46 protein-coding genes (2 of these 46 cut by a window edge) are annotated in these 57,671 nt (G+C 46.7%); 23 read left to right on the forward strand and 23 right to left on the reverse strand.

The genetic code is table 11. The annotated features are described in order from the left end of the window. Positions 1-541 carry the 5' portion of a flagellar basal body P-ring formation chaperone FlgA gene (flgA, locus tag BMY62_RS01300; protein WP_256207379.1) on the reverse strand. Its footprint begins 68 nt before the window's first position, so 541 of the gene's 609 nt are visible here — the first part of the coding sequence; its start codon is at positions 539-541; its stop codon lies off the left edge, out of view. Positions 542-871: 330 nt separating this feature from the next. Here flgA and flgB point away from each other — a divergent pair, with 330 nt between their 5' ends. The 11 genes from flgB to flgL all read left to right on the forward strand — a co-directional run bounded on the left by flgB (position 872) and on the right by flgL (position 11,415). Next, entirely contained in the window at positions 872-1,276 is a 405-nt protein-coding gene (flgB, locus tag BMY62_RS01305; RefSeq protein ID WP_090655786.1) for a flagellar basal body rod protein FlgB, read from the forward strand. 2 nt (positions 1,277-1,278) lie between these two features. Further along, positions 1,279-1,683: a flagellar basal body rod protein FlgC gene (flgC, locus tag BMY62_RS01310; RefSeq protein ID WP_090655456.1), complete on the forward strand. Its 405-nt coding sequence runs from the start codon at positions 1,279-1,281 to the stop codon at positions 1,681-1,683. 14 nt (positions 1,684-1,697) lie between these two features. Then, positions 1,698-2,369 (forward strand): flagellar hook assembly protein FlgD, encoded by a 672-nt coding sequence (locus BMY62_RS01315; RefSeq protein WP_090655459.1) that lies wholly within the window; start codon positions 1,698-1,700, stop codon positions 2,367-2,369. Between the two features lie 13 nt (positions 2,370-2,382). After that, the gene (flgE, locus tag BMY62_RS01320; protein ID WP_090655461.1) at positions 2,383-3,645 is read left to right on the forward strand and encodes a flagellar hook protein FlgE; all 1,263 of its coding nucleotides are present in this window, start codon (positions 2,383-2,385) and stop codon (positions 3,643-3,645) included. A 13-nt stretch (positions 3,646-3,658) separates the two neighbouring features. Continuing rightward, a complete protein-coding gene (gene flgF, locus BMY62_RS01325; RefSeq protein ID WP_090655463.1) occupies positions 3,659-4,402 on the forward strand; it encodes a flagellar basal-body rod protein FlgF in 744 nt (247 codons plus the stop codon). 42 nt (positions 4,403-4,444) lie between these two features. Further along, on the forward strand, positions 4,445-5,227 hold the full coding sequence (flgG, locus tag BMY62_RS01330; protein WP_090655466.1) for a flagellar basal-body rod protein FlgG: 783 nt from the start codon (positions 4,445-4,447) through the stop codon (positions 5,225-5,227). A gap of 69 nt (positions 5,228-5,296) precedes the next feature. After that, a complete protein-coding gene (locus BMY62_RS01335) occupies positions 5,297-5,962 on the forward strand; it encodes a flagellar basal body L-ring protein FlgH (RefSeq protein ID WP_090655469.1) in 666 nt (221 codons plus the stop codon). A gap of 41 nt (positions 5,963-6,003) precedes the next feature. After that, a complete protein-coding gene (locus BMY62_RS01340; RefSeq protein ID WP_090655471.1) occupies positions 6,004-7,113 on the forward strand; it encodes a flagellar basal body P-ring protein FlgI in 1,110 nt (369 codons plus the stop codon). A gap of 17 nt (positions 7,114-7,130) precedes the next feature. Continuing rightward, complete coding sequence (flgJ, locus tag BMY62_RS01345; protein WP_090655474.1) at positions 7,131-8,201, forward strand: flagellar assembly peptidoglycan hydrolase FlgJ; 1,071 nt, start codon at positions 7,131-7,133, stop codon at positions 8,199-8,201. Between the two features lie 67 nt (positions 8,202-8,268). Continuing rightward, positions 8,269-10,182, forward strand: a complete 1,914-nt coding sequence (flgK, locus tag BMY62_RS01350; protein WP_090655476.1) for a flagellar hook-associated protein FlgK — start codon at positions 8,269-8,271, stop codon at positions 10,180-10,182. A 27-nt stretch (positions 10,183-10,209) separates the two neighbouring features. After that, entirely contained in the window at positions 10,210-11,415 is a 1,206-nt protein-coding gene (gene flgL / locus BMY62_RS01355; protein WP_090655479.1) for a flagellar hook-associated protein FlgL, read from the forward strand. Here flgL and BMY62_RS01360 read toward each other — a convergent pair. Genes BMY62_RS01360 through BMY62_RS01370 form a run of 3 tightly spaced genes read right to left on the reverse strand, consistent with a single transcriptional unit; the run spans position 11,412 to position 12,853 of the window. Further along, a complete protein-coding gene (locus BMY62_RS01360) occupies positions 11,412-12,074 on the reverse strand; it encodes a hypothetical protein (RefSeq protein WP_090655482.1) in 663 nt (220 codons plus the stop codon). The genes flgL and BMY62_RS01360 overlap by 4 nt on opposite strands. Before the next feature lie 37 nt (positions 12,075-12,111). Beyond that, entirely contained in the window at positions 12,112-12,429 is a 318-nt protein-coding gene (locus BMY62_RS01365; RefSeq protein WP_256207380.1) for an RnfH family protein, read from the reverse strand. Next, positions 12,416-12,853, reverse strand: a complete 438-nt coding sequence (locus tag BMY62_RS01370) for a type II toxin-antitoxin system RatA family toxin (RefSeq protein WP_090655485.1) — start codon at positions 12,851-12,853, stop codon at positions 12,416-12,418. Before BMY62_RS01370 ends, BMY62_RS01365 begins: the two co-directional genes overlap by 14 nt. Positions 12,854-12,954: 101 nt before the next feature. Between BMY62_RS01370 and smpB the strand changes: the two genes are divergently transcribed. The 4 genes from smpB (at position 12,955) to BMY62_RS01390 (ending at position 16,556) form a co-directional block, all read left to right on the forward strand. Beyond that, complete coding sequence (gene smpB / locus BMY62_RS01375; protein WP_090632585.1) at positions 12,955-13,398, forward strand: SsrA-binding protein SmpB; 444 nt, start codon at positions 12,955-12,957, stop codon at positions 13,396-13,398. A gap of 48 nt (positions 13,399-13,446) precedes the next feature. After that, the gene (locus BMY62_RS01380) at positions 13,447-14,490 is read left to right on the forward strand and encodes a COX15/CtaA family protein (RefSeq protein ID WP_090655488.1); all 1,044 of its coding nucleotides are present in this window, start codon (positions 13,447-13,449) and stop codon (positions 14,488-14,490) included. Positions 14,491-15,108: 618 nt separating this feature from the next. Then, on the forward strand, positions 15,109-15,612 hold the full coding sequence (locus BMY62_RS01385) for an RNA polymerase sigma factor (RefSeq protein ID WP_090655792.1): 504 nt from the start codon (positions 15,109-15,111) through the stop codon (positions 15,610-15,612). 8 nt (positions 15,613-15,620) lie between these two features. After that, a complete protein-coding gene (locus BMY62_RS01390; protein WP_090655491.1) occupies positions 15,621-16,556 on the forward strand; it encodes a FecR family protein in 936 nt (311 codons plus the stop codon). 218 nt (positions 16,557-16,774) lie between these two features. On the opposite strand, the gene BMY62_RS16050 is transcribed toward BMY62_RS01390, so the two are convergent. Further along, on the reverse strand, positions 16,775-16,939 hold the full coding sequence (locus BMY62_RS16050) for a hypothetical protein (RefSeq protein ID WP_177170256.1): 165 nt from the start codon (positions 16,937-16,939) through the stop codon (positions 16,775-16,777). Between the two features lie 177 nt (positions 16,940-17,116). Between BMY62_RS16050 and BMY62_RS01395 the strand changes: the two genes are divergently transcribed. Beyond that, positions 17,117-19,477, forward strand: coding sequence for a TonB-dependent siderophore receptor (locus tag BMY62_RS01395; RefSeq protein ID WP_090655494.1), 2,361 nt, complete (start codon positions 17,117-17,119; stop codon positions 19,475-19,477). A 99-nt stretch (positions 19,478-19,576) separates the two neighbouring features. On the opposite strand, the gene BMY62_RS01400 is transcribed toward BMY62_RS01395, so the two are convergent. Both BMY62_RS01400 and BMY62_RS01405 read right to left on the reverse strand, forming a co-directional pair. Further along, positions 19,577-19,948, reverse strand: coding sequence for a DUF6746 family protein (locus BMY62_RS01400; protein ID WP_090655497.1), 372 nt, complete (start codon positions 19,946-19,948; stop codon positions 19,577-19,579). 572 nt (positions 19,949-20,520) lie between these two features. Then, positions 20,521-21,840 carry a PepSY-associated TM helix domain-containing protein gene (locus tag BMY62_RS01405; RefSeq protein WP_090655499.1) on the reverse strand — a complete coding sequence of 440 codons (1,320 nt, stop codon included), beginning with the start codon at positions 21,838-21,840 and terminating at the stop codon, positions 20,521-20,523. Between the two features lie 536 nt (positions 21,841-22,376). On the opposite strand from BMY62_RS01405, the gene BMY62_RS01410 reads away from it, so the two are divergent. The 7 genes from BMY62_RS01410 to BMY62_RS01435 all read left to right on the forward strand — a co-directional run bounded on the left by BMY62_RS01410 (position 22,377) and on the right by BMY62_RS01435 (position 32,895). Continuing rightward, positions 22,377-23,987: an efflux transporter outer membrane subunit gene (locus BMY62_RS01410; protein WP_256207381.1), complete on the forward strand. Its 1,611-nt coding sequence runs from the start codon at positions 22,377-22,379 to the stop codon at positions 23,985-23,987. Next, positions 23,984-25,210, forward strand: coding sequence for an efflux RND transporter periplasmic adaptor subunit (locus BMY62_RS01415; protein ID WP_256207382.1), 1,227 nt, complete (start codon positions 23,984-23,986; stop codon positions 25,208-25,210). The genes BMY62_RS01410 and BMY62_RS01415 overlap by 4 nt, the downstream gene beginning before the upstream one ends. Further along, complete coding sequence (locus BMY62_RS01420; RefSeq protein ID WP_090655502.1) at positions 25,207-28,323, forward strand: efflux RND transporter permease subunit; 3,117 nt, start codon at positions 25,207-25,209, stop codon at positions 28,321-28,323. Before BMY62_RS01415 ends, BMY62_RS01420 begins: the two co-directional genes overlap by 4 nt. A gap of 82 nt (positions 28,324-28,405) precedes the next feature. Continuing rightward, complete coding sequence (locus BMY62_RS16450) at positions 28,406-28,540, forward strand: hypothetical protein (protein ID WP_256207383.1); 135 nt, start codon at positions 28,406-28,408, stop codon at positions 28,538-28,540. 280 nt (positions 28,541-28,820) lie between these two features. Next, the gene (locus BMY62_RS01425; protein ID WP_090655505.1) at positions 28,821-29,330 is read left to right on the forward strand and encodes a sigma-70 family RNA polymerase sigma factor; all 510 of its coding nucleotides are present in this window, start codon (positions 28,821-28,823) and stop codon (positions 29,328-29,330) included. A gap of 14 nt (positions 29,331-29,344) precedes the next feature. Then, a complete protein-coding gene (locus BMY62_RS01430; protein ID WP_090655509.1) occupies positions 29,345-30,313 on the forward strand; it encodes a FecR domain-containing protein in 969 nt (322 codons plus the stop codon). Positions 30,314-30,438: 125 nt separating this feature from the next. Beyond that, on the forward strand, positions 30,439-32,895 hold the full coding sequence (locus tag BMY62_RS01435) for a TonB-dependent siderophore receptor (RefSeq protein ID WP_090655512.1): 2,457 nt from the start codon (positions 30,439-30,441) through the stop codon (positions 32,893-32,895). A gap of 627 nt (positions 32,896-33,522) precedes the next feature. Here the strand turns inward: BMY62_RS01435 and BMY62_RS01440 are convergent. From BMY62_RS01440 to BMY62_RS01510, 16 genes are all read right to left on the reverse strand, one after another. Then, a complete protein-coding gene (locus BMY62_RS01440; protein WP_090655515.1) occupies positions 33,523-36,159 on the reverse strand; it encodes a hypothetical protein in 2,637 nt (878 codons plus the stop codon). Then, a complete protein-coding gene (locus BMY62_RS01445; RefSeq protein WP_218142911.1) occupies positions 36,156-37,499 on the reverse strand; it encodes an ATP-binding protein in 1,344 nt (447 codons plus the stop codon). Before BMY62_RS01445 ends, BMY62_RS01440 begins: the two co-directional genes overlap by 4 nt. A 20-nt stretch (positions 37,500-37,519) precedes the next feature. Then, entirely contained in the window at positions 37,520-42,460 is a 4,941-nt protein-coding gene (locus BMY62_RS01450; protein ID WP_090655520.1) for a contractile injection system tape measure protein, read from the reverse strand. Beyond that, positions 42,441-45,578, reverse strand: coding sequence for a baseplate J/gp47 family protein (locus tag BMY62_RS01455; RefSeq protein WP_090655523.1), 3,138 nt, complete (start codon positions 45,576-45,578; stop codon positions 42,441-42,443). The genes BMY62_RS01450 and BMY62_RS01455 overlap by 20 nt, the downstream gene beginning before the upstream one ends. Beyond that, positions 45,565-45,900: a hypothetical protein gene (locus BMY62_RS01460; RefSeq protein ID WP_090655525.1), complete on the reverse strand. Its 336-nt coding sequence runs from the start codon at positions 45,898-45,900 to the stop codon at positions 45,565-45,567. The genes BMY62_RS01455 and BMY62_RS01460 overlap by 14 nt, the downstream gene beginning before the upstream one ends. A gap of 13 nt (positions 45,901-45,913) precedes the next feature. Further along, entirely contained in the window at positions 45,914-46,732 is an 819-nt protein-coding gene (locus BMY62_RS01465; protein WP_090655528.1) for a hypothetical protein, read from the reverse strand. Further along, a complete protein-coding gene (locus BMY62_RS01470; protein ID WP_090655531.1) occupies positions 46,704-50,606 on the reverse strand; it encodes a baseplate J/gp47 family protein in 3,903 nt (1,300 codons plus the stop codon). The genes BMY62_RS01465 and BMY62_RS01470 overlap by 29 nt, the downstream gene beginning before the upstream one ends. 126 nt (positions 50,607-50,732) lie before the next feature. Then, positions 50,733-51,155, reverse strand: coding sequence for a GPW/gp25 family protein (locus BMY62_RS01475; protein WP_090655800.1), 423 nt, complete (start codon positions 51,153-51,155; stop codon positions 50,733-50,735). A 77-nt stretch (positions 51,156-51,232) separates the two neighbouring features. Then, a complete protein-coding gene (locus BMY62_RS01480) occupies positions 51,233-51,532 on the reverse strand; it encodes a PAAR domain-containing protein (RefSeq protein ID WP_090655533.1) in 300 nt (99 codons plus the stop codon). Between the two features lie 24 nt (positions 51,533-51,556). Continuing rightward, a complete protein-coding gene (gene vgrG / locus BMY62_RS01485) occupies positions 51,557-53,347 on the reverse strand; it encodes a type VI secretion system tip protein VgrG (RefSeq protein WP_090655535.1) in 1,791 nt (596 codons plus the stop codon). An 8-nt stretch (positions 53,348-53,355) separates the two neighbouring features. Then, positions 53,356-54,045 carry a CIS tube protein gene (locus tag BMY62_RS01490; protein ID WP_090655538.1) on the reverse strand — a complete coding sequence of 230 codons (690 nt, stop codon included), beginning with the start codon at positions 54,043-54,045 and terminating at the stop codon, positions 53,356-53,358. Further along, the gene (locus BMY62_RS16060; protein WP_177170258.1) at positions 54,046-54,210 is read right to left on the reverse strand and encodes a DUF5908 family protein; all 165 of its coding nucleotides are present in this window, start codon (positions 54,208-54,210) and stop codon (positions 54,046-54,048) included. Positions 54,211-54,224: 14 nt separating this feature from the next. Continuing rightward, positions 54,225-54,692 carry a phage tail protein gene (locus tag BMY62_RS01495; RefSeq protein ID WP_090655541.1) on the reverse strand — a complete coding sequence of 156 codons (468 nt, stop codon included), beginning with the start codon at positions 54,690-54,692 and terminating at the stop codon, positions 54,225-54,227. A 55-nt stretch (positions 54,693-54,747) separates the two neighbouring features. Next, entirely contained in the window at positions 54,748-55,164 is a 417-nt protein-coding gene (locus BMY62_RS01500) for a phage tail protein (protein WP_218142912.1), read from the reverse strand. Between the two features lie 112 nt (positions 55,165-55,276). Next, positions 55,277-56,779, reverse strand: coding sequence for a phage tail sheath family protein (locus BMY62_RS01505; RefSeq protein WP_090655546.1), 1,503 nt, complete (start codon positions 56,777-56,779; stop codon positions 55,277-55,279). Between the two features lie 113 nt (positions 56,780-56,892). Continuing rightward, positions 56,893-57,671, reverse strand: partial view of a hypothetical protein gene (locus BMY62_RS01510; protein ID WP_090655549.1) — the 3' portion only. The gene runs 82 nt beyond the window's last position; 779 of the gene's 861 nt are visible here — the last part of the coding sequence; its start codon lies beyond the right edge, outside the window — the gene reads right to left on this strand; its stop codon occupies positions 56,893-56,895.

The raw sequence follows: 57,671 nt of genomic DNA on the forward strand, positions 1-57,671 counted from the left end.
GTACTTGAACAACCTGACCCTCAGCCGCATCTGCCAACGCGTGTCCTTCAGAACTGACACTAAACCCACGCCCGTTAACCATTAATTTCACGTTTTGTCCCCTCAATATCACATTAGGAGCGCGCAGCATATTCTTCCGCAGGGGCTGTCCCATGGTCAGATTTGAAACCACTATTTTACCAACGGCTTGCGAATAATCTGTCAAAACACCCTCAGGCATTTGCGTCAGATTAACAGTCTGAGGCGCCACATCGCCATGGGTAATCGTGTGATCGCGTGATACCGGCTGTGTAACATGCAGCACATTTGCAAAGATCTTGACTTCAACCTGCACATAAATTGTCCAGGACACCTGATCGTCACAACGTACACCTATTGATGTTTTTCCCCACAAACGGCTGCCCGATGGCATAAACGGTATCAATTTTTCACATTTTGGCAGCGTAATTCGCTGATCAATCTGGCCGACTTCAACCTGAACATCGCCGGCAGGATTGACTGCATGATTGGAAACATAATCTTCAACTGCCTTTTGTATCAACGAAATTTCCTGATACCTCGATTGCGTGTGAGGACTTTCTGCAAACAGGCAAATTGGACTAGCCATTACTAAAAAAAAACCTAACACTGTAATTTTACGCATACACATTGCCTCAATAATATTGCCGCTTGTTCGCCATAAACCGGCAGTTTTTGCCGGCAGGACAATATATTAATGCGAATTAACAACCCAGGTGTTTAGAGTTAGCGGCTATTTTACGTTCTTTTTGAGCCATTGCTGATACATGAAATGAAATAGCATAGTCGACATGGAAAAAATGGCATGAAAAATGCATTCAATGATATCAACTCATTTTTATCAGGAAGTCATATGATCAGCAAGTTAGATAAAACAGTAAACTTTCATCAGCAAGCGCTAGGCCTCAGAGCTGCGCGGCAGGAACTGCTTGCAAGCAATATTGCAAATGCCGACACCCCAAATTTTAAGGCAAAAGATATTGATTTCTCGAACGTATTAAAGGAAAAACTTGCGACAACTGCGCCTGCGACAGCGCTTTCGACAACTTCACCTATGCATATCAGTAACAACAAAGGTAGCGGCATCAGCAACAGCGTTCTTTACCGCGTTCCATTGCAGCCCAGCGCTGACGGCAATACGGTAGATATGGATTCAGAGCGTACACGGTTTGCTGATAATTCAATCAAATATGATGCCAGTTTAACCTTTATCAGCGGGCAATTCAGAAACCTGCTGTCAGCTATCCAGGAGCGATAATCATGTCACTGTTTAAAGTATTCAACATTGCAAGTTCTGCAATGACCGCGCAGTCTCAACGCCTAAACGTAGTGGCGAGTAATCTGGCGAACGCCGATAGTGTCACAGATTCATCGGGGGAACCCTATCGTGGACGACAGGTTGTTTTTAGCACACTTTTGGCGGATGAAAGCGGTGCCAGCGGTGTTAAGGTTGCCGGTGTGGTTCATGATGCTTCACCAATGAAAAAAACCTTCGAACCGAATCACCCGCTCGCCGATGAAGACGGTTACATCATCAAACCAAATGTCAATGTTGTTGACGAAATGGTCAACATGATGTCTGCATCGCGTTCGTATCAAAACAATGTAGATATCCTGAACACGACTAAATCTTTACTGCAAAAAACGCTCACAATCGGTCAATAGGGAGTTAGATAAACATGAATACCGTCCAAGAAGTCAATAAGCAACCGTATTCGACGACAAACATCTCTACCTCTGCAGATAAAAATAAAAACAGTGTAGATAACCCGCAAGATCGCTTTTTAAAGCTGCTGGTTACTCAGATGCAGAATCAAGATCCCCTTAATCCACTTGACAACGCCGAAGTAACAAGCCAGTTGGCTCAAATCAGCACTGTAACCGGTATAGACAAACTCAATGATACGTTACAACTGCTGCTTGATGGCATTGAAGACAGCCGGACGCTGGAAGCAACCAATCTCATCGGCCACAAAGCGCTGGTACCCGGCACAACTTTGTCGCTCGACAATAATGCGGCTATTGGCGGATTCGAGTTGCCGCAATCCGTAGACAAACTCAGCGTCACTATTCTCGACAGCTCTGGTATCGCAGTACGCACACTTGAACTAGGCGCACAACCTTCTGGTGTCAATACTTTTATTTGGGATGGTATTGCTGATAGCGGTGCAAATGCAGCAAACGGCCAATACAGTTTCGCCATTAAAGCGGTACAAGGAGATCAGGAAATGACGGCCAGTCCGCTTGCTTTAGGTCAGGTCGAAAGCGTATCGGCGGGTGAACATGATGCCATACTCGACATGGGCAGGCTTGGCCTGATTAATATGGCGGACATCAAACAGATATTCTAGGAAGGAGTTAAAAATGGGATTCCAGCATGGATTAAGCGGATTAAACGTAGCATCAAAAAGCCTTGATGTTATTGGTAACAACATAGCAAATGCAAACACTATCGGATTTAAACAGGGGCAGGCCCAGTTTAGCGATGTATATGCCAACGCATTATCTGGTGCACTCAAGGATAAAACCGGTATAGGCGCTAAAGTGGCTGATATAGCCCAGGAATTTACACAAGGGAATATCACTGTAACAGACAATCCACTAGATATCGCAATTAACGGTAATGGGTTCTTTCGCATGAACGATAACGGCGCCACTACATACAGCCGAAATGGTCAGTTCCATGTTGATGCCAACGGGTATATTGTCAACAACAGTAATTTAAATCTGACTGGATACGCAACCGATGCCAACGGTCAGGTTTTGACAGCTGACCCGACAAATTTAAGAATATCGACTGCTGCTCTGACCCCCAATACAACGACAAGCTTCAATACAGAATTAAATCTTGATTCGAGAGTAGCAGTACCAGCACCGGTGCCTACTTTTGATGCAACTGATCCTTCAACATACAATGGCACCACATCGGGAACGATATATGACAGTCTGGGCAATTCGCATATTTTTTCTATGTACTTTCAGAAGAATGCCGCCAATTCCTGGGACATGTACGCAACTGTTGATGGCCAGACAACAGCTGCCGGCGTGCCGGTTGGTGTAACGCTCGGAGGCGGTGCATCTCAAGCGTTGACTTTTGATACCAACGGCAATTTAACCGCTCCAGCCGTACCAATTAACGTATCGGTTGATCTTGCAACAATTAATCCCGCATTAGGCGCAACATCTCCACTTGATTTCTCTTTGGATCTAACCGGTACTACACAGTTTGGCACTGCGTTTGGTGTCAATGCAATCAGTCAGGATGGATTTTCATCAGGTACCATTGCCGGTTTTTCCATTGATGAAGAAGGTTTTATTAACGGTAACTATACAAACGGCGAATCCCGGAAACTAGGTCAGGTTGTATTGGCCAACTTTACCAATCCGCAAGGTTTAATACCGATCGGAGACAATCAGTGGGTGGAGTCGAAAGCATCTGGCCAACCGCTTGTGGGTGCACCAGGGTCCGGCACTATGGGTGTACTGCAATCTTCAGCTATTGAAGAGTCTAATGTAGACCTTACCGCCGAGCTGGTTAATATGATAACCACACAACGCATCTACCAGGCAAACGCAAAAACCATCGAAACACAGGATGCTGTTTTACAAACACTGGTAAACCTGTAATAGGTAAACAATTATGGACCGCCTGATTTACACAGCAATGTCTGGGGCAGCACATACGCTGAACCAAAAAGCAACAGTTTCACATAACCTGGCCAACGCATCCACGACGGGTTACCGTTCAGAAAATAATGCGTTTCGTGCTGTACCAGTTTATGGTGACGGTTTGCCGACTCGCGCGTTTGTAGTCGATTCAACGACCGGGGCAGATTTCACACCCGGCCCAATTCAACAGACTGATCGTAATCTTGATGTGGCGATTCGCGGGTCAGGGTGGATCACAGTCGAATTACCGGATGGTAAAGAGGCATATACTCGCAACGGCAGCCTGCAGATCAGTCCGAACGGGATATTGCAGACTCATAATGGTTTTAATGTCAAAGGAGACACCGGGATCATTACCGTCCCTCAGGATAATCGCATCACCATTGCGAAAGATGGAACAGTATCGGCCGTACCAATCACACCACTGCCGAATACTGTCGCAATTGTAGGTCGGATCAAGCTGGTTGATCCGCCAGAAAACCAGCTGATCAAAGGTGCAGACGGGTTATTCCGCATGAAAGATGAAATAGTTCCGCAGGCTAACGCCAATGTAACACTTGTCGAAGGCGCACTGGAAGGAAGCAATGTCAATCTGGTGCACGAAATGGTCAGTATGATTGCACTGGCGCGCCAGTTTGATATGCACATCAAGATTCTTGAAAGCGCAGAGCGTAATGCACAGCAAGCCAGCGAAATTATGGTTGTTCGAACATAAACATCAATTTCACCCGTTTAATCAACTTGTATGGAGTAAATCATGATACGTTCTCTATGGATTTCAAAAACAGGACTTGATGCACAGCAAACCAAGATGGACGTCATTTCCAATAACCTTGCGAACGTCAGCACAAATGGATTTAAGCGAGCTCGAGCAGTCTTTGAAGACCTGCTTTACCAAACCGTTCGTCAGCCCGGCGCACAGTCTTCCCAACAAACGCAATTACCATCAGGATTACAACTTGGAGTTGGTGTTCGTCCTGTTGCGACCGAAAGTATTTTCACACAGGGCAACCTTCAGCAAACAGGCAATCCACGTGATATTGCGATACAAGGTGAAGGTTTCTTTCAAGTATTAATGCCAGACGGCACAACGGCCTATACCAGAGATGGAGCATTTCAATCCGACATAAACGGCCAGTTTGTTACCTCAAGCGGCTATGTTATACAACCTTCCATTACAATTCCACCCAACACATTAAGCATTACCGTTGGGCGTGATGGAACAGTTTCGGCGCTGGTTCCCGGTTCGGCAACCCCAATACAGGTTGGCAATATTCAAATTGCAAGTTTCATTAATCCGGCCGGTCTGCAAAAAATTGGCGAGAATCTGTATTTACCCACAGCATCCAGCGGCGTGGCCAATCCCAACGCACCAGGAACAAATGGGCTTGGATTATTAAACCAGGGCTTTGTCGAAACCTCAAATGTCAATGTCGTAGAAGAGCTAGTAGGCATGATTCAAACGCAGCGCGCTTATGAAATCAATTCCAAGTCCATAGAAACATCCGACCAGATGCTGCAAAGACTTGCACAATTGTGATCTGACTGACCATTGGACCGAACAGTGACACAACTCTTTTTGCAAAGCAAATCCTCGGTACTATTGCTGATGCTGATTGCCTGCGTGATGCTGGCTTCAGGATGTGCATTAACACCGTCTACAACAATTCACCAGCCGATTACATCAAGGCCACTGCAAACTGAGGTGACTACGGATATCAGTGGTGGGATTTTTCAGGGTGTCAGCCATGCAGCCGGCACGCGCTACACACCACTTTTCGAAGACCGACGTGCACGGGGAATAGGCGACACGATCATCGTCACTTTGAATGAAAAAACAAACGCTAGAAAACAATCAGGTAGCAACGTCGATCGTTCCGGCAGTTTTGATTTCTCAATTCCCACTGCTGTCCTTGGTATACCGTTAGACTTTTTAGGCGGCACTGAAGTTGAAACGGCCACCAACAACACTTTTGATGGCAAAGGTGCCAGTTCCAGCAATAATGATTTCACCGGCACGATTGCAGTTACTGTCATAGAAGTAATGCCTAACGGTAATTTACTAGTCAGTGGAGAAAAACAGATCGGCATTAATCAAGGTCACGAATTCATCCGTCTTTCCGGTATGGTAAATCCGATTAATATTATCAACAACACTGTCTCGTCGGTCCAGGTTGCTGACGCTCGCATCGAATATCGTGCTAATGGCTATATCGATGAAGCACAAACCATGGGTTGGCTGTCACGATTTTTTCTTAACGTGTCTCCGTTCTAGGGCCAGCTGACTGAACAATCAATTTAAATGATATTTGCGCCATGATGATACGCTGCACACTTATTTATCTTAGCTTATTAGCAACGCTATTTTCGCCCTTGTACAGTCAGGCCGAGCGCATCAAAGATCTGGCGAGTATACAGGGTGTTCGCAGCAACCAGTTAATTGGATACGGACTGGTCGTCGGTCTTGATGGCAGTGGTGATCAGACAACACAGACGCCATTTACCGTCCAAAGCATAATCAATATGCTTGGACAACTGGGCATCAATCTGCCACCTGGAACCAATCTTCAATTACGCAATGTCGCCGCCGTGATGGTAACAGCAACCCTGCCGGCCTTTGCCAAACCTGGCCAGGCTATCGACGTGACTGTCTCGTCAATGGGTAACGCCAAAAGCCTGCGTGGAGGAACTTTACTGATGACGCCACTGAAAGGCGTTGATAATCAAATCTACGCAATGGCGCAAGGCAACGTCTTGGTGGGCGGTGCAGGCGCTGCCGCAGCTGGCAGCAGCGTACAGGTCAATCATTTAAATGCGGGTAGAATTGCCGGCGGCGCCACAGTCGAACGGGCTGTCCCAGCCTCACTTGGGCAGACAGAACATATCAATCTGGAACTCAACTCCACCAATTTCACCACCGTCAAGCGTATCGTCGATGCAATAAACAGCTATTACCCTGGTTCAGCAAGCGCCATTGATGGCCGAATGATACAGGTCAGAGCGCCGCATGACAGTAACCAGCGCGTCATGTTTATTTCACAGATTGAGAGCCTGGAAATCACGCCAGCCAAAGATGCCGCCAGGGTCATTGTCAACTCGCGCACCGGCTCTGTTGCCATGAACCAGTCTGTCACCTTGGAATCCAGCGCCATTGCGCATGGAAATTTATCTATTATCATCAACAATGAACCAGTCATCAGCCAACCCGGCCCTTTTGCACGGCGTGGTGAGACAGTCGTCGCACAACGTGCACAGGTAGAAATCCGCAGCGATGAAGGAAATCTGATGCTACTGCCATCCGGAGCCGATCTTGGCGAAGTCGTAAATGCGCTTACCGCGATAGGTGCTACAACACAGGATTTGCTATCTATTTTACAAGCATTGAAAGCAGCGGGTTCGCTACGCGCAGAACTGGAAATAATATAAACCAGATAATATATCTTATGAATTCGTCAGACATAAGCAACAGACTTGCCATTGACAGTAAAAGTGTTGATCATCTTCACCTACTGTCAAAACAGGACTCAAAAGCAGCATTGCACGAAGCCGCAAAACAATTTGAAGCATTGTTTCTACAAATGCTGATAAAAAGCATGCGGGATGCAACGCTGAAAAGCGGCCTGACCGACAACCAGCAGACGCAGTTTTATACTGAGATGTACGACCAGCAACTGGCCCAAACCATGTCTACAAAGGGTATTGGTCTTGCCGATATCATGGTTGAGCAACTCACCAGGGCCAATAGTAACGGTCAGAACCCTCAAGTGCCTGAGAGCACTGTTTCACAAGGTGGAACGGGTTTTGTTCCAAACGACCAGTTAAATAATCCGAATGAACCTCAAAACGGCAAGGCGGTTGAACCGGCCGTTTATCAAGGGTCTGATATTAATACGGCTGCCAAAGCCGCAACTATTTCAGATATGTTCACTGAACAGTCATCACCTGCAGTTGACAAGTCTGATCTTCTCTGGCCGGCAGCGCCTGACGTAAGTATGTCAACGAGCAAAACCGCAATTCATGCAGAACCAGCAAAATCCGGATCTGATAGAACGGCTGATTTTATCAATACACTGTTGCCACATGCTAACAATGCTGCAGAAACCACAGGAATACCAGCGCATTTTATGCTGGCACAGGCAGCACTGGAAAGTGGCTGGGGTAAATATGAAATACGCCACCCGGATAACTCACCCAGTCATAATCTGTTTGGTATAAAAGCAGGAAGCAGTTGGAAAGGCGCAACGGTTGAAACCATAACAACTGAATATATCAATGGAGCACCACAAAAATCGATCGAAAAATTCCGTGCTTATAGCTCATACGAAGAAGGTTTCCGCGATTACGCAAATCTGCTGTCCAATAATCCACGGTATGAAAACGTGCTTAACTCCGAAAATGCCGCAGATTTTGCACATGGTTTACAACGCGCCGGTTATGCAACTGATCCACAGTATGCAGACAAACTGCTGCGCATTTTAAATACGTCGATTTTATACAACCAGGAGTCTATTTAATTTATTACCAGGTTTGCCGTATCAGTACATAACTCTTTTAATTTTTAGGTTCTTATAATATATAGCGATGGGAAGTATTTTAAACTCAGCCATTTCCGGTTTAAATGCGGCACAGGCCAATCTCCAGACAACGAGCCATAACATCGCCAATGCCGATACGCCCGGTTATACCCGCCAGAAAGTAATACAAAGCACCAACATTCCTCAGTCTACCGGGGCTGGTTTTATTGGGAACGGCGTAAATTCCTCAACCGTACAGCGTATTCATAATCAATTTTTGACAACACAATTATTGCAGGTACAAACGCAAAGCAGTCAACTGGAAAACCATTACAATCAAATCAAGCAGATTGACAATCTGCTGGCCGACCCAGTCTCGGGGTTATCTCCCGCTCTGCAAGATTTTTTTGGCGGCGTTAATGATGTGGCGGCAAACCCCTCATCTGTTCCTTCCCGTCAGGCTATGATCAGCAATGCCAACGCACTGGTATCACGTTTCCACAGCCTTGATCAACGACTGTCGGAAATGTACCAGGCAGCCAATACTGAAGTCAGCAGCAGTATTAAAGAAATCAATTCGTTGGCAAAACAGATTTCAGAACTTAATCAGAATATATTGTTAGCAGAAGGTTCTGCGGGTGGTCATTCTGCAAATGATCTGCTGGATCAACGAGATAATCTGATTAATCAACTCAGCAAGCTAGTCAATACAGATGTAGTCAAACAAAATGACGGATCGGCAAATGTTTTTATCGGCACAGGCCAGGCTTTGGTTGTTGGCAACCAGTCGATGTCACTTAAAACAATGATGTCACCAGAAGATCCACAAAAAATGACCATTGGTCTGGTCAGTGGTAATAAAACCGTACTCTTGCCTGAAGATCTGATTCATGGTGGCAGTCTGGGTGGCATACTGGCCTTTCGTAATGAGTCACTGAATGAAGCGCAAAACTCACTGGGACGAATTGCCATCAACCTTGCCCAAAGATTTAACGACCAACACAAGCTGGGTATGGATCTTAACGGAAATCTTGGTGCTGATTTTTTTTCGGTACCTCAACCACAGATTTTTTCCCATGCATCGAATAACCCGGCATCTAGCGTTACTGCCGACATCAGCAATGTCGGTGCATTGTCAACTAGTGATTATCAATTCTCATTCGATGGTACAAACTATACATTAACGCGTTTATCTGACAACCAGTCAATCAGTACAGTCGCTCCACCATCGGTCGGCTCGCCCCTGATTATGGATGGTCTGAGAATCAGCGGCGCCACGATTAATGCAAATGAACAGTTTCTAATTCAACCGACGATCAATGGTGCAAAAAATATTGCGGTCAGTATTTCCGATACCGCAAAAATTGCAGCTGCAACACCTGTACGTACCGAATCGGCGCTGGCAAATTCTAGCAATGCCACTATCAGCCAGGGCAGCATCAATCCATTGCCACTGGATTCAAATCTGCAGCAACCCGTCACCATAACTTTTCATTCGCCCTATGATGGTCAATTTGACGTTACCGGCACTGGTTCCGGATTACCCGCAGCCAATCAGGTCTTTACAGAAGGGGCGGATATCAGTTTTAACGGCTGGACTGTACAGATTAACGGTCAACCTGCTGCGGGCGACGTGTTTACAATCAAGCCCAATCTTAATGGCAGCGCAGACAATCGAAATGCATTGCAGCTTGCCGGTTTGCAGACACAAAATACCATGGCTGGGGGTACAGCATCTTTTCAGGAAGCCTATGGTCAGATGGTCAGTATGGTAGGCAACAAAACACGGGAGTTTGAAGTCACCAGCAAGGCACAAAATAACCTGGTAACACAAACCGAACGATCTATTCAGGCAATATCAGGCGTAAACCTGGATGAAGAAGCAGCGAACTTATTGCGCTATCAACATGCATTTCAGGCTTCAAGTAAAGTAATCGAAATCAGCGGCACGCTTTTTGATTCAATTTTAAGAATTGGTTAAAAAGCTTTTGTAAAAGAGGATAAGAAAATGCGTGTCAGTACAAATGGAATTTATGAAGCAGGAACATCAGCTATCTTGCAACAGCAAGAAGCGTTGATTAAAACACAACAACAAATTTCCACCGGCAGACGCATCCTGACGCCAGCAGATGATCCGATTGCAGCAGCCCAGGCACTGAATCTCTCCCAGTCCGCATCACTTAATTCACAGTATTCTGTCAATCGAGGCCATGCACTGGCATCACTAGGGCTCACTGAAACGACATTAAAAAATATCACATCAAATCTTCAGGATATCCGTCAAATTGCTGTTAATGCGGGCAATCCTTCGCTTACCGATACTGACAGAAAAAGTCTGGCCACAGAGTTACGGGGTCGTTTTGAAGCCCTTCTCGGGCAGGCAAATATTACAGACGGTTCAGGTAATTACCTGTTTTCAGGTTTTCAGGAAAGCACCAGGCCATTTTCACATCAGGGATTAAACGTACAATACAACGGCGATCAGGGACAACGACTCAGCCAGGTGGGATCGACTCGTCAAATTGCCGTCAGCGATTCCGGGACAGATATTTTTGAACGAGTGAAAAATGGCAACGGCATTTTTACAACCGCTGCTAATGCCGCCAATACCGGCAGCGGGGTTATCAATGCAGGTTCTGTTACTTCACCGGCCAGTCTGACCGGACATCAATATGATATTTCGTTTTCTGTTACCGCAGGGGTAACTACCTATGACGTAGTAGACACCACGACCGGCGCAACACTCTCGGCAGGCAACCCTTTTTCAAATACCAACACAATCAGCTTTGATGGTCTCGAACTCAGCATCACCGGTGATCCGGCAAACGGAGATATTTTTACAGTATCACCCAGTTCGAATCAGAGTATCTTTAAAACGGTTGAGAACCTGATTACGGCACTGGAGACACCTGCAAGCGGACAGTCCGGCTCCAGATTAACCAATGATCTGAATTCTGCGTTGCAGAACCTCGACAACGGCCTGGAAAAAATTCTGACCACACGCGCATCGGTTGGTGCACGGCTGCAGGAACTGGAAGCACTTGAATCACTCGGTGGTGATCTTGAAATTCAATACGAACAACGGCTCTCGGAATTACGGGATGTTGATTACGCCAAGGCAATCTCGGACTTCAATAGACAGCAGGTATACCTGCAAGCCGCACAAAAGACTTTTTCAACCGTCTCCGGTTTATCCTTATTCGATTTTATTTAATTATCCAACCGATACAGTATTTCAGATGGTGGCGTTAAAATACGCGGAACCTCCTCGGATTCCGTTTCCTGAAAAATCGGCACAATCGTCTCAATAAATGGAAACATTGCGGTTGATCCGGTGGTTTGAACAAAACCTCTATTGTGAATTGTTTTTTTCAGGATAAAAGACATTCTCTGAGCATCATACTCCAGAAACAGCGTGTTTGAGACCGGCTGGACCCGGCTTGTACTGAATGAAGAAAATGCCCCCCGAGACGCACTTAAATCCGTATAAATCGAATTCACAACAATAACAAGGCTTTTTCCACTAATGTGCGCTGTAGCATCGATACGATCAAGTTTTACGGGTAATCCCAATTCACCTGCCGCATCTGGCGTACCGATAAAGCCAATGGCAGTATCACTGTCTATGCAAATATCCTGAACGCCCTCAATGAACCTCGGCAAACCACCTGTGAGGTTGAGGCGCAGCATGCCATCATCGAGTATCTCAATAACATCAAAACGGCTTTCGACACGTGCAACGGTCGATGTTGGATCGTTTGCGTTAACAGCATTCAAACATTCAAAACCCGAATAGGAAATGGATTGCGCTAAACTATTCGCTGAAAACAAAGCTGTAATACAAATCAACGCAGTAATCCGCAATACTCTCATATCCAACCCTCATTCAAAATGTCATAGACGGTATGAACTATCGATGTTTTCGCTTTATGCGCTGTCTTCTTGCTTCTTTCGGATCAATCCGCAGAGAACGATAAATTTCGATACGGTCAAACGGTCGCAAAACAGTGTCAAGGTCAACAAACTTACTGTAGATACCTAACCGGTTTTTATTTAAATCAATATCAGGAAACTGATCCGTAATTCCGGACAGCCGAATCACTTGCTCAACGGTTGCACCCACGGGCACCTGTAACGTTCTAAGATATTGGCTTTCCGGCAAAGCATACACAATTTCGACTTCAATGCTTTCTGCCATCTTCCCGATGATCTGATCATCGACTGCCATAAATCGCTTGAGCGCGCTCAATAAAGGATTCAACAAAACTGTTGGCTATCATATGAAACACCGGGCCAACCAGTTTCTCCAGAATTCTATGGGAAAAAGTATAGTGCAAGCGAAATTCTATTTTACAAGCCTCATCGGATAACGGTATAAAACGCCAATGCCCGTCAAGATGCTCAAACGGTCCGTCCAACAAGGTCATTTCGATAAGCTCCGGTGGCTTTCGTTTATTCTCAGTAGTAAAGCTGTGTTTAACGTGATGATAATTGATTTTAACGGTCGCATGGGTCGTCGTATCATCCTGCGGATCAACCAAAGTACCGCCGCACCACGGAAGAAATTCCGGATACTGTTCAACTCTGTCCACCAGATTAAACATCTGCTCTGCCGAGTACTCCACTAAAACGGTTTTCTCTATCTCTGCCATAAAAGTAAATCACCTCTCCTTCTTCATATATGAGGTCTATTACTGAAAAACTGATAAAATACACAAAATTTAAAGAACAATCACCTTTTTTAATTAACTGCATGAGTATTATTCACAATAAAAAAGCCTTTCACGATTATTTTATTGAGGAAAAGTATGAAGCAGGCATCGTGCTGGAAGGCTGGGAGGTCAAAGCGATTCGAGCCGGACGCGTTCAATTAAAAGAAGCCTATATTATCATTCGTAACGGTGAATTATACCTGATCGGCTGCCATATCAGTCCACTGAAAACGGCATCAACGCATATTCTGCCCGACCCAGTCCGCACGCGGAAATTACTACTGCATTTGGAAGAAATCAAGCGACTTATCGGCAAGATCGAACGGGCCGGCTACACGCTGATTCCATTGGACATGCACTATAAAACCGGTCGTATCAAGCTTGAAATCGGTCTTGCCAAAGGAAAAAAACAGCACGACAAGCGGGAAACAGAAAAGCAGAAAGAATGGGAACGGGAACGCCAGCGACTCATTCGTGCCAAATAAGAAACAAAAAACTTCGATTTATATTTAATTTTCATAACTGTACTATCCATGAACTCAGATAAAAAACCCATCGCAGCCTGGCTGTTGATCTGCTGCGCACTTGTTTTCGCCATGGTTGTAGTCGGCGGCGTCACACGATTGACCGACTCGGGCCTCTCTATTGTTGAATGGCAGCCACTGATAGGCACCATACCACCGATTACTCAGGAAGACTGGGACGAACTGCTTGAAAAATACCGTTCATCGCCACAATACCAGCAGATCAACAAAGGCATGAGTGTTGATGAATTCAAAACCATTTTCTGGTGGGAATACTTTCACCGCCTGCTCGGCCGGCTCATCGGCCTTGTGTTTTTCATACCATTCATTTATTTTCTGGTGACGAAAAAAATAGACAAACCACTTGGCTATAAACTCGCCGGCATTTTCGTTCTGGGTGGACTCCAGGGTTTTATGGGCTGGTACATGGTCATGAGCGGTCTGGTCGATAATCCGCGTGTCAGCCAGTACCGCCTTACCGCGCATTTGGGTCTGGCATTTATCATCTTTGCAGCTTTGTTCTGGGTGGCACTGGGAATATTGTCGCCAAACGCGAACACAGCTGCTGCCAATCAGAATACCGACACATTAAAAGGACTTCGTCGCTTTGCATATGGATTATCATGGCTCATTTTTATCATGGTGTTATCAGGCGGTTTTGTTGCGGGGATTCGTGCGGGTCTGGCTTACAATACTTTTCCACTGATGAATGGTCATCTTGTTCCACCGGATCTTTTCGTGCTCGAACCCTGGTACCGTAATTTTTTTGAAAACATGACGACAGTGCAATTCAATCACCGTATGATTGCCTGGGTGCTAATCTTTTCGGTACCCCTACTCTGGTTCAAAGCCATTTTCAAATCCAGCCTGCCCGGAACCACACGCCTGGCGTGTCATGCCTTTTTGCTGATGCTCGCTGTCCAGGTCAGCCTTGGTATTACCACCCTACTGCATGCAGTGCCGATTAATCTGGGAGCCACGCACCAGGGCGGGGCAGTTTTATTATTCGCAGCTTCGCTCTGGGTAAGTCACCAGTTTCGCAAACCGGGTTAAAGGCAACACGGATACTGCCAGCCGTTAATGAATCAATATACCATGCCGAATCAGCACGAAAACAAATAAAAAGATCTATCTGAAAGATTGGCATCAGAAGCCCGGTGGTGTGTTCATGCAGGTAAACCATGAATCTGGTCGACCCCGCAGGGAATGACTCGTTATCTGGCGCGACAATTTGTCACATTCCCAAATAACTGTTTCGCTGTGATAATGCAGTTATCGTTTATTCAATACAAATAAATACAAACGCAATCACTCACTCTTAACACTTGTTTTCTCATGCTCTGTTTTACTAAATTTATTGTTATAAACCCTCATCATACTCAACACCAGTAGTACATCCGTTCAGATTACTTAACCTCCTGCTGCACACGCCCGTTTTACATATACTTCTGTAAAGCGGGCGTTTTTTATGAATAAATGCCCTGGCACCAGGCCAATTGAAACAGTTTGTGCAACAAAAGCATGATTCCCAAAACAGCAATCTATTCACTGGTAAAGCAAGATTGGATTTCCGCTGATGCGACAATATGCCGCATTCCCATTTGTCGGCTGCTCAAGCATAATGCTGCGCACATCATCAACAGCACACCTCAAAGTTTTTCAACCCGTTGTATGAGTTCCAGCGTTTTTCTCACCCAGGTATACTTAAAACATATTTTTGAGTTGCGCGCCTTTCTGTTAAGGCGCGTGGGATGCCGTGAAATTGCTGCAGAACTGGCACAGGAAACTTTTCTCCGGATGATGAATTATCAACACACTGAAGCCTTACACAATATTCGTGCATTACTTTACCAGATTGCCGGCAATCTGGCGGTGGATTATCACCGTATGCAAGTCAGACAGCCTGTCCATACGACCATCCACGAACTGTCCCCACACGATATCCCTGTCAGCGACGCCTCCGACCCCGCCCGAATTGTATTCGCACGTCAGATCCTTGAACAATTGTGCCATGTTATCGAGGAGTTACCACCACAATGCCATCGCGCGTTTGTGTTGCACAAATTTGATGGCTTGTCCCATGCAGACATAGCGAGTCAATTGGGCATCACCCGTAATGCCGTCGAAAAACTGCTGATTCGTGCGCTTGTCCGGCTACGAAGAGTATTGGCATAATTGCAGTAATGCCCAAGCCAAAATTTATCGACCATACACGACATACGCAGAAAGATAATTCACTGACCGAAGAAGCGGCAGCCTGGTTTCTGCGTATGCAGCAAAGTAACCGCAGTGACAGCGAACAGCAAGCCCTTGAGGCATGGCTGTCACAAAGCGAGGCGCATCGTGCTGAATATCAGCAGTACGTCCGGCTTTGGCACAATCTTGACCATCTGGAACCGAAACCCCGAAAAAAACTCCGTGCCACAGTTGCAGGAATACTGGTTCTGTTATTGATATTCGGCACTTTCCAGTGGATCTTCCATATAGAAGAAGTAATCGTTACCGCTGTTGGGGAACACGAACGTATTGTTCTGGCTGATGGTACAACCATCGACATCAATACGAATACAAAGCTGCGACTGGCATTATTCGGGTTCACGCGCACAGTTACCATTGAACACGGCGAAGTATTGTTCAAAACAGGGAGCGAACGCCTTCGCGCTTTTACGGTAAACGCAGGAAGCGGTGTAATACGGCATATCGGAACAGAATTTAATGTTTTCACGGAGGATGGCGAAACTACCGTTGCCGTGCTGGAAGGCGCTGTTGAGATTTCTTTGGAGGATCAGGACAATGCCAAAGCGATCGTTAATAGCGGACAGCAGCTGTCTTACTCTGGGCAAGGTCTATCGGATATCTCGCGCGCGGACTCAGAAACCGCAACTGCCTGGCGCAAAAACAGGCTGATATTTCGGGACACGCCACTGAACGAAGTTGTACGCCAGATTAACCGCTATCATACCCGTCCCGTCAAACTCGGTGAACCGCAGCTACATGGCCATAAGGTCAGCGGCGAGTTCAATACAACAGATCGCGACGGGCTGATCATCGCTTTAAAAACATTGTATGGATTGAATTCCAGCGAACTGGATGACATGACAGTACTTTACGCTAAATAACAGCTTAAAACCCGAATGCCATACCGCATTACGTGTTGCGAAGGCAAGCACCGTTACCGGGCAAACAAAGGTACTGTATCAACGCATCGATTCGCGTTCATGTGCCGAACAATCACTGTCGTGCGTAAATACCGATTAGCTCGCCGAATCGATGCCAAATTCACTCCCCGCCATCTGGCTCTTGGTCTCCTTGTCAATTGTCCTGACACGACGCCAATTCAGACATATTCGCCGCAAATCCAGGCCAGCATGTTACGTTCCTTGAAACGCTTCAATATGAGCGCAGCCCATTCCGGCTCCTGCAGCAACAATGATTCCGTATCAGCGACCGGGACACCTGGCAAATACCGATAAGCAGGTAGCTGGATATCAGTCACAATCATGGGCGATATTCCAATTCGATCAAATCGCTATCCAGTTTCATTTGTGCTGCAGATACACCCCTTGCCTGTCGTTTAAATTTTTCAACATTTGAATGTCAGGTGATTGATCCGTTTTTCGTTTTACTCAATATACCGGTCTGACCGGTTTTACTATAAATAGAATAACGGAGAAAAAGAATGAACAATGTATCAAGGGCGCTCGTGTTTTATTTTCTGCTAGCCGGGCCAGCACTTGCACAAAGTACAGCATTAAATATCCCGGCGCAGAACCTGCCGGATGCCTTGTACAGCCTGTCCAGTCAGACAGGGGTACAGTTGCTGTTTGATGCCGAGGATATGAAAAACCTGCAAAGCCGATCCGTAAAAGGTTCTATGAATTCCGAAATGGCGCTGGATCGCCTGCTTGCAGATACGCCCTATACGTATGAGGCAAGCAGCACAAACACATATGTTATCAAAACAGCTCCGGCAGAAAAGCCACATCTGATGCCGGAAGTCAAAGTGACGGGAGTGATTGACCCGGACTCGCCTTACAGTACACGATATAACGTGCCCAGTACGACGACCGCAACCAAAACAAATACACCGATCATGGAAACCCCGATGGGCATTCAAGTGGTGCCCAAATCGGTACTCAACGACCAACAGGCCATTACGTTAGAGCAATCGTTGAACAATATCAGCGGTGTTTTCCCTGGTCTCGGGTTTAACGGCGTCGAAACGTTCAATATCCGGGGGTTTGATACCTTTGATTACTATCGAAACGGTGTGCGGTTTCAATCAGCGCTGACACAAACCGGCAATAGAGAAATCGCCAACTTGGAAAGGATTGAAGTACTGAAAGGCCCCGCGTCCATTTTATTCGGCAGGATTGAACCAGGCGGCATGATCAATCTGGTGCCGAAAGCACCGCAAGCCAAGTCATATTATTCGCTGCAACAACAATTCGGTTCATACAACCTGTACCGTACAACCCTGGATGCCACCGGTGGTTTGAATCAGGATGATTCGCTCTTGTATCGCCTGAATTTTGCTTACGAAGACAAAGGCTCATTCCGTCAGTTTGTCGACAATCATCATTTTTTTGTCGCGCCGGTGATTCAATGGCAGATATCAAACCGTACGCAGATCACCGCTGAAATGGAATATAAAACAGGAAAATTCACGCCGGATTACGGTTTCCCTGCAATCGGCAACCGGCCGGCCAATTTACCAATCAACCGGAACCTGGGGGAATCCTTTAGCAAAGGTAATTATGATGAAATTACAGCGGGTTTCCATTGGTCGCATGCATTGAATGACAACTGGGAAATTAAACACCGCTTTTATTTGCAACGCACTGACGAAGAGGACAATGCTGTCATACCGTCAGGATTACGTGTTGACAATCGAACACTGGACCGGTTTTTTGCCGGATTCAGAAATAATGATGTCGAAACTTATACAACCAATGTAGACATTACCGGGAATTTTGAAACATTTGGCATCCAGCATACGGTATTGATGGGAGGTGATTATTATAATTTTAAAAACAGCGGTCTCTTGATCGATAATTTTAATTTCCCATCCATTGATATTTTTAATCCAATACATGGAGGAACAGCAGTTCGCGATCCACTCGATGATTTTCTTTTTCAGACACGTGAAGACTGGTTTGGTCTGTATTTTCAAGACCAGATTAAATTACCCTATAACGTTCATATACTGGCAGGTTTTCGCTACGATAATGCACGGATCGAGGCCGACAACACGTTTGGTGGTGTAACGACTTTTCTAGACAGCAAGCAAGACAGGATATCACCGCGTGTCGGTGTACTATGGCAGCCGATACGGTTTGTCTCTTTTTACGGCAATTATGTTGAAAATTTTGGTGCTCCCAATTTATTTGCCACTGGAATAAATGGTCAATCACTCAGAGCAGAAACTGCGCAACAGTGGGAAGCCGGGATTAAAACAGAATTTTTTGATGGACGCTTGAGTACGACTGCAGCCTGGTTTCAGTTGACCAAGCAAAATATGGCTGTTGGCCACCCGGATCCGCAACTGGCCGCACAAGGTTTCTCTGTATTGACCGGTGAAGCGCGAAATGAAGGCGTTGAACTGGACATTAACGGCGAATTGCTGCCGGGTTGGAATGTCATAGCCAACTATGCCTATATTGATTCGGACATCACTCGAGCTAATGACGCAACACTGGGTAATCGCTTCCCCAATGTTCCCAAACACGCCGGAAATATCTGGTCGACCTACGCTTTTCAGAATGAATCCCTGCGCGGCCTGAAAATCGGTGGTGGAGTCACGTTGAGAGGCAAGCGCGAAGGTAATCTGGATAATGATTTTCAGATGCCCGGTTATGCAGTATTTAACCTGATGACCAGTTATGCGATAAAACTGGGAAAAGCGCGGGTAACGGCGCAATTCAATGTCAATAATCTGTTTGATAAAGAATATTTCCCAAGCAGCGGTGGCTTTAACCGCATGCGTATTACAGTAGGCACGCCGCGCGTTTTCCTTGGATCAATTCGGATAGAATATTAACTGAGTAAATTGGCGGCGCCACTTGCCTCCCTTCATGCCTATCTCACAATACGCACTGACCGTAACCAGCCACCCTGCACCTGCTGTGGCCGATCAGGCTCACTTAACGATTTGGCGTGCCGTTTCGAGATAGCGCAATCCTTCTGCTCGGGTAGTTTCAGTGTCGCCAGTTTCTGAACCGACATGCACTGCTTCAAGCGTTTCTGTCAGCTCCAGCATTGAGGCATTGATTTTTTCAAGTGCATTTTCAAGTGTGTATGTCAGTTCATGAATCTGTTGCATATCAAGCGCACTCAGTGTCTCCTGCTTCAAAACTTCAGAGAGTTTCTGGTTATATTCGGAAAAATTGACCAGCGCCTGCTCAAGCGTCTCTGATGGCTTGCCTTTGAAGTGACCGTGCGAATCGTCCGCTGCAGCAGCGGATGCCACCATAAAAAACTGAATGATAATTAACCCAATAATTTTGTTCATGACATCTCCTTTTAAAATTCATTAATTATCCAGCATAACATAACGTATATAAGCACTTTGACAATAGCGCACTTTTCACACTGATTGACACACCAAGACGCTGATACCATATGTAAACAGTGCGGAACAGCAAGTCAGACGGGATAATTTCCAACCAGCAGACTTGTAAGGCCTGCCGCCGACAAGTAGAGCATCAATGTGATAAGACCAGCTGATCGCTTAGTAATACCTGTTTGATACTGCGGCTGCCTAGACTAGCTTATTCTATTCAACGGTGGTCCGCCACTTCATCTTTGCCACCCAGCGATAAATAAGTGCGCGGGGTGGATTCCGGTCATATTGACGTACCAATGGTGAAAAACATACCGTGTCAAATTGGTTGATATCTATGGACCAGTTTGTGATCTCGAAATAAATGCTGAGATGCAATAAGTTTCCGTTCCCTGCTACTTAATATCAACCAATCAAACTCATATCAGTGAACCTATAGATTCAACTTCAACAACCAGATTGCACTACTGTCAAAAACTTCAGAGGCAAGGCTCGTAATCGCATCAATTACGCTGTTGCGTTCAGCGTATCTCGATTTCCACAGGTTGATTGCCGGGTGATATATCGCGTACTGCCAGTTTGTTGCGAGCTGTCCTTTTTTTCCACCAGATATAGACGCCCGTGACACTGAGCATGGCGACAACCAGACCCATCAATGAAATCAGAATACGCCCTGGTAATCCGAGAATACGCCCTGAATGCAGTGGAAACTGGGCGTCTAAAAAAATGTCTGCCGCTGTTCCTTCCCAAGGTAATTTTTCACCAAGAAAACGCCCGTCTATGCCATCGTAAAACAGGCTTTTGTGACCAGCCCCTCCGACACCATGGTCTGCCTCCGGATAAAAAAACCGCACACCGTATATACCAAAACTTTGGGAATAAAACATCGATCCCGCCGGCTCCTGCCATTTCTTTTCTTTTGCATCGCCCTCGGCAACTGTGAGAATTTCGGCAAAGGTCACAGCGGGCATGATCGGTTCATGTCTTGGATTTGGTTCGCGAATTTCAAACGGTGTGGGTGTTACCTTGGAAACGCTATTCATGATCGGAAAGAATACCTCCCGATACAAATTCATGGAGAATGCCGTAAACGCGACAATAAATAAAATACCCCATGTCCACAGACTGACTGCTCGATGCAAATCGAAATTTAATTTATAGGTGCTCGCATTAGTACGAATTTTCCATGCAGGCTTCCAGCGCTGCCAGAAGCTTTTTGTAACAGTACGAGCTTCTTCTGAGTCTGGTGCATCATCAATCTGTAAATCACCAGCTTTTTGCCGGCTCCGCTTGCGGGCAGGTAACGTAAGATAAGCACCCACGAAACAATCCAGTGTCCACAGAACTGCAATAATACCCAGCAGCCAGATACCCCATCGGTCTATTCCCCATATCTCGGGTAAATGTAACGTAAAATGCAGTTTATACAGAAAGGAAACAAACGTTTCTTTTGTGATTGGCCAAACAGCGCCCCATTCCCGTTTCCCGAGCTCTTCTCCTGATACAGGATCAACGAATACCTGGTTAAATCCGGGTTCAAACAGTCTGTTGGTATCAGGATTAACACGACCGCTGACTCCAAAACTGATCGATTCGCCTTCTTCTACCATTAATGGAATTGATCGAACAGTAATTTCAGGATAGCGTTCTTCTACTTGCTGTGCGAGCAATAATGGTGATTGTTTTGGGCCACTGGATTTTGTCTCAACCAGATGTGGATTCAGCCAGTCATCCAGCTCATGATCCCAGGAGATTATGGCTCCGGTAAAGCCTGTCACAAAGAGAAATGCTGCTGTGATAAGACCCATCCAGCGATGCACTGTTGTCCAGAATACTCGCATAGTTTTTTTCTCCTGTTGTTCGATCTTTCTGTAGTTTGTTATAAAAATCTTGCATTTGGCTTAGTAATGGCTGTATTTTGAGCTTCGCTTATCCACTCTGTAATGAAAACAACCCATACTGATATTAATAGTTTTGTCCGCGCGACCAAGCCCTTTCCAGTCGATTATAATTGTACAGATTTTGTATACAAATAAAAATCATTCTCATATATAATGTGCCCGGAAAGCTAATCTTATGCATAAATTTCATATATTTTATTGGTCATGAATCGCTACACATCGAGAACATGTATAGCTCCAATTCATAGGGGTGAATATTAGGATCGTCACTTTATAGTAATTTATCAGAAAACCAGGGCAACAGAAGATTCCAGATCGTCTGAGCAATTAGCACTCAACAGTTTCTACTGAAACCGCATATCAGAATAGACAGATTATCGCTTCCTCCCGGGAATTTTAACGCCAATACCGTGACAGGTCGGCTGTACGCACTGCAATGGGTAACATTTTTGGGTTGCCACACACCGAGTTTTTGTATGTATAGCAGGATTCATTATCGTTATTCCGATAGTTTCCAGGATCATTATCTGGTCTCGAAAATGCCGTTCACGAAAAAGCACGACAACGACATGCGAGCAATTGCGCCAACAGAAGATGACTGCACTGTGCTGCACATTGCATCACAGTCATCATTAATTCTTATGCGCGGGTTCATCAAGTCAATTTTGCTGTTATGCTTTTCAGTGTGCTTGCTACTGCTTGCCAGTGGCTGCCAGAACATCCTCGATAGGCAACCACCCGATCTGCATCCACAGCTGCCGCAGGAATGGAGTGTCTCGCTTGATATTGATGATTTTTCCGACCAGAGCTGGGTACGGTCGTTTGGCGATCCTGTGTTAAGTGCATTGGTTGAACGCGCGCTCACGCACAACTTTAATCTGAAATCGGCTGCGGCCCGCGTCGACGCCGCCATAGCGCAGGCACGTATTGACAGTGCCGGTTTGTGGCCGCAGTTGTCGTTTGCACCGGCATATCAATATACGCAGGTGCGCAGCGCGGGTTTTGGTTCGGCGGAATTCAGCGTATTTGAAGCCATGTTCAATCTGAGCTGGGAACTGGACGTCTGGGGGCGCATACGATCTCTGAGAGCGGCTTCTCTCGAAGACGCCGAAGCGGCGGGCGCGGATTTTAACGCTGCGCGGTTATCGCTGGCGGCTCGGGTGGCGCAGAATTATTTTGCCCTGCTTGAGGCGCGGCTTCAGACACAGGTTGCCGAACAATCCGTTGCCGATCGCAGTAATATTGCCATTGTCACTCAGGGGCGCTTTGAAAAAGGCCTGGTACGGGGACTTGACGTACGGCTGGCGCGGACCGACCTGGCCAATGCAAAATCCCAACTGGCACAGACAAAAAACCGTGTACAGGTTATTACCCGGCAGCTTGAAGTATTATTGGGAGAATATCCGTCCGATGACTGGCAAAAAGTCGTCCAATCAATGTCCGAATTAAAAGGGATGGCGGATGCATCTATCCCAAATGTGCTGGCAGCCCTGCCCGACCCACCCGAATTGCTGCCCGCAGGGCTGCCATCGGATTTGTTAGCCCGACGGCCCGATCTGATTGCAGCATTCAGGCGGCTGCATGCTGCCGACGCGCGGCTGAACAGCGCGAAAAAGCTGATGCTGCCGCGTATCACACTGACAGGTACAGGCGGAACACGCGATACCGCGCTGGTTGACCTTGCCGATCCACGGTCCGCAGTCTGGAACCTCTTTGCGGGGATAATGCATCCGATATTTACCGGTGGCAGGATTCGCGGAGGAATTCAGCTCAATGAAGCGCGTGTGGAGGAAGCACTCAACCGCTATCATGACGTGGCGCTCAATGCTTTCAGGGAAGTTGAACAGGCGCTGGCAGCAGAGGAATGGCTGCGCGAACAGGAAAAGGTTTTACGCGAAGCCGTTGAACAAACCCGCGCAAGCCATGAACTCGCATTGTATTATTACCGCCTTGGCTTCATCCAGATCCTGACATTGCTGGACAGCTACCGAAGCAACCTGAACGCACAGAGCGCTCATCTTTCGGTGCAACGGCAGCTATTGAACAATCGCATTAGTCTTTACCTCGCTTTGGGAGGAAGCATTTGAAGCTTAAAATCATTCTGCCTGTCATCATCTTATTGTGCGGTATGGGAATTGCCTGGGCGCTCATTGCGATCCAGCCCGATCCCGGCCAGCCCGAGCCATCTAAAACAGCACCACCTGTCGATGTTATCCGTGCCGTACCACAACATATAACCCTGAACGTACATGCGCAGGGCATCATCATGCCCCGCACAGAAATCGATCTGGTACCTGAAGTTACGGGCAGAATCACCCGGCTGCATCCGGCATTTGTTACAGGCGACACCTTTATTAAAGGCGATATATTAATTACCATCGACCCGCGCGATTACGACCTGGCGATCACCAATGCTGAGGCGCAAGTAGCAGAAGCAAAGCACCGGCTCGCACTTGAAGAAGCCGAATCGGAACAGGCACATCATGAATGGAAAACGCTGGGCGGCAAGCATTCGCCTACTCCCTTGATGTTACGCGAACCGCAACTCGCCGAAGCGCGCGCAAAACTGAAAGCAGCAAAAGCCAGTCTAGAACAGGCGCGCCTGCAACGCAGCCGATGTGACTGGCGGGCTCCGTTTACCGGAAAAATTCGCAGCAGAACCGTCGGTCAGGGTCAATATGTCCAGTCCGGCAATCCTGTTGCAAGGCTTTTTGCAACGGATACGGCTGAGGTCCGCCTGCCGCTGTCTATGGATCAGCTGAATTATCTTGAATGGCCAGACTATTCCGATAACCGCAAAAGCGAGCAAGCCGGTACCGACAACAGGCCGCGTGTTTTCCTGACCGCCCGGCTCGCAGGTACACAGCAGATCTGGGAAGGACGTATTGTCCGTATCGATAATGCAGTCGATGAAACAACGGGATTAATCCATGCCGTGGCTGAAATACGCTATCCGCAAAAAAACCATGACAACCAGCATCAACTATTACCGGGTCTGTTTGTAAATGCACACATTGAGGGCCGCAGGCTTGACAATATTTTCAGACTACCACGCGAAGCAGTCAATGCCAACCGGCAGGTATTATTGATTGACGAGGATGAAAGGATTCACATGCAACCTATCGGCATTTTACGTATTGAAACGGACTATGTACTTGTCAATGAAGGACTTGACGCCAACGACCTGGTAGTTGCATCGGCAATTACGTCATTAAGAGAGGGGATCAAAGTCAAGTTCAAGCTTGTCGAACCCGTGACAAAACACCAGCAAGATAATACAGTCTCACTGTCGGGTATTGCGAAACCATGAATACGACCCAGCCATCCGGCCTGCTGGCCTGGTTTGCCGCAAATCCCGTTGCTGCCAACTTGATGATGATTATCTTGTTTCTCGGTGGCACGATCAGTCTGCTGCAGATAGACAAACAGGCGTTTCCACGGTTCGATGCACCTGTCATCAATATTGCCGCTGAATATCCGGGTGCTGGACCAGCCGAGGTTGAAGAAGGTGTCTGCATACCGATTGAGGAAGTAATTCATGATCTGAGCGGTATTAAACAGATAAAAACAGCAGCCATCGATGGAAAATGCAGTATCAAGGTGCTTGTTGAGCAGGATTTTGATGTCAAGGACCTGGTCAGCAGCCTGCGTGCGCGTATCGAATCGCTGCGTAATCTGCCTAAGGCAGTTGAACGTATCGATATTGACGATTTCAGCTGGGAAACACCTGCGATTACCGTGATCTTGCGTGGGCACACAGATCAGCTCACCCTGCGCCGGCTGGCTGAAACAGTGCGCGATGAGCTGAACATGCTTGACGGCGTACGTCGCGCCACGCTCTGGAGTTGGGTCGACTACGAAATTTCCGTTGAAGTACCTGCTTCACGATTAAAACAGCACCAGCTGACGCTGGCCGATATCGCCGATGCCATCCGTAGCGGGTCACTCGATCTGCCCGGCGGCGAGATGAAAGCAGAATCAGGCAGGCTGCAGCTGCGCTCCAAGTACACGGCCTACGATAAGGAACGGATGGCTGCACTGGTTCTATTAACCCGGCCTGACGGCAGCGTCATTCGTCTCGGTGATATTGCAACGATAACCGATGGCTTTGCCGATGTGCAGTTTCAGAATACCAGCGATGGCATACCTTCGGAGAGTATCTGGGTGATACCCAAGCACGATCTGGTTGAGGTGGCCAACGATGTCAACGAATTCGTCGATACATTCAGCGCCCAAATGCCCGAAGGTGTCGAAATTATCACCAGGCGCGATAACGCCCGGTCTTTCAACGAGTTGCTGGAGCGGCTGATGACCGTGGGCATCACCGGCTTTGGGCTGGTGATGCTGGTACTCATGCTTTTTCTGCGCACACATATCGCATTTTGGACGGCAATGGGTGTTACTGTCGCCTTTTTCGGCGCATTCTGGCTGCTGCCGATGACCGGCGTCAACCTGAACATGCTGACTTTGTTTGGCTTTGTACTGGCAGTGGGTGTACTCGTGGACGATGCCATCATCGTCAGCGAACGTATCCATGCTGTTCAGACACAAGGCAATCCCGGACTGTCGGGGGCCATACAGGGTGTGCAAGAAGTTGCCGTTCCCGTTGCCGTTGGCGTATGCATCGCGTTGATCGCATTCCTGCCCGGTTATTTTGTTGAGCCAAGCTGGGCCACCCGGTTTATGAAACCCGTCGCAACTGTCATGATTCTCACGCTGGCATTTTCACTGTTTGAATCCCTGCTGATCCTGCCTGCCCATTTGACAACGCTTCATAAACCTCCGACAAATAATTTATTAACCCGAATTCGCAGCGCTGTCCAGCTAAAACTGGATATTTTTATCAACCGGGTTTATCGGCCGTTGCTGCATCGCCTGATAGACTGGCGCTACACGTCGCTGGCTGCTTTTATCGCAGCGCTGATCATCGGGTACGCCGTCGTCAAGGGCGGTTATATCGGTGTCAACCTGCAGGAGGATGTCAGCTACTCCGAATTTCATGTCCATCTGTATCCTCCGCTTGGGACACCCTACAAAACGATTGAACAACGAGTGCAGCAGTTTCTGGATGCGCTGCATGACGTTGAAGCAGAGTTAAATCCGAGCCCTACCCCGCAAATGCCCAGACTTATCGAGGGTATTGAAGTGGTGCTGGACGAGATTGATCCCCAGATTTATGTCGAATTTACTACCGAAGCGCGCAAACGCTTTCATGTACGCGAAATCGTCACGAGCTGGTATAAGCATATCGGCGATTTCGGGGACTTCCAACCCGATTTCCATACACCGACCGAGAAGGAGCTGGTCGACCTGGAAATTGAACTGCTGGCGCAGGATCCGGATATACTGAACGCTGCTGCCGACACGGTAAAAACTCACCTGATGCATTACCCGGGCATTGCCGATATCACCGATTCGCGCAAACCTGGAAAACCCGAACTCAGGTTCAGGCTAAAACCCGAAGGCGAGCGGCTTGGGCTACGCCTCAAGGATCTTGCCGAGCAGGTGCGGCACGCTTACCAGGGTGAAGAAGCTCAGCGTTTCATGCGCGGGCGCTTTGAAGTTAAAATCCAGGTGCGACATCCGCGTCTGGAACGCGAAGCGATAGAAGATCTACTGACAATGCCCGTACAGCTGCCAAACGGTGGGCAGGCACCGCTTGGCACAGTGGCCGAAATTGATTTTGCGCCAGGTTTCGGTGCGCTGAAACGAGCCGACCGTATGGGCGTGGTAGCCCTGCACGTGCAATTGATAGATTCACCGCCAATCAGTGCTGACAAAATCGATCAGGACCTGACGTCACAGTTCTTTCCTGCGCTTGAGCGTCATTATCCGGGAATCCAGGTTTCCCGTGGTGAAGCAGCTGAAGAAGCGGATGAAATCATGGATGATCTGAAACGCAACACATTCATAGCGCTGGCAATTATGTATGCTCTGCTGGCTGTAGCATTCAATTCCTATACACAGCCGCTGCTTTTCCTGCTGGCAGTTCCGGTTGCATGGCTGGGCGCGATACTGATCCATTGGGCCGCAGGACTGAATTTTTCTTTTCAGTCGCTGATCGGCATGGTGGCAGCTAGCGGTGTTGTCGTCAATGACAGCGTCGTTCTGTTACATTTCATACAAAGAAAACGGAGCGAATTCTTAAACCTGGCCGACCTGATCGTCGACGCGTGCGTCTCCCGCTTCCGGCCGATTCTGTTGGTGGCCCTGACCAGCATTGCCGGGTTCGCGCCAATGCTGTTTGAAACCAGCGAGCAATCACGCTTCCTGGTACCGGTCACATTGTCGCTTGCAGCAGGACTCAGCTTCGGCATGATTGCAACGCTCATACTGGTACCCACCTGTTATGCGGTGCTTGCCGATATTCAGCAATTTTTTTTACGACACCCCCGTGCTTTCCTTCGCCCGGGCAAATCCTGACGACACTTTTCATTATTTTAATATCAGAATCAAACTCGGCACTGACCGCGACAATTTCCCTCATTAACAGACGCTCACAATGATGATCAATTTGAATCGTATGCGCCGTGTTGAAGAAGAAACACTGCACGGCATGGCAATGCTGATTGACAGCATTAGCGCACATGCTGCTGAAAAGACAATTTACAACGTGGATCTGGCTGTGATATTTCATTAGCCACACCGGCGACGGCTCGGCGCTAAAAAGTCTTCTGCCAGGCGAAAAATAACTTTGGGATAATCTGACAAAGCAGAATAAGTCGCCTGCTATATGTTACGAAGAAATGACCCGCCGGTCTTGTTTTGAAAGGAAAGTTAACAAGACAGCAAAGGTATTGCAAAGAAAAAAATGTATGGAACCAAAATAAATTCATATTATAATGTAATAATAATGATAATTATTTCTATTTATATTAGCGATTGCAAATTCTGTTGCTTATTCTGCTTTGGAGTACTGCATGTCTTCTTCTAAGGTTTTTCAGCAGAATGAAATACATTCTTTATATAATGATCATCACAACTGGTTGTACAACTGGTTACTACATAAATTAGGAAATTCGTATGATGCTGCAGACTTGGCGCATGATACGTTTATTCGATTAATTGTTTCACAGCAACGGACGCACACCTTAGGTGATAACCCAAGGGCGTTTCTTACGTGTATCGCTAAAGGATTGGTCATTGATCATTGGCGTCGTCAGGAAATTAGAAAAGCTTATCAGGAAACTGTTGCCAGCTTGCAAACACATTGCACTCCATCGCCCGAGATCCAATTATCAACTCTAGAGGCACTCTATCAGATTGATGAAATGTTGCAAAACCTGCCTGCACGAACGCGTAAAATTTTTTTTATGGCACAACTGGAAGGCCTGACTTACCGTCAAATTTCCGAGCGTAACGCGATATCTGTGGCAACGGTCAAATGGCACATGCGAAAAGCATTTATTGTGTGCGCATCCCTAATTTGATTTGCCGGAAAATAATGAATGATTTTGATAAATCCCACGCTATTGATCCACAAATCCTTGAGGAGGCTGCAGACTGGGCAATTAAATTTCAATCTGGCGAAGCCAATGAAAATGACCGATTGACATTTGAAAGCTGGCATAAGCAAAGTGCTGCGCATACAGCAGCCTGGCATCAAATTCAGTCCGTACTGAATGCCTTTAAACAGGTGAAACCGGAAATTGGTTGCGCCACATTTAAGCGAGCGGGGCAGTTTGACCGTCGGCAGGCTGTCAAAACCCTAGGGTTATTAATCTTGGTTTTGCCTCTCTCTAGCTGGATGGCATGGCGCCATCTGCCTTGGAAAGATTGGACAGCTGATGTTCGAACAGCAATCGGTGAGCAGAAAACAATGGATCTGGCTGACGGGACCCGTCTTGTACTCAATACAGCCAGTGCCGTCGATATTGTAATTAGTAAAGAAATCCGGCTTCTCACATTGCATAGTGGAGAGATCTACGTTACTACAGGGAATGATCCGGCAGTATTGCCACGTCCTTTAATTGTTCAAACTCCACAAGGGACAGTCAAGCCGATAGGTACTCAATTCAGTGTACGGCGTTTTGATGAATGCACACGAGTTGCGGTTTTTCAAGATGCTGTCGAGATTCTGCCTTTTCAAGCGTCTGCAGCGATGTTGCATGCCGGACAACAGATTGATTACCGGGTCGATGGAATACAATCGTTACAGTCAGTTGAAGCTTCGGCTGCATCATGGACCCAAGGGACTTTCATAGCCAAGCATGTACGGCTGGCTGATCTCGTTAATGAGTTGGGACGTTATCGTAGCGGCATCATTCGCTGTCATCCCGATGTAGCAGACATCCGGGTATCGGGCACATTCCCGATACGGGATATCGATACCAGTCTTAAATTTCTGGAAGAAACTCTACCGCTGCACGTCAGTAGCTTCAGCCGCTACTGGGTCACTATCGACCGCCAATGATTCGGTAGTTCAAAAAATTTTCGAGGTTATTTATACCTTTTTTTGCTTTGTACGGTATAGGCAATATGTGTGTGTGCTAACGGCACGCTTAATTGTTAATCACAAAAAAAAGGAAAAATAATATCATGGCCTCAAAACATCGTTCTTTGCCCATTAATTGGTATTATCTCTTGTATGTTGGGCTTATTCCCTCGCCACGGATTATTTGCAGCGCAATATTCTGTATCGTACTGGCAGCGACATGGTTTCCAGGTTCAATTCACGCAGAAGCAGCTAATGATATAACAAAGAAAAACTATGCCATACCAGGTGGACTTCTGTCAGATGTACTTACGGAGTTCGCTGCAGCAGCAGGGGTATCGCTGTCATTTGATCCGACGCCACTGGGTAGCCGCAACAGCGAAGGATTGCGCGGCAATTATACTGTCGAAGAAGGTTTTAGAAAATTACTGCAGGGTAGCGGTTTTGAGCTTATTCGAACAGATCGCGGCGTGTATTCATTAGTTACGAGTCCCGAAAATCCAAATATCACCAAGCTGCCTGAAATGGTCGTTACAGGCGGCAAAGCTGACGGTTATGTGGCTAAACGAACAAAGACTGCAACCAAAACCGACACGCCAATCATTGAGGCGCCCCAGTCGATTTCCGTGGTGACACGCGATGAAATGGACATGCGTAGTGTACAGAATTTTACTGAGGCGCTACGGTATGTGCCGGGCGTAACAGTAGATCAATTTGGATTTGAAGGACGTGGTTATGAATATTTATTGTTACGCGGATTTAACGGGTTAAATAACGCAAATTTTCGTGACGGGTTAAGTAATGCAGCGTTTGGTTTTTTCTCTTCCTTTATTACCGATCCCTATGGCCTGGAGCGCATAGATGTGCTGCGCGGTCCATCTTCAGTGTTATTTGGGCGAGGTGATGCAGGCGGTATTGTCAATCGTGTGACAAAACTTCCCAATGCCGCGCCAATCCGAGAAATCCAGTTACAATACGGAAATTTCGATCGCAAACGTATCGCCGCTGATCTGGGTGCGGCAACCGAGGACGGAAAGTTGATGTTCAGACTGGTGACGACTGCGCTAGACACCGATACTCAGGTCAAATATCCCAATACAGGGGGCGAACGAGCAGAAATCAGGCGTTTTTATATTGCACCGTCAATCACCTGGCGTCCGACTGTTAACACCACTATCACTCTAATGGGTGACGTGCTGAACAATCGCAGCGGAACGTCGCTATTCCAGATCGTCGCACCCGATGGCAGCCAGACCAGAGTCTTGCAAAGCGATCCAAAATTTACCAGGTATGCGGCAAACCAGTCGTCCATTGGTTATCAGATAGAACACCATTTCAATGAAATTTTTACCGTACGGCAGAATTTTCGCTACACGCAGCAAAAAGGACGTTTCAGGGATATGTTCGGTCTCGGCTTCAATACGATCGAACAACCCACGCTGCTTGACCGGCAGGCTTACGGTACCAATGAGCGGTTGACGCAAACCGTTCTTGATAGCCATTTACAGGCAAAACTGGACACAGGGCCGGTCAGCCATACAGTATTGCTCGGCGCAGACTGGAATCAGACCAATTTAAACCTGAAATACTTTGAAGGTTATAACGATGGATCTCTTGCACCCGCTATCGATATTCTGAATCCTGTGTATGGCATACCAATTGCGACACCTGACGCCCTGGGAATTAATTCAAAAGAGAGAATCGATCAGCTCGGTTTTTATATTCAGGACCAAATGCGTTATAACGAAAACTGGATTCTGACCCTGAGTGGACGATTTGACAGGATCCGTAATAGGGACAAAGATTTCCTGATCGAGGAAACAAGCAAGAGAAGCGATAGTGCATTTACCGGTCGTGCAGGACTGACTTATCTCTTTTCAAACGGTATAGCACCCTATTTTGGTTTTTCACAGTCTTTTCTGCCGCAAACCAGCATCAGCGCAGATGGAAAACCGTTTGATCCAACACGCGGCACGCAGTTTGAAGCTGGCGTCAAATATCAGCCGGCTGGCGGGAGAAGTCTGTACACAGTGGCATTCTTCGATTTGACCAAAACCAATGTGCTGACTCGGGATCCGAATGATCCAGCTGGTTTTGCACTTATGCAAAGCGGCAAGGTAAGGTCGCGCGGTATCGAGCTGGAAGCACGTACCGAATTGTATCGCGGGCTGAACGCGATCGCGTCTTTTACGTATCACGATGTTGAAAATATCAAGGATACCGATTTCAGAGGAAACACACCGATACAGGTTCCTGACATACTCGCATCGGGCTGGCTGGATTATTCATTTGGTGCCCTCGGAATCGACTGGTTGCGTGATTTTGGGCTGGGCTTCGGCGTCCGGCATGTTGGCAGAGTCTACAATGATGAAGCCAATACCAGTACAACGCCATCCTTCACGTTATTTGATGCCACGCTCCGCTACGAAAAAGGGCCCATTCTTTTCACTATCAATTCAAGTAATATATTTAATAATAAATATGTATCCACGACTTTCTTCAACAGACAATATCCTGGAACCGAACGTACTGTAATAGGAACATTATCTTTCAGATTTTAATTGACGTGTATGAATGTTTCCAGTTATTGATGCTGCTGCCGCGCCAGGGTCAAAAAACGACTGAAGGTTGCGTCGGCAGCTTAAACTTAAACTGCAGGCAGAATGCCTCTGTTGATCATCAATGTCAGAGGGCAGAAAAGATTCAATAAGGCTCGTCCATCGCAACGATCTCTGTGGTATTCATGGACAAACGTCATGGTACGCTTGATGATCATCAGTCAGCTATTCAACGGATTAATGGCTGAGCAGTATAGATGGCAACACGCGTTTCGATACTACTCTGGTTCACCCGAGATACATAACATTCATCGTCTACAGCTGATAAGTAAGTGTATGTGAAGATAAAACAGTTGGTAGACTCAAATTGAACACCCTCCAAGTATAAACCACATTTTACTTAGAAACTTCAGTGCATACTTTGAACCCGGGTCAGTATCAATTTCATCGGTAGATCCAGTTCCCTGCCCTCCCTTTATGTCATACTGTTCCTGACGATAATCGATTATGCACCTTTAAATCTGACACTAATGGTAAAGCTTTACATGAACGTTAGATCGTAATACAACCAGACCAGTTATTAATAATGTGGAACGTCCTGTTGATATCTATTCAATCCGCGATTTCAAATTATACCGCTACTCTGCGTATCGGCCTGGAGGGTTTCTTGGCGGCTGATTGCTGCCTTCTATAAACAATAATACTGAGCAACACACCAAGCAATACCACAGTGATCAATGGAATGTTGCCTTTTGCAAGCGTTTCGAGATTGGGATCGAACAGTAACAGCAGTAACGCAATAGCCAAAGCTGGGATCATTGTTATGAACAGGCTGATAATAAAAATCTTTTTGTGCCTTCCGTGAAAACGGCAAGAGTTCAGATAACTGATCAGCAATATAAGCGACAACACGCCCAGCACAACCAGAGCCACCCAAAAAAAACTCCGGTTTTCACAGACAAACCGGTCAAGTGCGGTGTCTGGCTGACCGTTACGGTCGGGATGTTGAAAATGCCGGACCAGGCAACTGCTGATACCCTTTATCTCCTCGCACCGACCAGTCATTTCCGTTTTCAGCACCGGCTCATTCAGCGGTAACGGCCAGAAACCCACGCCACCAAAATTATCCTTGAAATAAACAATATCATCTTCCAGCTGCTCCCAGTTTCGGCCGTCAAATTCGATAACCGGAATGATATTGCGCAAAAACAGGCCACGTAAAATACCATACAACCCGCTATTTTCAATATCTAGCCTCAGTGCTTTCTTGGCCTTTGTCGTCGGTTCTTCAAGCAGCACCAGAATTTTGGCATTCAGATCGTCGCGGATATCAACCTGCTGATACGAGCTGGCGGCATCATTGGCTTGAATGCCCGAAATACGCTCAAGCAGATTAAAATACTGATAAAACCCATCTCCCAGTTCGGACTGCGACACCATAATATTGACAAAATAATCATCCCCCGTTGCCTGTAACCGTTTTGTCAACGCATCGTAAAAACTGTTAAACAGGCCGATCGACACGGCATCGCTCGGGAACCCTCTAAAATCGAGCGTGACGCCATCACCTTGCGTTGCCAGGTGAACTGCGCCAAATGTCAGTCTGGCATATAGATCATTCAACGGTTGCGTGAGTAATTGATAAATGTCATCAGCAAGTGTGGCAAAGATATTCGCCTTTTGGTTTGAGTCGAGTGACTGCCATTCTTTTGCCCAGTATGACTGGTCTTTGTATATAACCCAGTCAACTTTACTGTTGTGTCGGCGGGTTGTCTGGATAAATGAGTTTTTATCAAGAAACTGTTTCAGGTCGAATGTATTATTATCATCATTGACATGGTTGATCGCCCCGCCGGCATCAAAAGACAATCCATGATAAGCCACCCGTGACAAAACACTGAAATTGACTATTTGCTGGGTATCATTTGCCAGCCAGTAAGGATAAAGACCGTAAACCGTGCCGGACAGTTCGTCCAGCACACATCCACAGCCATCGCCGTCCCAATTCAATGTAACGGAAGCATCAAAAACCGGTCTTTTTTTATATAACAAAGCAACTGCCGGACGCACAACATGTTCATAAAGACTGCTGATAAATTCATCGACATCGCGCTTCTCTGCTTCGTTGCATGTTCCGGATCGCTCACGTAACGCATTTATTAATTTCAGATGTTTGCGAATCTCTGGCATTCCATGGTACATCTGATTGTTGAGCAGATCGGTTTCCAGTGCCAAAAACGCTTCATCGCTGATTTTGATGCCCAGCGTGTACTGGTTATGCAACAGTGCTTCCTGACAGACTCCAATACCCGCAAAAATTTTAGCCTGCGCCGCTTTGTCAAAAAGTTCCGGGCGTGGATAAGCTGTACCGGCAAATTCGTTTTCAAGCAATTCAGCAAGAACGGGATTCAGGGAAGCCATGAAAGGATCGCCGATCATTGCCTGGTCAAGAAATTTTATAAAATCCTGTGTAATCACCAGCGTTCTGTTGCGGTAGTAACGTTTTACCAATGGGGACAACCGCTGAAACAAATCAGGATAGGCTGCAAGTACGTCAGAAACAGCCGCTTCAAGTAATGCATAATTCTCGTACTGTTTGTTTTCCAGCTTGAGCAGCGCAGCCATTATCTGTTCCTTGCTCTGCAACAGCACGAAATCATCGGCTGTTAGCTGATAATAGTACATGGGCGATGCAGAATAATCGGGATTGACCCCGATAGAAAATGGTTCACTTAATGATCGATAACGATATACAAGGTCCAGCAATGCCTGGTGGGAACCCTGTCGCCTGATGTAATAATCCAGATCTCTTTGATATCCGGGCAGTCTGTCGTTCCAGTCTGCGAACTCAGTACTCAGGAGAATCGCCGTTTCTTGCGGAAACAAATTGGCAAATTCAGCAATGGTTTCAAGCCGGGCAATCAGTTCATCGGCGTAATTGCCGATCGGTTCAATTTTGAAATCGTAGGCAAACCGTTGCAGCCAGAATAATGTCACCGGACCCAGGAGGCCGTCTGTCAGCGGCTGGTTACTTAACTGGACATCTCTTTTCCAGTTCAGGTCCTGTTGATAAATAACAGCGAGGTTCTGTTGCATGCTAACAATGACGGAACGCTCGAGCTGGTTGAATCTGGATCGATCCAGCAGCCGATCGAAGTGCTGATCGCGATCCAGCACATAGGGTACATCATAAGCGTAAAGCGTGACGCTGCTGCCGGTTATCAACAGTAACCAGAAAAGCAAGATTCTGAAGAATTGCAATCTCATTGCGTCCTTCCTTCTTTTAACAGTTCTTTTCTGACGCCATTTATCAGATCATCATGGAAAATTGTTTCCCGGTTCATTCGTACCGCCTGAATTGCGGCGTACCGTACCGCATTGGTAATACCTCCCCCGGAAAGTATGTATTTATCCGCCAGTTCATTTAAATCAACGTTTTCCGATAAGCGGCTGTTCCCTGTGAACATACCCTGCCACAATCGCAGGCGCTGTTCTCCATCCGGCAACGCAAAATGAACAGAAGTCTGGAAACGGCGCGCAAAGGCCTCGTCCATATTCGTTTTTTGATTGGTCGCCAGTATCACAATGCCCGGATAATCTTCTATACGCTGTAACAGATAGGCGATTTCCTGATTGGCATAACGGTCGTTCGCGTTACTGGTTTGCGTCCGCTTTCCAAACAGCGCATCTGCCTCGTCAAAAAAAAGAATCCAGCGCTTGTTACCTGCCTGGTCAAATACATTCGCCAGATTTTTCTCTGTCTCGCCGATATACTTGGATACGACCATTGACAGATCGATCCGGTACACATCAATATCTGCCGCTTTACCGATAAGTGTTGCAGTCAGCGTTTTTCCGGTTCCCGGCGGACCGTAAAACAATACGCGATAACCGGGCTTGATATTTCTCCCGAGGTCCCACTGCTGCAATATCTTTGCTGAATGCTGCAGCCAGGCGTTAATATTTTCGATTTCATCCATCACTTCTGTACTTAAAACCAGATCCTGCCAGGTCAATGAGGTGGTAATCAATTTCGCCGGAAAATGCATTGTATAATCGGGCTTCTGATTTTTTCCGGTTGTCATGCGCCCAAGGTATTCAGCCGTGATCGTTAGCGCTGCACTTAAAAAAGGCTCTCCATTCGCCACCTGGGCAATTTTGATAATTCCCTTTTTTGACAAACTGTGATCGGCCTGAAACAGTTGCAATACATCAAACCGCGTTGAAAGATCCTCGCCAGCAAGTAGAAAGACCGCGGTTTCACACGTTGGGAGAAAGCCACTGTGAAATTTGCCGCGCCACCCCCCAAATTCTGTAAACCCGCGCGCAAGATCCTGGTTGCTCATCATAAAAAAATCCAGTGCCTGCGGCTGCAGATGCGGCAGCAAAGCCAGAATCACAATCAGTCGTTCTTCGAAACCCATACCGGTTTCCCGAATAATTTGCGCAAACTCGGACTGATCTGCCGACAAGTCAGGGGCGCTGATCGCGTATATTTCATCGATGTCGGTTTCACGACCGAAATAAAGATCGAAGCGTGCTTTAACTACGGCTTTGAACCACTTAACCTCCCTTTCTAGCGATTCAGCGTTTAACTTATTCGACATTGACAAAGACGTTTCCATGCTTATCGCCAGGCAACCTGAATCGCCCGTGTCATCCATTTGTACTTAATAACCGAGAAACTCCATGGTAATTGATCAAGCAGCATATCAAAAGGCCCGGGCTCAATCGTCAGGGACCACATATCCTCCTGCAGCACTAATCGCCCTCTTCGCTGCAAAAAAGTCTCTCGTAAACCGCTCATCGAAGTTTTGCCCAGTATCTTCCAGTTCTGGATAATACCGTTCAGCAGACTTTCTGCTGTTTCCAGTTCCTGTGCGTTCAACTGAATGTCACGGCTGACAGGCATGACCACAGGCAGGCCGCATAAAATCTTGTTCAGAACCAGTTGATATTCAGGAGGCTGCGATGCCTCATTAACTATAAACTGCAACAGATGAACGGCGCGCTCTATTGCCGGCTTATTAATTAGCCCATCGTTGTCAAGCCATTCCAGTCTTCCAAAAAGATGCGGCAGATAAGGTGCCGCCAGCACAAGTCCGGCATTTTGAATAAAGTATTCATCGCCGCACTCATCTGTTAATTTACCAATGTTCGAATCCAACACAGCAAGTCGCTTGACTTGAATATCCTGAGCGAAGTTTGTTGACAAACGAGGTGAATTTTCGGGTTTCTTGATTTGATTGCCCGAAACGCCGCTGTACTGAATCAAAACACCCTGTAATAAATGCTGAAGTACACTTGTGTGCTGTATTTGTCTTACCGCATTTTTCTGTTCATGTCCCTGCTGCTCGATTAACAGCGCCTGATTCCATATTCGTGCCAGTCCCAACGCATCTTCGTCGCCAGCCAGATCCTGTAACAATGCATATACAAACTCAAAAGTGACCGCCGTTTCTTCAACCGTTTCATCTGATTTACCGACACGCGAAATTGCGGATAATGCCTTCAGCCCGCTTTCCCATATTTGCCGCCTCCATGCATCAGACCCTGGCTGTTTAATATTTTTCGTATATTGTCGGAGAAATTCCGCATGCGATAGCCAGTCAGCCAGAATAAAGACTGATTGCGGCAAGACGGTATATGCGATATCGATCAGGATAGATTCAGGCAGCTTTTCAATTAGCTTTTGACGCGACACTGCATTGTGCACCAATGCCAGTAACTGTTTGCGCAGTGCCAGTGTTTCATCGGCTTTACTTAAACCTATGAATTGCCCGGTATACTGTTCCGTTCCAGCGATGCCAACTTGTTGAAGTGCCAAACGAATCCGTTGATTGATTGGTTCGATGAAATGTTCTTTCGCAGTTGTAGATACCGCCTCGGCTGATATGACACTGTTTGTCGTTTCGGACTGTGCGACAACGGCTTCCAGATCGACCGTATCGTCAAATAACAGTTTTTTAAGTATCAGCTGAAAATAAACAGCGCTGTTTCCAGATTCGGGCAAATGCGATTCGATTGCATTAATGAACAGTCGGCGGTCTTCATCTTTCAATTCAGAATTGCATTCCAGCAACTCCTGCACCAGAACTCTGGCCCTGGTCTCCGTTAATGCGGCAATCACGAGCCGGCCGTCTTCCAGAGAAGATTTTAAGCGCCGCTTCAAGGTACGGGAATCGGTCGTCTGCAATTGCTGAACCAGATCCATCTGTTCATCTGCCGAGAAGTTTCGCTGTGCTGATGATCGAAGCGTGGAAATAGCATCCAGCACGAAGTTATAAAGCACATTCGTTGCATACGCATACCGCTCATCCTGCAGTTTTTTTAACGCATCACTCCAGGAACACAAAATGGTTACTGCATCCTGGCCTTGCGACTGACCCAGCGCCAGCGCCCGAAAAAAAAGATTCGTATTAAAATTGCTATGTAACGACATGTCCGCCAGACAACGTAACGCGTGATTCCATAGCTGATTCAGCCGCGCTGCATTCGTTCTGTAATGTACGTTTTCATCATACCGCAGCAGCGTATCGGCGTGACGAATCAGTTGCGCAAGGATGAAAGCAGCCCGGGGTGACAATACATAGCTGATGTCCAGAAGCGTAGATTGGGGTAAACAGGCAATCAGCCTTTGCCGCTCATCCTGTTCGAGCAATAAATCGACCAGCTGCTGTCTGGCGTATGCGATCTGGTTTACCTCAAACCGATCAAAATCCAGCCTTGTAATTCCGGCTTGCCGCAGCGTTATCAGCAGACGGCACAACAGGGTCTCTTCGAACGGCTTTTGTATAAACAATTTACCTTCAGCCGGTGTATTTGGAATATTCGGCTGAATTACCGGTTCTTTTTCGGCATCGGTAGAAACCAGAGCTTCCAGGTCGATATTTTCATCACACACAAGCTTTTTCAGAACCTGGCAATAATAACCGGCACTGTTATCGATATGCCGCGCATGGCTATCGATAGCTTCGACGAAGGCAAGACGGTCCGCACGTGCAGATCCCGGATACAGATCCAGTATCCCGTGTATCATCGATTTAAGTTCGCCTTCAGGTACTGTTCCTGTATGTAAACGGCCGCATTCAAACAATGTTCTAAGCCGCTGCAGTTGCCGCGTATAATCATCTTTAAGATGCACCGCGATCTGGTGCATTTCCTCAATTACCGTGATTGCCGGCCGCTCTGCCGATGCAACGAACAGAATATCAATCAGGCTGTTATCAAGACTCATTTCTGCAATACGTTCGCCTTGCTGTTCTCGTTGACGGCGCAATCCGTTTCGCCAGAACGCCAATATCGCTGCACCGTTACAATCCTGCGACATTCCCCTTGTCATTGCCAGACAGAAGTCTACAGCGTCAAAATCGCTGTCCGGAAAATCAAGGTCCTGTGTAAGCAGCATAAAATTCAGGACATTGTCGAACAATCGCCGTCTCCAGGCTGAAATATCAGCATCCCGAGGATTAACGGTCGATTGATAAAGCGTATCGGCGCAGGTCAGTGTCTGTGTCAGGATTTGTGCGGCGTACGGCGATATTCTGTAAACCATGTCAATCAGAGCAGGCTCAGGCAGCTCAGCAGCTATTCGGGCACGAGTCAACTGATCGGAAAGCAGTGTCAGCATCCATTTCCGGTTTGCCAACACATCAGTGGAACGGAATTGCGCAACAGACAGATCCTTTTCGACGATTGTTGCGGACTCCAGGACTGAAACAATTCCACTGGTAACGTGATCACCTGTATCACCTGTCCAACTGGAATTGACTGGGTCTATATCTGCTGATGTTGACACATGCTTGTCAGCACCCGTTGAAGTTTGCGCCTGTCTCGACTGCAGTTTATCGTGCAGATGGTGTACCGCCGGACCGTCTGGCAAAAAATGTTTTTCAAATGCCGGATATGCCATGGCGTCAGCAACGATAATCTGCAGAATACGTAAAGAATATGTGTCTTCGCTGGATTGGGTCGGCTCCAGCGCCTGATACCAGGATTGCAGGATTGTTGTATTGTCTGGCCCGTCATACAAACACTGCGTCAATGCGCGCGCAATACCAGCCGCAGCCAGCGTATCTGTTGAAGTGCCTGCCGAAGACACCGTGGCTACAAAACGCAGCACACTCTTCCAAAAGCAGTTTATCCAGTCGTCAAACGAAACAGAGATGCTGTGCCTTTGACATTGAGCATATCGATAAAACCGTTCAGCTTTGAGAACAAACTGCCCAACGATAAATGCAATTAGCGGTGACTGCGCAAATAATATATCCATCAGGGCTGTCTGAGGCAGTCTGGCTATTATCTGATCACGAGCCTTGGTATCCTGCAAAATGGCCTGCAGTCGTTGTTGCAGGCCCAACATATCCAGCGGTTGTTCAATTGTCGAATCACTAAACGGTGCGCTTATGCCGGCATGCTGCATCGCTGTGAAAATACGACGATATAACCATCTTGACAGTGACAGGCTTTCGGCGACTGATTTATCTTTTTCGTTGCCAGGCCCGGATACTTCATCCTGGCCATTGCCTGTTTGTGTTGCTTCGATCTGTTCGAATGGAGTCAAATGTTCAATTGTCACACGTTGTATTGCAGACGGGCAGTCCTCCTGGAAATCGTGATCTGCAGCTTTCAACAGAATCTTCGACAGCTGCTCGAAATCGCCATGAACGCGTGCGGTCTCGATCAGTCTGTCTAGCAGCTGGCCTTCTTCTTCGTGTAACACTGGTACAACGATCATTTTCAGATATTGCCGAATCAACCGCGAGAAACGCGCGGATCGAGGCAGAGGCGACTGACATGTAACATCATCAATGATCCACGCCCACAATACCGTCATTAATTTGTTGTATCGCTCAGCGGGTAATGCTGATGTAGACAGCATCGTTTGGAGCGATTCAATCAGACCGAGCAGCAGCCTGTTATGTTGCGGGTCGATTTGATGCAACACAGACCCGAGCATTCCCGGGGAAAACTGCTGAACCATTCGCCATATAAACAATATGCGATCTTGCTGTGGCATTTGCATCAGCATCTCTCGCAATGCGCTCGTTGATAAAGCTTCTTTCAGCACGCGTTCCATGCTTTTTTCATGCCAATGAACATCGGTAGCATCGACATACCAGGGAAGACTTCCGGTCAGCATAAATTGTTTCAATTCCTCAAAGCCAGACTGGAACAAACTGACAGGCACCACATTTTCTGATTTATCTGATACTGATGTGGTGGGTGTGTGCAAAAAAGGTAGCGTCACTAAGTGATGATGACTGGATTCCCTGGCCTGTTTCAGCTGCAGACCGAATTGTTCCTGAAGTCTTTGTACAGTCTGGTCTGAAAAATTGGTTTCGGAAACAATCCCGAGGTCAAGTGTCACCTGATTAATTCGCAATACCTTGTCTGCCTCATCATACTCGTTCAATACGACTTCCATGGCCGGCAATAGTGTACTCACGATCCAGTCGCTCAATTGCGATTCATGTTCAGGCTCTACGGTATCGGCAACAAACGAAAAGTCGAAAATAACCTGTTCAATAACATGTACTGAAGTATTGTCATAACCAATAGTCGCCATCTTTTTCCTGTTTGTATTTCAGTAGAAAAGCAATCAACGAATCCGATGCCTGGTTGAGCCTGGAAAGAATTTCGTCATCCTGGTCACGACTATACTGCTGCAGACATTGCAGCCAGATTTTGTAACGTTCCTCGAAACTCCGCATGTTCAGAAAATTTAACCAGTAAAAATCTGCAAAGACATGTGCAGGTAAATTTTGTTGTATGATTTCCTCGGCAAAACACCTGAATGCGGTATCAGAAAAACATGCTGTCCAGGATGGCAAAACAACGCTGACACGACAATTAAAGAAAGTGGCATCGACACCCGGTCGGGTGAATGATTGATTCTCGCGCGGGCGCAGCAGTATGTGTTCGATGATATGAAAATTTTCGCACTGCCGATTCAGTACCCGCATGGTGTTGCAAAACCGGTGCGCATAAATCACTGCTTCTTCAAAAGAAGGTTCCTTGGTCAATATCCAAAGACGGGCATCGTGACCGGATTTGAAACACACAGCCGTCCTGCCCTGTTCCAGTCGAAGCAGCCGGTAATTTTCCAGTTGTATGCCCTCTTTGAAAATTGAATAACTGAAAATGGGCAACTGTGACGGCAGTGTCGTACCGGATAATTTTTCAGGATTATCGTTTGTCTTATCGGGAACGACCTCGCTTTGTCCGGTATCGCTTACCGATTTGATTTTGTCAGCCATAATTTGATCGGCTACGAGGCGACTCTTTCTATCAACCAGAATATCGGACACCCATGCTGGACTCTTGGCAAGCTGCAGTCCTAACAGCAAGCCAATTTTTACATGCAAAGCGGATGATTTTTCCAACACCTCGGTTGTGTAGTCCTTTGAATCGGAGTGTGAATAATCAAATCCGACGCATCTGTCTTTACTGATAAAGGCTATCGATTTCAGATAGCTTATTTTCAACTCAAGAATCCAGCTAAATGAATCCTCCCGACGGTAATAATTGAAACGAAGCAACTGCTGGTGTTCATAGACTTCACCATAAAGTGCCAGCAGAATATCGAGTATGCGGTTTTTGCGTTCGATGGGGTCATCATATTGACTTTGAATATCATTAATGATCGTCGATAGAGACACGTCGCCGGTGACTGTTTTCCCGGTGTAAAGCGGTTCGATATCAGGCACTTTGCTGTTGTCAAGAAACTGGGGAAAATAAGTCTTCGGGACACGCTGGTCGGGAGAAAACAAAACCGGGATCTGCTGCAGACCCTCCAGGTAATTTGCCATGAGCTGTTCGAACGGAAACAGATAGGCTTTAAGTTGTTTGGCTTTTGCATGAACGTCCGCCGGTTGCGAACGTGGCACGCCTTCTTTGTTAATTCCGTAAATGGCCGGAAACTGATGCTGTATCGAATAATAATGGCTGAGTGGCCTTGACCGGCCATTTGGCTGTGGAACAAATTGCTTAACAGATTGAGCGTTGCGCCTGAATGCTTGGTATTCAAAGACCAGTTTTTTCAACTCTCGCTGAAACTCATCGAAAAAAACTGTATCTTTCCAGTGAACGGCAGTATTGAATGTGCTCGCCGACGCTAATTGACCGGCAGTCTCATCGTGCGGCAGCGCGAGATTCATGATCTGATTGTTGACGTTTGCATGGGAATAATACAGAACCGGAAAAACATGTTGCGACAGCTGGTCATTCAGATCTGTGAGCTGGTTCCCGGCTTCATCTGACAGGCCAAGATTGCGGATTTGTACAACACCGCTAATTTCACGAATACATGTCATCAAATCAACTACTGTGATGATATTGCGAGGTATTGTCATTGACGCATCACGGATATATCCGTGATGCGTCAATGGTCCGGAAAAAATTGATTCATAATGTTCATTACTGGTTAACACATCACCGTAATGTTCGATCTGTATATTCGATGAAATGTAACGCGAACATCTGAAAAAAATTTCAGCATAAATTTTAGCCGGATGTTGCTGTGGATGGACTTCGATTTCTCCCGTTAAAAAAAACGGTTTTGTTTCGACCATCCGGATTGTATGTATGTCCTCACAAAGGCTGCGTTGCGCGCAATACACTGCGTGTATCTTTTTCATCACACCCGCTTCAAAAAAACCCTTGATGTCGTTCTGCACTTTTTTAAGGCAATTCGTCACATCGCACAGGATACGTTCTGTTTCAGCAAGCGTAACAGTCAGCCGTGGCAACACGTTTTGCATTACGGAAATCAAATCGTCCGGTTTATTGAGCGGCATATCCAGTATCGCATAGATCTGCTCATATTCCAGGCGCGGCAACGGCGCTTCGAAATACTTTTGAAGCGCTGACAGTTGCAAATCAAGCTGTTTGATGCCTTCCGGACTGAAGACCTGTCTGTACAAGAGTCCGTGAACCAAGCCGAGTTCCTCATGAATAACCAGGCAACTGGTCAGTTGCGTTTCCAGTCGCAGCAATAATTCACCGGATTGAACAAGATAACCCTTGATTGACTCACTCTGACCGCGATGGAATGTATCACCGGTACGACTCAGCCGCTTACACAACCGCTTCAACAGGTTTAACCTTGTCTGCAGGCCTATGCCGATCTGGTTAGTCAGGCTGTGCCAGTGCATTACGCTGACCTTCAGCCGAGTAATCTGTTCTATGATCGGCTCAAGCTTCTTTAATGTTTGTTGAACAACACCTTCGCTCCTGACCTGCAATATGGCAGGATCAATTTTCACATATACAGTATAGAGTCCTGTCAGTCCGGATATCGGTTCTTGTTCGTATTGTGCAGGTTTAAACCAGATGCGGTCGATTTCGGGTACCGCGTCATACAAGACCTTTTCAAAATCATTTTCGGTTACAGCTGAACTGGGAAAGATCTCATACGGCGGAAAAAGTGACTGCCGTACATAATCAATCGAACCGTCACGGCCTGTCAGATAGTCCGCGACAGGAAATTCAGAACGGTAGGATAAATCGGTCAGCGCATAACACAGCTGTTCCAGAATAGTAACGCCCGGATCGTGAAGATTATAATCGGTCCAGTTGTCGCCACATAAATTCTGAATAATTGTAAGCGCGTCTTTTCTGAGCGTTTCAAAATCAAGCGCATCCGGATCGCTTTGATTACGATTAATCTGCTCAGCGGTCTGCATAGCTATGTGAAACAGAGCCCGCTTCTTTATTGAGTCTTCTAAGCTGGTGTTCCATTTCCGTATTCAGTTTGTCCAGCAGCTGGTGAACGTGTTCGTAAGGCAGTTTTCCAAGCGCTTTGATCGTCAAGAGCATCTCCTGCTCGGTGAACATAAACGGTTTTTGCACTGTTTTATCGGTAGCCTCCGCGAATTGATGATGCGCCTGCTGATTCAGTTTGCCGATTAGTTCGAAAACCGTTTTGAACGGATATTCTGCCAATGCCGTCAGTATCAGATTACCTTCATCCAACGTGATTTTTACCGACACAATCCGTTCTGTCATCTTCCTGATCATACTATCGTTTTTTTCTCGATGTCGATACAGGTAATGTTTCGGGTTTCACTTCACTTTCGAACATTGCTGTATCTTCCCAAAGTCGGGTTAAATGATATCTGACCCAAATACCGTTGCCATAGGAAATACCTGTGCGCAATTGCAAAACGAATTCAAAGTTGTCACTTTCAGTAGAAACAGGTTCCCAACGCAGTTCCAGTTGATTGCATTTGGCGCCGTAATGCGCCTGATGATAACTGATATGATTTTTGGCATGGTACGTACTCAGCGCAAATGCGTGCATCAGGGCGTATTTTCCATCTGCATCACGACCACCGACGCCCGCAACAACCTCAAATGCCTGACAGCCTGTCAGCACACCGCTGATATCGTACCATTCACCGTCAGCAGGCACCGCAAATTCGTCCTTTTTCCCTGCTCTGCCGTGAGCAGCAACTGTACCGGCCACGTCCAGTTCATATCGAGGACGCTCTGTATTAATGCCGACGCCTACGCGAACCGCCTCGGAGTTTTCTTCCGTTTCTCCAATGCTGCGCAACGTCAGCACATTTGGGTTGAACTGATTGCCAATCCTGAGATTGGATGTTGCTTTATCCAGTCCCACAAACCATAACGGACTGAGCGTCTCCATTTTCTGATAGAAACTCATTAATTTTCCGTCTCCAAGCTGAAAAATTCTCAACCCGTCCTTGACCGTTTTATCAAAACCGTCATCAATTAAATTGAGTGTCGAATCAATCAAGTCGGCAAACGCAGTCTCTGAAGGCATGCTGCCGTTCTTGAATTTGGCTTCAAGTGTTTTTCTGTTTTGTTTTGCCATCTCTGTTCAGAACAATGAATGTACTGCCGATTTCCAGTTCACCAATACCGGTAACCTCCGGCTCTATAGCCACAAAGCTGTCATCGACTTCGATATAGTGCTGTCGCATCGGCTCGGCAATACTCCAGGGATATTTCGGCACAATCCCTTCAGACGTATCCTGCGGCGCAGGCATTGCCGCACTATCGAACAAATCAAATAATGCATCGCCATCAGGTGTAATCCGTAACATGGAAAAATTCGTAACCCGGTCAATGTATTCAAGCTGCTGTATATAAGACTGCATATCATTCTTGCCGATACACCACCCAAAATGCTTGGTATATCCGACTGTATCATGCCATGGAGATATATAATCAGAAATTGCTTCATTCAGTTTTGCAAGATGCAGACCACTTGCGTGACCGTCTCTGAATTTGACCGTACACCGGACCTGTATGGTTTCGTATACAGGATTGACATAATGGATACTGGCAAATGGCGGCACATACTGCTGAATAAACCGCTTCATCTCATTTACCCGGTGACCGCTCAGCCATAACTGCCTGCCATAATGCGCCTGTTTGACCGAAAAAGGTAGCGCTACAATCGTCAGGTGACCCGCTTTCAGACAGGGTCGGATTTGACGATATCGGGAATCGTATTCAGGCATCAAGTTAGCAAAACATTTTACTTTGAAAATCTGTGGAAAATTCGCCAGTATCAGTTGTTCATAATCTTTTGGCAGCAACGCACGGTTCTTGTGACGCAACCGTTCACTCAGGCGTGTACGCATATCAGTTTTACTTTCTGCCGAGCGTCCGTTAACTGAAGATTGCAGCTGCCAGACACGTTCAAGCCCGGGAATAGACTGTTTAGTCTGTTGAATGCTGTCGACTGGCAGCGGACTGAACGTCATGATTTCCCGGGAACCAGCGGAATCAACCTGCCGGTTTACCTGGATTGCCTGCGCATGTATCGAATACAGGCTGCAGAATTTTTCCAGATCGTGATCCGCTGAAACGCGTAACCAGCACACGCCGGCTGGCAGAACAGTATTGTTCGTATTGATCTCTGCCGGCACATTTAAGGTAACGATACCGGAGGTCATAAATCCGAAAGTCGTGTCCGAAACAACGTCCCGGACCGTTAACGGGATCCATTGATTTGAAGACAGAGCGTACCATTGCAGCTGTCCGATTGAATTGTTTCCTGACGGTAACGAGTTTTCACGCAAATGAAAATAAAGCGTCAGCAGGCCGCCCTGCTCAAATGCGTCCAATCCGATTAACAGGTTACCGGAATAGACATACTGCGGTAACAGTGAGACAAATTGCATCGGTATAGCGCCTGAATCCTCCCAGCCCAACGGATGCAGATGAATCAGCTTATCCTGGTGCACCGGCAAGGCACCGTCATCCGGATTGTCAATGGTCAGCCGCGTTGTCGCCTTATAGTTGACCAGTATGGATGTAATTACAGGCGTATAAGGTGCATTAGGTTCTTTTTTAAGCAGTTTGGGAACGCGCTGCCGAGTGTTGTGTGTCAATACACGTGCCAGCACCTGCGGGTATTTCTTATGACCGAAAGCATCGGCTGGTGAAACCAGCGTAAATTTAAAAAATCCTTTTTTACTGGAAGGTGTATAACTGAACTGGGTTAACACCTGGCGGTATTCCATAGGGCTCCAGTAAGGTATCAGCGAATCACAGACAATCTGTTTGGAATCATCCAGCGCATTTGATGCCTGACGCGCTTCCTGAGCCCTGAAAAGCGTATCGGTAATAACAGGAACGCTGTTACCCGGAAGCCATTGGCTATCAGTCAAGACAGTCATACCTACCAGAAAATCAGTATGCTTGTCAGGCCCGTCATAGCCTTGATAATATGATTCAAACCCGCCGATCCCGGCAGGTAGTCCTCCCCATTTGAATTCGATGTTGAAATGTGTCAACTGCTTGACAGAGGCCTCGGCACAACCAACCAGCCAGTAAGAACCGACCTCCGGCAACGGACCAAATGGATTAAAAGATGCCTGTGCTGACAACTGACCAAGCTGATTGTGCAATATCAGGGTACGGTGGCCACTGACCGATACATCAATGTCTATCCAGTCTACCGACAGCTTGTTAAGGATACTATAGGGATACAGATAACCTCGCGGATTGAGCAGCAGTCTGATCACAGGCAGCTCCGTGCCATAATTCTCGCCATGTACCACTGAAGAATAAGGCGACACGGCCGGCATATCCGCTGTCAGCGTGAAAATAATCCGCAGACTGTTTTCATTCATTGTACTGTCAACGCCTGAATAGACCGGGATATATTCGTCAACCGGCAACCAGCCTTCCTCACCGGATAAAGTAATGACAAAAAGATTTCCAAATACTTTAAAAAAAATATCCTGCACTTCTGCGTCGCTGTAATCCGTATCGACCTCTTTGGAACCCGGTGATTTCAACGTCTTTGCAATATTGTCGATCCAGTGCCTGAGTGTATTCTGTTTCATTCCGGCATCCGGTTCGGTGAAATTAAACGTGATGCAAACCGTTCTTTTTCCTTCCTTAAGCAACAGCGTTTTACTTGCAAGTGCACAGCCGATACGCGCATGTGTTGCAGAAAAAGTTTCTGTTTCAGTTATTTTGGATGCGCCCAATATAGGGTAAGCAAGTTTATCGCCGAGCGATATGGCTGTTTCTTCACAGCTTGCAGGAATTGCATTCAGCCAGCATGCCGTTGCCAGTTGTCTGGTTTTTTGTTTGCGCTCATGGGGTAAAACAACGACTTCCTGCAGAACATTCTCGGGTGAACTAAGTAAGTCGCGCTCGAAAAACAAAGTATGAATAGCGTTGACTCGGGCACCGTGAATGCGGACATCATGATTGCTGATGTACTGTATTTGCCGTTTATCCTGGTCAAGACCAGCGAGAAAAACAGTATCTTTGGGAATCAATACTGTATGTTTGGGGCTATTCAAACGGGCGACGACGTAGGTGTGATCTGGCACAAACGGATGTGTCTGTGCGCCAAGGATCTGCTCATAGTAAAAATCGATAAAGTTTGATGTAAACCGGTTGATTTTTTTTTGCAATCTTTGAAATAACTGCAAAAATGTTATCAGCAGACCTGCAGCCGGGTCGTGACACTGGCTGTGCAACGAAACTGACAGCAAAGCGGCCGCCCTATCCTGAACCATTTCTATGGCTTTCACTATTGAAAAGAAACCTGAACGCAGACGGACTGGTATTGACGATTCATCAATCATATAGTTCGAATCCGAACTATAATGATCGGCATCTGAAATATTCATCAGGTTGATCAAATCACTGGAGAAGTATTGATCAAGTGGTTCTTCGGGCAATGAATAAGCAGTATGCCGTATCAATAATTGCAAGTCATTTTTGAGCCCGGCGACTATTCCTTCAACCAGTTGATACAGTTCATGACCGATACGGCTGTGCGCCGATTTGAGTGATACCAGCCAACGATCCAGCAATCCTGTGGCGTAGTAAGCCATTATAAACTGATACCGATATGCTACAGGCAATGCCGTATAAATCGAATTTATCGCATGATTCTGCATCATTTTGGCTGGAAGCTGATTCGGTCTGTACATTGACCCCAGCCTGGTCGTATCGATTGACAGAATTATCGCAATAATCACAGTCTCATCGGCTGTGAAAAAAGTTTTCCAATTGCCGTCCGATTCATTATTCAAATGATAAAATTTCATCATTTCGGCGTAATCGACAGCCATAGCCAGCAACGCATGAAAACGCAAATCAAATAGCTGGAAATAATCCTGGTCCAGCGCCTGCAACAGACGGCAGGATTGACTTGTCCCGTCCCGGATACGCAGACGAATGTCGGCCACCAGATCAGAACAATATCTCATTGATACAATGAACCACGTGTTTTCGGATTGAAAATACCGGACCAGGACAGGCCGCTAAGCACAAGATACGGCCAGTGGGCATATTGGTCGATTGCCAATTGGTCAATAACGCCTGTAACCTTGTACCTAGATGCGTACATTGGTACCTTCGGTAAAATAGAACGGATACACAATATTGTGTCGGTTATTGGTTGATCGAACGATATAGGTTATATGAATTTGAATCAGACCATTTGCGCGATCGTTCTCGTTTTCACTATCCACGTCTATTCGCTCAACAATGACACGTGGTTCAAAAAATAAAATCGCTCTTCTGACAAGGTCGGTTATCACGGTGACCTCCGTTTCGTCGATTTCCTCAAACACATGTGCTTTTAACCCGCACCCGTAAGTAGGCTGCATGATACGTTCGCCTGGATGCGTTGATAATAAAATATACAGGCTTTCACGAATGTCCTCTTCTGCAGACACCCGTTTGACTCTACCATTGATATTGAACTGTGGAGGAAAAGCCCATCCTGTACCTAGAAAGGATTTGTCTGTCGCCATGTTTGTTCTCGCTGCATTACGCTGTTCAGGCACCAACAAGCCTGAGCAATGATGTTGTATCGCGTTAATCCGGCAAGCTAACCGCCTATCATTACGGTTGGCAGGCCTGATACGATACTGCCTCCATGGGCTGTCGTGTCCCCCATCCTGGCAGCAGGTCTGCCGCTGATCATTACGGTCGCTGATCCTTTGACTATACTATCCGGCGGACCAACGCAAACACACATATCGCCCGTCACTGCCGCCGGCAAATTGCCAATCAATACATTTGCAACACAAGGGCCACTGATCGGCCCGCCCACATGCGGAATGGGCGGCAAACCCGGTGTTTGCATCGGACAGGTATGCATATCAGTAATTCTTGCAGCCGGTGGCATTTCAGTTGACCTTGATATTCTGTTTCAGTTAATCATTACCATGGCACCCTTAACTGTCGTCTGACCACTTGCCGATAATTCTGCCGTTGCATTGCCTTTAGCAACAAGACCGACATTGGCCTGATGGTTAATGTTAAGCCCTGTGTTGTTTATATCTGCCTGAGCAGTCACTTCGACATTGTTGACGGCATCAATAGTTACCTTGCCTTTCGCGCTGATTTTTATGTCTTTGGGACTGTCGAGAGTGATACCGCCGGTACTCAACTCCACTTTGTTACTGTTCTGGTCCTGCAGCAGTATTGATTTCTGTTCATCACTGATCACTATCTGGTTATTATTCGGTGTAATCAGCGTAATAATTTTCTTTTCTTCATCAAACTCGATTTTTAGCTTGCTGCGTGTGACAACTGCCTTAATATTGTTTTCCGCTGTTACCTCATAGGGCGGTTTTCGATTGCTGCTGTACATGCTGCCTAGAATAACCGGATACGCCGGGTCATTGTTCAGGTAACCGAGTATGACCTCATCGCCAATCTCGGGTATAAAGAAAGCGCCAAAACCAGTGGAGCTGTAGTAACCAGCCAATCGTGCCCACACACCTTCATTCTCTGCCTGCATTACCGGTATCGATACCTGTATTCTGTATTGACCTTCCGGATCGGCATCCAGCTTTTTCACAACACCTATCTGCAAACCGCGAACACCCGGCACAAGCCCGGCGGCCATTGGGGCTTCGACAGAATATTGCTCGGTAAACCATTTTTCCGAAAGACCAAACTGTATTTCACTGACCCAGTTTCCACTGACAATCCTGTGCCTGACCTGTGTCACAAGCACATTGCCGTTAAACCGGTCATTTATGCCCTTGATTTCGATCAGTGCGCCGATCTTTGCTTTGGAACTACCCTGAAATGAGGCACTGCCGCGAATTCTGGCAAGTCCGGATTTGATCTGCTGACCATTGACCCAGTCTGAAAGCGCAGTATTGTCGAGCGGTGTATCAGTCTGTAAACGGAAATACTCCGGTCCGACAATTTTGGCCAGTTCTGCACTGTCGATATTTCCCTGGCTGTTCAGGCTGACCGGGCCGGACTGTGCTTCCGTAACTGCCTGCGTAGCAGGATCCCACGCTGTCGCTTTAACCGTACCGTACTGCGCAAAGGCATCGAGGTCGGCATCAAATGCCATCAAATCGACTCCATAAGTCAGTGTCAACTGGGCTTCCCCTGTTACCTGTGGTGCTTTGACACTGATGGTACCTGCATCGACTGTCACCAGACAGCCGTTTACTTCCGCCCGTGTCAGTAAAAAATCCCAGTCAGTACAGTAAAACTGAACCACTTCCTTGAACTGTGTGCTGGTTGCGGAAACATCTGCCGACACATCTTGATGACCATTAATCATCTGTGTCATGATATCGCTGTCTTTGGCATTGACATAGTTAGCATTTTTGCGACCAATTGTCATCGCCACGGCCTGATCCTTACAGTATACGATCAGTCGAGAATAGTTATCGCCATCGATTTTGATACTGTGCCTGATGACAATACCTTTAAAGATTCTGGTTTCCTTGTTGTCATAGCCGCATGCCAGTTCAACGACAGCACCTGGTTTGAATACGTCCTGGCTGCTGACCGGAAATTCATTATTGGGCATGTCTCCATCGAGAATCACAATTCTGGCCGTTGGGATTTTATTAACGCAATACTCAATTTCTACCGAAACAATCTGGATTGCATCTGCAACCGCTTTCCCGTTGCTGGTCAGCGATAGAGAAACTATACCCGTACTATCTTTCAATGGGGAATCGGCCATGGCAGGTTTTAATTGAGTGGCGGAAACCGTAACAGCGTTCCCGGCTTCAGGTCTCGAAAATGAGTCAGATTATTGACACGCGCAACTTCCGGATAATAAGCACTGTTCTGATAAATCCGATAACAGAGCAGTGGCAGCGTATCACCTGCCTTGACTTCTACCTGGTGCGTCAGGTCCGGTGACTGATTATCAGCTTCCTTGGCAATTTCCTCACTGCTTTGATATTCGATAAACGTCAATGTCACTTTGGCGCGCAGCGGAACGCCACTGGGTTTGAAAAGCGTATAATCAAACTTCAGAGATTCTACCCGGCCGTAAAACAGAAAACTGCCCCATTTCAACTGAACAATCGGTGCTTCGTGTTTGCTGCCGTCATAAGTATAGATCACATTACGTAACAGCTCTATCTGGTTTTTAACTGAAACAGGCTGGTTATCCGACGACCTGATGACACCGGTACCATCAAATATCAATTCCCTTAGAACAATTTTTTCCGGATGACTGACATCATATTTCGTTTCAGTTCCTGGCTGACCCAGTACCTTGTTCTTTGCGTATCTCAGACTTAAAACATGTTCATATCCGGACGGATTGATCATTGCTTCAAACTTTTTTTTGGAGCTGTCAACACTGATCCTACCATCTGAACTGACTATACAGCGCGATATCGTCAACAGCGCTTTTTTCTGATTCGCCATTTAACGCTCCTCTCTTTCGCGCATGATATCCTGGACCAAATGACGGCATTCAGCCATCAATTCTTCCTTTAATGCGCTGCGCTCCTCGTCAATATCCTGTGGTTCGTCTACAGTACGTTGCACGATATTCGATTTAATAAGTAATTGTTTGATTTCTATCGGCATCTTTATGGCTCGCGTCAGACGATTCGTTTTAAGAAATTATAATTCAGTACTATCTTTTCGATAGCCACCTCGTTTTTAGTTGAACCAAAATTTTCAATTTCCCATTTCACGGGAAAAGCTGAATCAAAAAGCCAGCCGCGTATTGGTGTTTTATTCTCGTTCATTAAAAATACACGGACAGCCTGCGTTTCAATTGCCGACACAAAATCACCCTCCAAAACAGCGATACACCATTTCACCAGTGGCGAATCTTTTGGCGCAATGCCACGCTTTAATTCCAGGCTGGGATGTTTGATTCCTTTCGGCAATTGATAGGCAAAGCGGTTTTCACCGCCTTCGACTACTGTTTCCAAATCTATTTCTGTAGTTATGCCGGACACCTCCTGAAACGAAGTATCTGCGTTCTCATGCGTGCCACCGAACATAACTTTGAAATAAAAAGCAGAAGGCGGATAAATTGTATTCGAAGATGCATCCTGCATTTTTCAGCTCATCCGCCTTGCCAGGCGTAAAACAGGTAAGCGTGCTGTTGATTGATCAGCCATTGGCAATTGTCAGTCCTTCATGAACAATCTCAATGGTTTCAATCGCCACTTCGTTACCTTCCGATTTCAGATCAGTGCCTGTGATTTTGGTAGGCCAGGCATTTGTCAATGTCCACACCATTGTAGCGTTGCCACCCTCATCCAGCAGACTGATGGTTATCGGTAGCCGTTTGATGGTATTCATTTTAATCTGCGTAAACCAGTCCCAGAACTTATTATCACCCTTGAATACACCTTTCTTCATGGTGATATTGCCAACTTTTTTCATACCGGGCATTTTAATAACTGAAAATTCTGGACTGTCGCCATGCCGGTATTTGATTTCCTCGGATTGAATATCAAGACCGCTGACTTCCTGAAATGACATGACCTGCGAATCCCACTTAACCTGAAAATAAAATTTTGGCATGGGCCAAACTGATGTTGACTGACTTGATCCATCATCTGCCATAGTTCACCTCTGTCTTTAAAATTTAAAATAAAGTACGCTGCTATTTAATCAATTTGTGTAAATACGCCTATCATGATTTCTGCATTTGCTGCTGGAACGTAATCTCGATAAACTCAGCCGGACGACTCAAAGCAACCAGCACTGTAACGCGCAGAATACCGTCGAGTATATCCTGCGGCGTCATGGTTTCTCCAAGCCCAACATAAACACCGAATGCGTCTTCGGGTGTTGCGCCGGCCAACCCGCCGCGTTTCCAGATACTGATCAAAAAATTGTTAACCATGCTCTTGATCGTTACCCATGTATTGGAAACATTTGGCTCGAACACATAAGCCTTGGTGGCCAGTTTGATCGATTCTTCCAGCATGATCATGGTCCTGCGCACATTGATATAACGCCAATCCAGGCTATTGCCATCCAGTGTCCGCGCTCCCCAAACCAGTGTTCCTTCACCGATAAACGAGCGAATGGCATTGATCGATTTACCAGCCGTGGTAACGTTCAAATCTTCCTGCTCGTCATGAGTAATCTCCACCGATGGTGAAACCACGCTGTTAATACTGACATTCGCCGGTGCCTTCCAGACGCCGCGGGAATTGTCTACCATTGAATAAATACCCGCCATGGCAGCTGCAGGGGGCAGCAAATTCAAACGGCTTCTGACAGCCTGCAGAATTTTTCCGTATATTGGACTAACAACATTCAGGGTTTTGTGTAATTCAGGATCGTCTGCAGTCGATATTTTTTTGATTTCCGCCTTGATTTCGTCTTTTTTTGCATCGATCAACTGGCTATTGTCAACTTCAGCATCCAAAAGCTCTTTTAGCGTATCCGGGTTGGCAATATTGGTAAAACTTAATTCACCCGGTTGGACAATTGACGTGTTCAGCCAGGGATAGTAAGCTGCGGCAAAATCCAGAAAACTGGTCCCGAGCTTATTACGAAAATTATCGATACAGTTGCCGTCAGGATCCTGTTGATCCTTGAAACCGTTGTAGACATCAAGTATTGCGAATCGATTCTTCATCGCGTACCCGCAGTGCTTAAGCACCGCCTGTTGCAAAGCTATACAGTCATCTTCCTTGTTGATAGACATGGCGTCCGGAATGACCACCATGGTTGGTTCCTGCTCTTTCAGCAGCACCTTGATGCCGCCTTCAAGCCTGGCCTTATCGATGGCACCTTCACCATACTTGCCAACTGAAATGACATAGCAAGCCCCACCGCCATTTTGAAAGAAAAGTATCATGCTGTAGTACAGCAAAAACCTTTGTTTCTGATGCACCAGATAATATTCTTTTTCATTACTGGAAAAATCCGCCTCTGCCGATGTTTCATCCTCGGGTTTTTCTTCCTGAATTTCGAACTGTGATTTGGGTGCACCGCCGAAATAACTGATGAACTCCGACATCGAAGAAATACGCCATGCTTTGTTCAACAACGATTTTCCCTGATTGTCAGCACGTTCCGTATACCCGATAAAAGCAGGCACCGCAGTCGCAACCTCCACTACGGAATTAGGAAACGCATTCTTTTCAACAATGTAAACACCAGGTGTCTTGTACTGCCCCATGATTTGCTCCTCTAGTTTGGATAATTGCGCCTTTGTCTATGCCTTAAACTGGTTTGCCTGAACTAACTTCAAAAAATTACTTGCTGTCGAGAATTTAGCCTTTTCAAGCTTTTTTAATGTACATAAATTTCTGAAATATGATGCATTTTGCCGTTCACCAAGTCGCCATGCAAATGATTGACTGAAGCATTCGGCAATCTATTAATCAGTACCTTGTCCCCTCGATTCTGAGTCTCTCTTAGCTGCAACCGCTGTTGCGGCAGTTCGTGCATCTGTATTGCCTGTGTTGATTGCAGCATTCTGGCCGGGCGATTACCGGGCAAGACGGTTTTTCCGATTTCCTCAAACATTAATTTACTGTCCAGATCCCGAATGTACAGACCGCGCCGGGACAGGTCTCCCATCAGATAATATTTCCAGAGTGTCTTGTTGCTCGCAAACAAAATAACAAAATTACGCACGGCCTCGGAGTCCTGGCCCGGTGCTGATAATAGGCTTTCGTTGTGCATGGCAAACTGAACGATGAAGCATGGGGGCACGTGATAGTCTCGCGACTCAAGGCATTGCCTGATCCGCTCTGAACCCGAATCTTCATAATCACGTTCGGACACAAAGCGTTCACGATGCAGCAGCTGTTTACCATCCGCTTTTATAGCGGGCTGGTGATTGTCAAAAAACAATAACGCGTTCGAGGATGGTCTGGCGGGTGCTGTATACCAAAAAAACCTTGGATCTCGCGAAAACACCTTGAAGGTAAATAACAATTCGTCTTCAGCGTACAAACGCAGGCGATCTATGTTGTCCGTTTCAAAAAAAACAGAAAGACGATTGGCAGCTGTTTTTAGCAGAAACCCGGGGCGATTGAGAAGGTGAACCGTTTTCACCGTTGGAA

It is taken from the genome of Nitrosomonas marina, assembly GCF_900111605.1.
GTDB classification, from domain to species: domain Bacteria; phylum Pseudomonadota; class Gammaproteobacteria; order Burkholderiales; family Nitrosomonadaceae; genus Nitrosomonas; species Nitrosomonas marina_A.

Excerpts from the sequence above, each read along its gene's own strand:
- flgB (WP_090655786.1), top strand. The coding sequence starts at position 872 with ATGATCAGCAAGTTAGATAAAACAGTAAACTTTCATCAGCAAGCGCTA.
- flgC (WP_090655456.1), top strand. The coding sequence starts at position 1,279 with ATGTCACTGTTTAAAGTATTCAACATTGCAAGTTCTGCAATGACCGCG.
- BMY62_RS01315 (WP_090655459.1), top strand. The coding sequence starts at position 1,698 with ATGAATACCGTCCAAGAAGTCAATAAGCAACCGTATTCGACGACAAAC.
- flgE (WP_090655461.1), top strand. The coding sequence starts at position 2,383 with ATGGGATTCCAGCATGGATTAAGCGGATTAAACGTAGCATCAAAAAGC.
- flgF (WP_090655463.1), top strand. The coding sequence starts at position 3,659 with ATGGACCGCCTGATTTACACAGCAATGTCTGGGGCAGCACATACGCTG.
- flgG (WP_090655466.1), top strand. The coding sequence starts at position 4,445 with ATGATACGTTCTCTATGGATTTCAAAAACAGGACTTGATGCACAGCAA.
- BMY62_RS01335 (WP_090655469.1), top strand. The coding sequence starts at position 5,297 with ATGCTGATTGCCTGCGTGATGCTGGCTTCAGGATGTGCATTAACACCG.
- BMY62_RS01340 (WP_090655471.1), top strand. The coding sequence starts at position 6,004 with ATGATGATACGCTGCACACTTATTTATCTTAGCTTATTAGCAACGCTA.
- flgJ (WP_090655474.1), top strand. The coding sequence starts at position 7,131 with ATGAATTCGTCAGACATAAGCAACAGACTTGCCATTGACAGTAAAAGT.
- flgK (WP_090655476.1), top strand. The coding sequence starts at position 8,269 with ATGGGAAGTATTTTAAACTCAGCCATTTCCGGTTTAAATGCGGCACAG.
- flgL (WP_090655479.1), top strand. The coding sequence starts at position 10,210 with ATGCGTGTCAGTACAAATGGAATTTATGAAGCAGGAACATCAGCTATC.
- BMY62_RS01360 (WP_090655482.1), bottom strand. The coding sequence starts at position 12,074 with ATGAGAGTATTGCGGATTACTGCGTTGATTTGTATTACAGCTTTGTTT.
- BMY62_RS01365 (WP_256207380.1), bottom strand. The coding sequence starts at position 12,429 with ATGGCAGTCGATGATCAGATCATCGGGAAGATGGCAGAAAGCATTGAA.
- BMY62_RS01370 (WP_090655485.1), bottom strand. The coding sequence starts at position 12,853 with ATGGCAGAGATAGAGAAAACCGTTTTAGTGGAGTACTCGGCAGAGCAG.
- smpB (WP_090632585.1), top strand. The coding sequence starts at position 12,955 with ATGAGTATTATTCACAATAAAAAAGCCTTTCACGATTATTTTATTGAG.
- BMY62_RS01380 (WP_090655488.1), top strand. The coding sequence starts at position 13,447 with ATGAACTCAGATAAAAAACCCATCGCAGCCTGGCTGTTGATCTGCTGC.
- BMY62_RS01385 (WP_090655792.1), top strand. The coding sequence starts at position 15,109 with ATGAGTTCCAGCGTTTTTCTCACCCAGGTATACTTAAAACATATTTTT.
- BMY62_RS01390 (WP_090655491.1), top strand. The coding sequence starts at position 15,621 with ATGCCCAAGCCAAAATTTATCGACCATACACGACATACGCAGAAAGAT.
- BMY62_RS16050 (WP_177170256.1), bottom strand. The coding sequence starts at position 16,939 with ATGATTGTGACTGATATCCAGCTACCTGCTTATCGGTATTTGCCAGGT.
- BMY62_RS01395 (WP_090655494.1), top strand. The coding sequence starts at position 17,117 with ATGAACAATGTATCAAGGGCGCTCGTGTTTTATTTTCTGCTAGCCGGG.
- BMY62_RS01400 (WP_090655497.1), bottom strand. The coding sequence starts at position 19,948 with ATGAACAAAATTATTGGGTTAATTATCATTCAGTTTTTTATGGTGGCA.
- BMY62_RS01405 (WP_090655499.1), bottom strand. The coding sequence starts at position 21,840 with ATGCGAGTATTCTGGACAACAGTGCATCGCTGGATGGGTCTTATCACA.
- BMY62_RS01410 (WP_256207381.1), top strand. The coding sequence starts at position 22,377 with ATGTATAGCAGGATTCATTATCGTTATTCCGATAGTTTCCAGGATCAT.
- BMY62_RS01420 (WP_090655502.1), top strand. The coding sequence starts at position 25,207 with ATGAATACGACCCAGCCATCCGGCCTGCTGGCCTGGTTTGCCGCAAAT.
- BMY62_RS16450 (WP_256207383.1), top strand. The coding sequence starts at position 28,406 with ATGATCAATTTGAATCGTATGCGCCGTGTTGAAGAAGAAACACTGCAC.
- BMY62_RS01425 (WP_090655505.1), top strand. The coding sequence starts at position 28,821 with ATGTCTTCTTCTAAGGTTTTTCAGCAGAATGAAATACATTCTTTATAT.
- BMY62_RS01430 (WP_090655509.1), top strand. The coding sequence starts at position 29,345 with ATGAATGATTTTGATAAATCCCACGCTATTGATCCACAAATCCTTGAG.
- BMY62_RS01435 (WP_090655512.1), top strand. The coding sequence starts at position 30,439 with ATGGCCTCAAAACATCGTTCTTTGCCCATTAATTGGTATTATCTCTTG.
- BMY62_RS01440 (WP_090655515.1), bottom strand. The coding sequence starts at position 36,159 with ATGAGATTGCAATTCTTCAGAATCTTGCTTTTCTGGTTACTGTTGATA.
- BMY62_RS01445 (WP_218142911.1), bottom strand. The coding sequence starts at position 37,499 with ATGTCGAATAAGTTAAACGCTGAATCGCTAGAAAGGGAGGTTAAGTGG.
- BMY62_RS01450 (WP_090655520.1), bottom strand. The coding sequence starts at position 42,460 with ATGGCGACTATTGGTTATGACAATACTTCAGTACATGTTATTGAACAG.
- BMY62_RS01455 (WP_090655523.1), bottom strand. The coding sequence starts at position 45,578 with ATGCAGACCGCTGAGCAGATTAATCGTAATCAAAGCGATCCGGATGCG.
- BMY62_RS01460 (WP_090655525.1), bottom strand. The coding sequence starts at position 45,900 with ATGACAGAACGGATTGTGTCGGTAAAAATCACGTTGGATGAAGGTAAT.
- BMY62_RS01465 (WP_090655528.1), bottom strand. The coding sequence starts at position 46,732 with ATGGCAAAACAAAACAGAAAAACACTTGAAGCCAAATTCAAGAACGGC.
- BMY62_RS01470 (WP_090655531.1), bottom strand. The coding sequence starts at position 50,606 with ATGAGATATTGTTCTGATCTGGTGGCCGACATTCGTCTGCGTATCCGG.
- BMY62_RS01475 (WP_090655800.1), bottom strand. The coding sequence starts at position 51,155 with ATGGCGACAGACAAATCCTTTCTAGGTACAGGATGGGCTTTTCCTCCA.
- BMY62_RS01480 (WP_090655533.1), bottom strand. The coding sequence starts at position 51,532 with ATGCCACCGGCTGCAAGAATTACTGATATGCATACCTGTCCGATGCAA.
- vgrG (WP_090655535.1), bottom strand. The coding sequence starts at position 53,347 with ATGGCCGATTCCCCATTGAAAGATAGTACGGGTATAGTTTCTCTATCG.
- BMY62_RS01490 (WP_090655538.1), bottom strand. The coding sequence starts at position 54,045 with ATGGCGAATCAGAAAAAAGCGCTGTTGACGATATCGCGCTGTATAGTC.
- BMY62_RS16060 (WP_177170258.1), bottom strand. The coding sequence starts at position 54,210 with ATGCCGATAGAAATCAAACAATTACTTATTAAATCGAATATCGTGCAA.
- BMY62_RS01495 (WP_090655541.1), bottom strand. The coding sequence starts at position 54,692 with ATGCAGGATGCATCTTCGAATACAATTTATCCGCCTTCTGCTTTTTAT.
- BMY62_RS01500 (WP_218142912.1), bottom strand. The coding sequence starts at position 55,164 with ATGCCAAAATTTTATTTTCAGGTTAAGTGGGATTCGCAGGTCATGTCA.
- BMY62_RS01505 (WP_090655546.1), bottom strand. The coding sequence starts at position 56,779 with ATGGGGCAGTACAAGACACCTGGTGTTTACATTGTTGAAAAGAATGCG.